Source organism: Nonomuraea sp. NPDC050153 (genome assembly GCF_044460125.1).
Classification (GTDB): Bacteria; Actinomycetota; Actinomycetes; order Streptosporangiales; family Streptosporangiaceae; genus Nonomuraea.
The window spans coordinates 563,870-612,625 of the sequence record NZ_JBITJQ010000004.1 but is presented as its reverse complement, the minus strand read 5'-3'; the positions used below and the strand labels follow the sequence as shown (position 1 = coordinate 612,625).

41 protein-coding genes and 1 other RNA gene (1 of these 42 running past the window's edge) are annotated in these 48,756 nt (G+C 71.0%); 30 read left to right on the top strand and 12 right to left on the bottom strand.

Features of this window, described 5'->3' with window-relative positions; all coding sequences use genetic code 11:
- Window positions 1–91 precede the first annotated feature (91 nt).
- The 5 genes from ACIBQ1_RS14925 to rhaS all read left to right on the top strand — a co-directional run bounded on the left by ACIBQ1_RS14925 (window position 92) and on the right by rhaS (window position 5,962).
- Entirely contained in the window at window positions 92–1,030 is a 939-nt protein-coding gene (locus ACIBQ1_RS14925) for an AraC family transcriptional regulator (RefSeq protein ID WP_397277657.1), read from the top strand.
- 152 nt (window positions 1,031–1,182) lie between these two features.
- Window positions 1,183–2,679, top strand: coding sequence for a sugar ABC transporter ATP-binding protein (locus ACIBQ1_RS14920; RefSeq protein ID WP_397277655.1), 1,497 nt, complete (start codon window positions 1,183–1,185; stop codon window positions 2,677–2,679).
- 64 nt (window positions 2,680–2,743) lie between these two features.
- Window positions 2,744–3,907: an ABC transporter permease gene (locus tag ACIBQ1_RS14915; RefSeq protein WP_397277653.1), complete on the top strand. Its 1,164-nt coding sequence runs from the start codon at window positions 2,744–2,746 to the stop codon at window positions 3,905–3,907.
- The gene (locus ACIBQ1_RS14910) at window positions 3,897–4,880 is read left to right on the top strand and encodes an ABC transporter permease (protein WP_397277652.1); all 984 of its coding nucleotides are present in this window, start codon (window positions 3,897–3,899) and stop codon (window positions 4,878–4,880) included. The genes ACIBQ1_RS14915 and ACIBQ1_RS14910 overlap by 11 nt, the downstream gene beginning before the upstream one ends.
- Window positions 4,877–5,962, top strand: a complete 1,086-nt coding sequence (gene rhaS / locus ACIBQ1_RS14905; RefSeq protein WP_397277650.1) for a rhamnose ABC transporter substrate-binding protein — start codon at window positions 4,877–4,879, stop codon at window positions 5,960–5,962. Before ACIBQ1_RS14910 ends, rhaS begins: the two co-directional genes overlap by 4 nt.
- 4 nt (window positions 5,963–5,966) lie before the next feature.
- On the opposite strand, the gene ACIBQ1_RS14900 is transcribed toward rhaS, so the two are convergent.
- Both ACIBQ1_RS14900 and ACIBQ1_RS14895 read right to left on the bottom strand, forming a co-directional pair.
- The gene (locus ACIBQ1_RS14900; protein WP_397277648.1) at window positions 5,967–6,635 is read right to left on the bottom strand and encodes a response regulator; all 669 of its coding nucleotides are present in this window, start codon (window positions 6,633–6,635) and stop codon (window positions 5,967–5,969) included.
- Window positions 6,632–7,990, bottom strand: a complete 1,359-nt coding sequence (locus ACIBQ1_RS14895; protein ID WP_397277647.1) for a sensor histidine kinase — start codon at window positions 7,988–7,990, stop codon at window positions 6,632–6,634. Before ACIBQ1_RS14895 ends, ACIBQ1_RS14900 begins: the two co-directional genes overlap by 4 nt.
- Before the next feature lie 134 nt (window positions 7,991–8,124).
- Here ACIBQ1_RS14895 and ACIBQ1_RS14890 point away from each other — a divergent pair, with 134 nt between their 5' ends.
- The 4 genes from ACIBQ1_RS14890 (at window position 8,125) to ACIBQ1_RS14875 (ending at window position 12,432) form a co-directional block, all read left to right on the top strand.
- Window positions 8,125–9,042, top strand: a complete 918-nt coding sequence (locus ACIBQ1_RS14890; RefSeq protein WP_397277645.1) for an ATP-binding cassette domain-containing protein — start codon at window positions 8,125–8,127, stop codon at window positions 9,040–9,042.
- On the top strand, window positions 9,039–10,592 hold the full coding sequence (locus tag ACIBQ1_RS14885; protein ID WP_397277643.1) for an ABC transporter permease subunit: 1,554 nt from the start codon (window positions 9,039–9,041) through the stop codon (window positions 10,590–10,592). Before ACIBQ1_RS14890 ends, ACIBQ1_RS14885 begins: the two co-directional genes overlap by 4 nt.
- Window positions 10,589–11,365: an ABC transporter permease gene (locus ACIBQ1_RS14880; protein ID WP_397277642.1), complete on the top strand. Its 777-nt coding sequence runs from the start codon at window positions 10,589–10,591 to the stop codon at window positions 11,363–11,365. The genes ACIBQ1_RS14885 and ACIBQ1_RS14880 overlap by 4 nt, the downstream gene beginning before the upstream one ends.
- A gap of 134 nt (window positions 11,366–11,499) precedes the next feature.
- Window positions 11,500–12,432: a L,D-transpeptidase family protein gene (locus tag ACIBQ1_RS14875; protein WP_397277640.1), complete on the top strand. Its 933-nt coding sequence runs from the start codon at window positions 11,500–11,502 to the stop codon at window positions 12,430–12,432.
- Here the strand turns inward: ACIBQ1_RS14875 and ACIBQ1_RS14870 are convergent.
- The 5 genes from ACIBQ1_RS14870 to ACIBQ1_RS14850 form a co-directional block, all read right to left on the bottom strand.
- The gene (locus ACIBQ1_RS14870; RefSeq protein ID WP_397277638.1) at window positions 12,429–13,853 is read right to left on the bottom strand and encodes an FAD-binding oxidoreductase; all 1,425 of its coding nucleotides are present in this window, start codon (window positions 13,851–13,853) and stop codon (window positions 12,429–12,431) included. The two genes, ACIBQ1_RS14875 and ACIBQ1_RS14870, sit on opposite strands and share 4 nt — an antisense overlap.
- Before the next feature lie 89 nt (window positions 13,854–13,942).
- The gene (locus ACIBQ1_RS14865) at window positions 13,943–15,583 is read right to left on the bottom strand and encodes an NADH-ubiquinone oxidoreductase-F iron-sulfur binding region domain-containing protein (protein WP_397277636.1); all 1,641 of its coding nucleotides are present in this window, start codon (window positions 15,581–15,583) and stop codon (window positions 13,943–13,945) included.
- A gap of 46 nt (window positions 15,584–15,629) precedes the next feature.
- Complete coding sequence (locus ACIBQ1_RS14860) at window positions 15,630–16,415, bottom strand: hypothetical protein (protein WP_397277634.1); 786 nt, start codon at window positions 16,413–16,415, stop codon at window positions 15,630–15,632.
- 150 nt (window positions 16,416–16,565) lie between these two features.
- Window positions 16,566–18,017 carry a DUF1996 domain-containing protein gene (locus tag ACIBQ1_RS14855; protein ID WP_397277632.1) on the bottom strand — a complete coding sequence of 484 codons (1,452 nt, stop codon included), beginning with the start codon at window positions 18,015–18,017 and terminating at the stop codon, window positions 16,566–16,568.
- A 26-nt stretch (window positions 18,018–18,043) separates the two neighbouring features.
- Window positions 18,044–18,691: a DUF4142 domain-containing protein gene (locus tag ACIBQ1_RS14850; protein WP_397277630.1), complete on the bottom strand. Its 648-nt coding sequence runs from the start codon at window positions 18,689–18,691 to the stop codon at window positions 18,044–18,046.
- A gap of 118 nt (window positions 18,692–18,809) precedes the next feature.
- Here ACIBQ1_RS14850 and ACIBQ1_RS14845 point away from each other — a divergent pair, with 118 nt between their 5' ends.
- The 4 genes from ACIBQ1_RS14845 to ACIBQ1_RS14830 all read left to right on the top strand — a co-directional run bounded on the left by ACIBQ1_RS14845 (window position 18,810) and on the right by ACIBQ1_RS14830 (window position 25,357).
- Window positions 18,810–19,355 (top strand): sigma-70 family RNA polymerase sigma factor, encoded by a 546-nt coding sequence (locus tag ACIBQ1_RS14845; protein WP_397277628.1) that lies wholly within the window; start codon window positions 18,810–18,812, stop codon window positions 19,353–19,355.
- Window positions 19,355–19,555, top strand: a complete 201-nt coding sequence (locus ACIBQ1_RS14840) for a zf-HC2 domain-containing protein (RefSeq protein ID WP_355371169.1) — start codon at window positions 19,355–19,357, stop codon at window positions 19,553–19,555. Before ACIBQ1_RS14845 ends, ACIBQ1_RS14840 begins: the two co-directional genes overlap by 1 nt.
- Before the next feature lie 85 nt (window positions 19,556–19,640).
- Entirely contained in the window at window positions 19,641–20,444 is an 804-nt protein-coding gene (locus ACIBQ1_RS14835) for a tryptophan 2,3-dioxygenase (RefSeq protein ID WP_397277626.1), read from the top strand.
- Window positions 20,445–20,482: 38 nt separating this feature from the next.
- Window positions 20,483–25,357 carry an NAD-glutamate dehydrogenase gene (locus ACIBQ1_RS14830; protein WP_397277624.1) on the top strand — a complete coding sequence of 1,625 codons (4,875 nt, stop codon included), beginning with the start codon at window positions 20,483–20,485 and terminating at the stop codon, window positions 25,355–25,357.
- Between the two features lie 217 nt (window positions 25,358–25,574).
- Here ACIBQ1_RS14830 and ACIBQ1_RS14825 read toward each other — a convergent pair whose 3' ends face one another.
- Genes ACIBQ1_RS14825 through ACIBQ1_RS14815 form a run of 3 tightly spaced genes read right to left on the bottom strand, consistent with a single transcriptional unit; the run spans window position 25,575 to window position 27,367 of the window.
- Complete coding sequence (locus tag ACIBQ1_RS14825; protein ID WP_397277622.1) at window positions 25,575–26,057, bottom strand: Clp protease N-terminal domain-containing protein; 483 nt, start codon at window positions 26,055–26,057, stop codon at window positions 25,575–25,577.
- Window positions 26,054–26,287, bottom strand: coding sequence for an RNA polymerase subunit sigma-70 (locus ACIBQ1_RS14820; protein ID WP_397277620.1), 234 nt, complete (start codon window positions 26,285–26,287; stop codon window positions 26,054–26,056). The genes ACIBQ1_RS14825 and ACIBQ1_RS14820 overlap by 4 nt, the downstream gene beginning before the upstream one ends.
- A 51-nt stretch (window positions 26,288–26,338) precedes the next feature.
- Window positions 26,339–27,367, bottom strand: a complete 1,029-nt coding sequence (locus ACIBQ1_RS14815) for a hypothetical protein (RefSeq protein ID WP_397277618.1) — start codon at window positions 27,365–27,367, stop codon at window positions 26,339–26,341.
- A gap of 121 nt (window positions 27,368–27,488) precedes the next feature.
- Here ACIBQ1_RS14815 and prfB point away from each other — a divergent pair, with 121 nt between their 5' ends.
- From prfB to ACIBQ1_RS14740, 15 genes are all read left to right on the top strand, one after another.
- The gene (prfB, locus tag ACIBQ1_RS14810; protein ID WP_397277617.1) at window positions 27,489–28,607 is read left to right on the top strand and encodes a peptide chain release factor 2; all 1,119 of its coding nucleotides are present in this window, start codon (window positions 27,489–27,491) and stop codon (window positions 28,605–28,607) included.
- 391 nt (window positions 28,608–28,998) lie between these two features.
- A complete protein-coding gene (ftsE, locus tag ACIBQ1_RS14805) occupies window positions 28,999–29,688 on the top strand; it encodes a cell division ATP-binding protein FtsE (RefSeq protein WP_020541427.1) in 690 nt (229 codons plus the stop codon).
- A gap of 20 nt (window positions 29,689–29,708) precedes the next feature.
- Entirely contained in the window at window positions 29,709–30,617 is a 909-nt protein-coding gene (gene ftsX, locus ACIBQ1_RS14800) for a permease-like cell division protein FtsX (RefSeq protein WP_397277615.1), read from the top strand.
- 22 nt (window positions 30,618–30,639) lie between these two features.
- Window positions 30,640–31,107 (top strand): SsrA-binding protein SmpB, encoded by a 468-nt coding sequence (smpB, locus tag ACIBQ1_RS14795; RefSeq protein ID WP_350728456.1) that lies wholly within the window; start codon window positions 30,640–30,642, stop codon window positions 31,105–31,107.
- 19 nt (window positions 31,108–31,126) lie between these two features.
- Window positions 31,127–33,004 carry a penicillin-binding transpeptidase domain-containing protein gene (locus ACIBQ1_RS14790; protein ID WP_397277613.1) on the top strand — a complete coding sequence of 626 codons (1,878 nt, stop codon included), beginning with the start codon at window positions 31,127–31,129 and terminating at the stop codon, window positions 33,002–33,004.
- A gap of 290 nt (window positions 33,005–33,294) precedes the next feature.
- Window positions 33,295–33,678, top strand: a transfer-messenger RNA (tmRNA) gene (gene ssrA, locus ACIBQ1_RS14785).
- Between the two features lie 404 nt (window positions 33,679–34,082).
- A complete protein-coding gene (locus ACIBQ1_RS14780) occupies window positions 34,083–34,919 on the top strand; it encodes a hypothetical protein (RefSeq protein WP_397277611.1) in 837 nt (278 codons plus the stop codon).
- Window positions 34,916–35,518, top strand: coding sequence for a hypothetical protein (locus ACIBQ1_RS14775; protein WP_397277610.1), 603 nt, complete (start codon window positions 34,916–34,918; stop codon window positions 35,516–35,518). Before ACIBQ1_RS14780 ends, ACIBQ1_RS14775 begins: the two co-directional genes overlap by 4 nt.
- A gap of 153 nt (window positions 35,519–35,671) precedes the next feature.
- Window positions 35,672–37,051 (top strand): hypothetical protein, encoded by a 1,380-nt coding sequence (locus ACIBQ1_RS14770; protein ID WP_397277608.1) that lies wholly within the window; start codon window positions 35,672–35,674, stop codon window positions 37,049–37,051.
- A complete protein-coding gene (locus ACIBQ1_RS14765) occupies window positions 37,048–38,211 on the top strand; it encodes an ARPP-2 domain-containing protein (RefSeq protein ID WP_397277606.1) in 1,164 nt (387 codons plus the stop codon). The genes ACIBQ1_RS14770 and ACIBQ1_RS14765 overlap by 4 nt, the downstream gene beginning before the upstream one ends.
- Window positions 38,212–38,304: 93 nt before the next feature.
- Window positions 38,305–39,267: a GlxA family transcriptional regulator gene (locus ACIBQ1_RS14760; RefSeq protein WP_397277604.1), complete on the top strand. Its 963-nt coding sequence runs from the start codon at window positions 38,305–38,307 to the stop codon at window positions 39,265–39,267.
- 72 nt (window positions 39,268–39,339) lie between these two features.
- Window positions 39,340–40,869, top strand: a complete 1,530-nt coding sequence (locus ACIBQ1_RS14755; protein WP_397277602.1) for a protein kinase — start codon at window positions 39,340–39,342, stop codon at window positions 40,867–40,869.
- 13 nt (window positions 40,870–40,882) lie between these two features.
- A complete protein-coding gene (locus tag ACIBQ1_RS14750; protein ID WP_397277600.1) occupies window positions 40,883–43,687 on the top strand; it encodes a BTAD domain-containing putative transcriptional regulator in 2,805 nt (934 codons plus the stop codon).
- Between the two features lie 73 nt (window positions 43,688–43,760).
- Window positions 43,761–44,348, top strand: coding sequence for a hypothetical protein (locus ACIBQ1_RS14745; RefSeq protein ID WP_397277598.1), 588 nt, complete (start codon window positions 43,761–43,763; stop codon window positions 44,346–44,348).
- Window positions 44,332–44,874 carry an OmpA family protein gene (locus ACIBQ1_RS14740; protein ID WP_397277596.1) on the top strand — a complete coding sequence of 181 codons (543 nt, stop codon included), beginning with the start codon at window positions 44,332–44,334 and terminating at the stop codon, window positions 44,872–44,874. Before ACIBQ1_RS14745 ends, ACIBQ1_RS14740 begins: the two co-directional genes overlap by 17 nt.
- A gap of 32 nt (window positions 44,875–44,906) precedes the next feature.
- On the opposite strand, the gene ACIBQ1_RS14735 is transcribed toward ACIBQ1_RS14740, so the two are convergent.
- Together ACIBQ1_RS14735 and ACIBQ1_RS14730 are read right to left on the bottom strand one after the other, a co-directional pair.
- Entirely contained in the window at window positions 44,907–45,986 is a 1,080-nt protein-coding gene (locus tag ACIBQ1_RS14735) for a S1C family serine protease (protein WP_397277595.1), read from the bottom strand.
- An 18-nt stretch (window positions 45,987–46,004) separates the two neighbouring features.
- On the bottom strand, window positions 46,005–47,435 hold the full coding sequence (locus ACIBQ1_RS14730; RefSeq protein WP_397277593.1) for an AMP-binding protein: 1,431 nt from the start codon (window positions 47,433–47,435) through the stop codon (window positions 46,005–46,007).
- Window positions 47,436–47,515: 80 nt separating this feature from the next.
- Here ACIBQ1_RS14730 and ACIBQ1_RS14725 point away from each other — a divergent pair, with 80 nt between their 5' ends.
- On the top strand, window positions 47,516–48,583 hold the full coding sequence (locus ACIBQ1_RS14725) for a hypothetical protein (RefSeq protein WP_397277591.1): 1,068 nt from the start codon (window positions 47,516–47,518) through the stop codon (window positions 48,581–48,583).
- Window positions 48,584–48,645: 62 nt separating this feature from the next.
- A protein-coding gene (locus tag ACIBQ1_RS14720) for an acyl-CoA dehydrogenase (RefSeq protein ID WP_397277589.1) crosses the window boundary here: on the top strand, window positions 48,646–48,756 show its beginning. The gene runs 2,052 nt beyond the window's last position; 111 of the gene's 2,163 nt are visible here — the first part of the coding sequence; the start codon lies at window positions 48,646–48,648; its stop codon lies beyond the right edge, outside the window.

Sequence of the window (48,756 nt, the reverse complement as noted above, 5' to 3'; positions counted from 1 at the left end):
ATCGGTAAGCCGTATGCGGGAAAACCGCACGTACGGAATTGAAAGGGGGATGGGGAACCGGGCCTTCACGGCACCGCGCCCCTGACTACCAATGGACGTGCTCAGCGACGTGATCGCCCTCATGCGCACCGGCAGCCCCCGATCGGCCCGCGTCGAATGGCGCGCGCCCTGGGGCCAGCGTTTCCCGTCGGTTCCCGGCTCGGCCGGGTTCCAGGTCGTCCTGCGGGGGTCGAGCTGGTTGATCCCGCCGGACGGTGACCCGATCCCGCTGTCGGTGGGCGACGTGGTCTTCTTCCCCCGCGGCCACGGCTACGCCATGGCGGACTCGCCGTCCACCCCGGTGGCCGAGCCCGAATGCGACCCGCTGGACGACGGTCTCGGCCTGTTCGCCTCCGCCTCCATCGACGGGCCGACCGACGGGCCCGTGACGGTGCTGCTGTGCGGCGGCTACCGGCTCGATCAGGGCCGCGCCCACCCGGTCCTGATCGAACTGCCCGACATGATCCACCTCCCGGCCGGCCTCGGCCTCCAGACCGAGCTGCGTGCCGCGGTCGAAGCCCTGGGCGCGGAGATCCAGCGCCCGCGGCTGGGCGCCGACACGGTGGTGGCATCCCTCCTGGACCTGCTGCTGCTCTACATCCTGCGGGCCTGGTTCGAGGGGGAGCACGGTCAGTGCTCGGTCGGCGGGTGGGCGCAGGCGCTGGCGGACCCCGGCATCAGCGCCGTGCTGGACGCCGTCCACCGGGATCCCGCCCACCCGTGGACGGTCCAGGAGCTGGGCGCGCGGGCGGGGCTGTCGCGGTCGGCCTTCTCGCGCCGTTTCGGCGAGCTGATCGGCCGGCCGCCGCTGGCCTACATCACCTGGTGGCGCCTGGCCACGGCGACCCGCCTCATGCGGGAGTCCGCCGCGCCGCTGGCCGAGATCGCCTCGGCGGTCGGCTACACCTCGGAGTTCGCCTTCGCCAACGCCTTCAAGCGGGAGTACGGCGTGGCGCCGGGCAGATATCGGCGCGAGATCTGCCCGGCCTGATTTCTTGCCCCTGCGCAAATAGGTTAAAACGTAACAATTTTCGAACGACTTGGGGTGGTTGGGAATCTGATATTAGCCAGGCATTGACGCTTTGCCACTCGCTGATTTACCGTCCTCCCACCGCTTAAAACGATTTTGCCGGGAGTGCGGCAATGAGTGAGACTCCCGTTCTATCCCTTTCGCAGGTCAGCAAGGCGTTCGGTGCGGTGCGCGCCGTTCGCGAGGTCTCTCTTGCGCTCTTCCCCGGCGAGGTGCACGCGCTCGCGGGGGAGAACGGCGCGGGCAAGTCGACGATCGTGAAAATCCTGTCCGGCGTGCACCGGCCGGATTCGGGCCGGATCCTGCTGGACGGCGAGCCGGTGGAGTTCGGCGGGCCCGCGGACGCGCAGCGGGCCGGGGTCGCGGTCATCTACCAGGAGCCGACCCTCTTTCCCGATCTGTCGGTCATGGAGAACATCTTCATGGGCCGCCAGCCCCGCGGCCGCCTCGGCATCGACCGGCGGGCCATGCGCGCCGGCGCCGCCGAGCTGTTCGACCGGCTCGGCGTGCACCTCGATCCCGACCAGCCGGCCCGCGGCCTGTCGATCGCCGACCAGCAGCTCGTGGAGATCGCCAAGGCGCTGTCGCGGCAGGCGCGGGTGCTCGTCATGGACGAGCCGACCGCCGCCCTGTCGGGCACGGAGGTCGCCCGGCTGTTCGGCGTGGCCCGGACGCTGCGCTCGCAGGGCTGCGCGCTGCTGTTCATCTCGCACCGGCTGGAGGAGATCTTCGAGCTGTGCCGGCGGGTCACCACCCTGCGTGACGGCGCGTACGTCGCCGAGGACCTGATCGCCGACATCACCCCCGACGACCTGGTACGCCGCATGGTCGGCAGGGAGTTGGAGGCCCTGTTCCCCAAGCAGGAGACGGAGGCCGGCGAGGTCGCGCTGAAGGTGCGCCGGCTCACCCGCGAGGGCGTCTTCACCGACGTGTCCTTCGAGGTGCGGCGGGGCGAGATCGTCGCGCTGGCCGGGCTCGTCGGGGCCGGGCGCAGCGAGGTGGCCAGGGCCGTGTTCGGCATCGACCGGTGGGACGCGGGCAGCGTCGAGGTGGTCGGCCGGCGGCTGCGGCCCGCCAGTCCCACGGCGGCCATGGCGGCGGGGCTGGCTCTCGTGCCAGAGGACCGGCGGCAGCAGGGGCTCGTCATGGACCTGTCCATCGAGCGCAACATCGGGCTGGCCGGCCTGGCCGACGTTCGCCGGGGGCCGTTGATCTCCCGGATGGCCGAGCGGGAGCGGGCCAGGGACTGGGCGGTGCGGCTGCGGCTGAAGTTCGCGCGGCTGACGGACGCCGTGAACGTGCTGTCCGGCGGGAACCAGCAGAAGGTCGTGCTGGCCAAGTGGCTGGCGCGCCAACCGTCGGTGCTCATCGTGGACGAGCCCACCCGCGGGATCGACGTGGCCACCAAGGCCGAGGTGCACCGGCTGCTGTCGGAGCTGGCCGGGAGCGGGGTGGCGGTGTTGATGATCTCGTCCGAGCTGCCCGAGGTGCTCGGGATGGCCGACCGGGTGCTGGTCATGCACGAGGGGCGGCTGGCCGCGGAGATCCCGCGCGCGGACGCCACCGAGGAGAGCGTGATGGCCGCCGCCACCGGAAGGAGCCTCGCGTGACCGCGACCGCGACCGCGACCGCGACCGTGACCGCGACCGTGACCGCCGTCGGAAGGAGCCTCGCGTGACCGCCACCGCGACCAGGGCCGAGGCTGTGCGGCGCAACGGCGGGCGGCGGCTCGTGGACCGCGTCGCGCGGGTACGCGAGCTGGGCATCGTGGTGGCGCTGGGCGCCCTCTTCGGCGTCACCGGCGCCGTCAACCCGTCCTTCCTCACCTACGCCAGCTTCCGCGACATCCTGCTGAACTCCGCCATCGTCGCCATGCTCGCCGTCGGCCAGACGCTCGTGGTCATCACCAGGAACGTGGACCTGTCCGTCAGCTCCGTGGTGGGGCTGTCGGCGTTCGGGGGCGCGCTGATCCTGGCCGACCACCCGGCCGTGCCGATCCCGGTCGTGATCGTGGGATGCGTGGTGGTCGGCGCCCTGTGCGGGGCGGTCAACGGGCTGCTCGTCGGCGCGGCGAAGGTGCCCGCGCTGGTGGCCACCCTCGGCACCCTGTACGCCTTCCGCGGCATCGACTACGCCTGGGCCGGCGGACGCCAGGTGAACGCGGCCGACATGCCCGACAGCTTCCTGTCCCTGGGGACCCGCTCGGTGCTCGGAGTGCCGCTGCTCGCGCTGGTCGCCCTGGCCGTGCTGCTGGTGGTCGGGTGGATGCTGGGCAACCTGCGCGCCGGCCGGGAGCTGTACGCGATCGGCTCCAACCCCGAGGCGGCGGTGCTCGCCGGGATCCGGGTGCGGCGCAGGATTCTCGCGGCGTTCGTGGCCAACGGGGCGCTGGCGGGGCTGGCCGGGGTCATGTGGGCGGCCCGCTTCGGCACCGTGGACGCCACAGTGGCGACCGGCAAGGAGCTCGACGTGATCGCGGCCGTCGTGGTGGGCGGGGTGGCCATCTTCGGCGGCAGCGGCACGGTGTACGGCGCGGCGCTCGGTGCCCTGCTGCTGGCCGGCATCACCAGCGCGCTGGCCGTGCTCCGGGTGGACGCCCTCGCCCAGACCGCCATCAACGGCGCCCTGCTGCTGGCCGCCATCGTCCTCGACCGCGTGCTCGCCCTCCGCGTCGCCGCCGCCCTGCGCCGCCGGAGATTCCACGACCCCGCCGGCCCTCCCGACCCCGCCGACCGCGCCGGCCCCGACAACGCTCCCGATCACGCGGGCTCGGACGACCGTGCCGACCACGCTTACCGTGCAGACCCCGCTTCCGGGAGGACCGCCGATGGCAGCTGATCTCGCTCGGGTGGCCCGCCGGTGGGAGGGGCTCATCCTCGTCCTGCTCGTCGGCGTGATCGTGTGGGCCTCGCTCGGCGTGGACGGGTTCGCGAACGGGTCCAACGTCTCCTTCCTGCTCCTCGACACCACCGAGATCGCCCTCATGGCCCTGACCATGACGCTGGTCATCGTGGCGGCCGAGATCGACCTGTCGGTGGCCTCCACGCTGGGCCTGTCGTGCGCGGTGCTCGGCCGGCTGTGGAACGCGGGCCTGCCGATCGAGGCGATCATGCCCATCTGCCTGCTGGTGGGCGCCGCGTGCGGGGCGTTCAACGGGCTGCTGGTCACCCGGCTGGGCCTGCCCTCGCTGGCGGTCACCATCGGGACGTTCGCGCTGTTCCGCGGCCTGGCGTACGTCATGCTCGGCGACCAGGCGGTGGCCGACCTGCCGCCCGCGTACACGAGCCTGGCCACCGCGTCCGTCGGCCCGATCCCGCTGGCGTCCGTGCTGGTCGCGGTGCTGGCGGCGGTGGCGGCCACGGTGCTGCACGCGACCGGGCTGGGCCGGTCGATCGTCGCGCTCGGCTCGAACGTGGAGGCCGCCTTCTTCGCGGGCGTCCGGGTCAAGCGGATCAAGTTCTGGCTGTTCGTGGCCTCCGGGGTGATGGCGTCGCTGGCCTCCCTCGTCTACACGTTCCGCTACGCCAGCGCCAGGGCGGACAACGGCGTCGGGCTCGAACTGGCCGTGGTGGCCGCCGTGCTGCTCGGCGGAGTGTCGATCTTCGGCGGGCGCGGCACGCTGCCCGGAGTCCTCATGGCGGTGCTGCTGCTCGGCGTGGTACGCAACGCGCTCATCCTCGCCGACGTGGCCAACGAGGTCCTGAACTTCGTGACGGGCCTGCTGCTCGTCGCATCCGTGCTGGCGCCGAACCTGGGGGCGGTATGGCGGCGGCGCACATCACCACAAGTGGAAGGGAAGTCCGTTTCATGACAACGCGCACCCCTTGGCGCTCCACGGCGCTCCTTGCCGGACTCGTCCTGCTGACGGCCGCCTGCGGCGGCACCACCAAGAGCGACGTGGCGCAGCAGGCCTCCGCCTCCGCCACGGCCGCCGCGTCGTCGGCCCCCGCCGCCGATCCGAACGCCCCGCTCAAGCAGGGATTGAAGATCGCTTTCCTGCCCAAGCAGGTCAACAACCCGTACTTCACGATCGCCGACGGCGGCGGGATCGAGGCCGCCAAGGAGTTCGGCGGCGAGGGCAAGGAGGTCGGGCCGTCCGATGCCAGCGCGTCCTCGCAGGTGTCCTACATCAACACGCTGATGCAGCAGAAGCAGGACGCCATCGTCATCTCCGCGAACGACCCCAACGCCGTCGTGCCCGCGCTCAAGCAGGCGATGGCCGCCGGGGTCAAGGTCGTCAGCTACGACTCCGACACCGCCCCCGAGGGCCGCAACGTGTTCGTCAACCAGGCGAGCGCGGAGGACCTGGGCCGGACCGAGGTGCAGCTGCTGGCCGAGCAGATCGGGCACAAGGGCAAGATCGCCGTGCTCTCCGCCACCCCCAACGCGACGAACCAGAACACCTGGATCGACTTCATGAAGGACGAGCTCAAGAAGCCCGAGTACAAGGACATGGAGCTGGTCAAGGTCGCCTACGGCAACGACGACGACGACAAGTCGTTCGCCGAGACGCAGGGGCTGCTCCGCTCGTACCCGGACCTGGCGGGCATCATCTCGCCCACGACCGTGGGGATCGCCGCGGCGGCCCGCTACCTGTCGGACTCGCCGTCCAAGGGCAAGGTCAAGCTGACCGGGCTCGGCACCCCCAACCAGCTCAGGAAGTTCGTCAAGGACGGCACCATCGAGGCGTTCGAGCTGTGGAACCCGGCCGACCTCGGCTACCTGGCCTCGTACGCGGCGGCGGCGCTGGCGTCGGGGCAGATCACCGGGGCCGAGGGGGAGAAGTTCAAGGCGGGCAAGCTCGGCGAGTACACGATCGGGGCCAAGGGCGAGGTGCTGCTGGGCAAGCCGACCGTGTTCAACAAGGACAACATCGACAAGTTCGACTTCTGACCGCTCACGCCCGGCCGCGCGGCACGACCAGGCCCGTCTCGTACGCCATGACGACGGCCTGGGTCCTGTCGCGCAGGCCGAGCTTGTTCAGCACGCGGCTCACGTGCGTCTTGACCGTCTCCTCGGTGACCACCAGCCTGGCCGCGACCTCGGGGTTGGACAGGCCCTCGGCGACCAGCCGCAGGACCTGCGTCTCGCGCGGGGTCAGCGCGGAGAGCGCCTCCGCCTCCGGCCTCGGGCCGCCCATGCGGGCGAACTCGCTGATGAGGCGGCGGGTGACGGCCGGGGCCAGCAGCGCCTCGCCGGCGGCGATCACGCGTACGGCGTCGAAGAGGCGCTCGGCCGTGACGTCCTTGAGCAGGAAGCCGCTGGCCCCGGCGCGCAGGGCGTCGTAGACGTACTCGTCCAGGTCGAACGTGGTCAGGATGAGCACCCGCGGCCCGCCGTTGAGGCGCCTGGTGGCCTCGATGCCGTCCATGACCGGCATGCGCACGTCCATGAGCACCACGTCGGGGGACAGCTCGCGGCAGACCCGCACCGCCTCGGCCCCGTCGGCGGCGGTGCCCGCGACCTCGAAGTCCGGCTGGGTGTCGAGCAGCTCGGCGAACCCCGTCCGCACCACCGGATGGTCGTCGGCGATCACGATCCTGAGCTTGGCGGGCTCGCCGCTCATCCGCCCTCCTCGTCGCGTCCGGGCAGGCGGGCCTCGACGAGGAAGCCGCCGCCCTGGGCGGGGCCCGTGCGCAGCTCGCCGCCCACGGCCACGGCACGCTCGCGCATGCCGGACAGGCCATGCCCACCGCCGGGCCCACCGCCGGGCCCACCGCCGGGCCCACCGCTGGGGCCGCCCTCCGCCGGGCCGGGCCCGTTGTCGCGGACGAGCAGGCGCAGGTCGGAGCCGGTGTAGTCGAGCTCCACGTCCACGGCGGCCCCGGGTGCGTGGCGGCGCGCGTTGGTGAGCGCCTCCTGGATGATCCGGTACGCGGCCAGCTCCACGCCAGGATCGAGCTCCACCGGCGAGCCCCGCAGGACCAGCCGGGTGGTCGTGCCCGACGCCTCGCGCGACTCGTCGAGCAGCTCGTTGAGCTCGTGCAGGCGCAGCCCCGGCTGCGGCCGCCAGGTGGACTCGGCCTCGGCGTCCTCGCGCAGCACGCCGAGCAGCCGCCGCATCTCGGTCAGCGCCGCCCTGGCGGTGTCGCCGATCGCCAGCAGCCGCTCCGCGCCCGCCTCCGGCATGCCCGGGACGGCCAGCCGGGCGGTCTCCGCCTGGACGGCGACCATGGAGATGTGGTGGGCGACCACGTCGTGCAGCTCGCGGGCGATGCGGGCGCGCTCGCCGCGGGCGGTGTGCTCGACCAGGCTGTCGGCCATGACCTGCCGGGCGGCGGTGTCGGCACGGGACCTGCGGCGGGCCCGTACGGCGATCCCGGCCAGCGCCACCGCCGGGGCCAGGCAGGCCAGCAGCAGCGTGAGCCCCCGCACCTGCTCGCCCGGCCCGACCGCCAGCGCCACCAGCGGGTACGGGACCGCGACGAGCACGGCCACCGCCGGGACGCCGAGTCGGCCGAGGCGGTAGCCGGTGACCAGCTGCGCCACCGCGCCCGCCACCGTCAGCGTGTGGAAGGCCAGGACCGACAGCGCGCCCGCCCCGGTCGCCAGGAGCGCCGCCAGGCCCGGCTGGGCCCACAGGAGGGGGAGCGGCAGCGTGGTGGCCAGCGCGAGCAGGGGGAACACCATGAGGAGCAGCGGGGCCGCGGAGTCACCGGCCGGTGGCACCGCGGCGGGATGCGGGGCGGGATATGGGGCCGGGTCGCCCACCGGCGCGCTCACGGTCTCCGAGAGCGCGGGCGCGCTGCCGGCCTGCACGATCGACTCGACCACCGCGAGCACCGCCAGGACCACCCCGAGCACGACCGGCAGGTGCCGGGCCACGGCAGGGCCGTACGGCACGGCCGCCCCGATCCGGCGCACCCACGCGACCGGCACCGCGACGATACGGCCCCACCTCCGGTCCTGCACTCGTTCCACCAGGTCATTGTCCCGGGCACCGGCAATTGTGGCATCCCTCGTAAGAGTGACGAGGAGTAGCTGGCGCCAGTGACGCCGCGAATCGCTCCGGCGCGTGACGACTCCGGCCGGGGCCGCTGCCTAGTCTGCCTGCCGTGGAAGCAACCATCGAAGTCAGCGGCCTGCGCAAGCGGTTCGGCCGGACCCGGGCGCTGGACGGGATGACGTTCACCGTGCTGCCCGGCCAGGTCACCGGGTTCGTCGGGCCGAACGGCGCGGGCAAGTCCACCACCATGCGCGTGGTGCTCGGCCTGGACACGGCCGACGAGGGCCACGCCCTGGTCGGCGGGCGCCCGTACGCGAGCCTGCGCAGCCCGCTGAGCCACGTCGGCGCGTTACTGGACGCGGGCGCGCTGCAGCCGGGCCGTACCGCGCGCAACCACCTCCTGTGGCTGGCCCACTCCCAGGGGCTGGGCGCCAGGCGGGTGGACGAGGTGATCGAGCAGGTCGGGCTGACGCCGGCGGCCCGGCGCAGGGCGGGCGGCTTCTCGCTGGGCATGCGCCAGCGCCTCGGCATCGCCGCCGCGCTGCTCGGCGACCCGCCGGTGCTCATGCTGGACGAGCCGTTCAACGGCCTCGACCCCGAGGGCATCGTGTGGATCCGCGGCTTCCTGCGGTCGCTGGCCGCGGAGGGGCGCGCCGTACTGGTGTCCAGCCACCTGATGAGCGAGCTGCAGGACACCGCCGGCCATCTCGTGGCGGTGGGCAGAGGCCAGGTCGTCGCGGACACCAGCGTGGCCGACCTGATCACGGCCGCCTCACGGGACCGGGTCACGTTGCGTACCGCGGCCCGGCCCGAGGCGATGTCGGTGCTGGCCGCGGCAGGGGGCACCGTGACCGTCACCGACCGCGAGACGCTGGTCGTCTCCGGGCTGGCGGCCGAGCACATCGTGCGGCTGCTCGCCGCGCGGGGGGTGCCGTTCTCGGAGGTGGCGGCCCACCGGGCGTCGCTGGAGGAGGCGTACCTGGACCTGACCAGGGACGCGGTCGAGTTCAGGGGAGCGGCGCGATGACGACGGTGACCCCCTACCGCTCGGGCCGGCGGGCCGGGCGCGACGGCTTCGCGCAACTGCTGCGGGCCGAGTGGACCAAGCTGCGCACCGTACGCGGCTGGATGGCGGGCCTGACGCTGGCGGTGCTGCTCATCGTCATGCTCGGGGTGCTCTTCGCGACCGGCAGCCGCTCCTCCTGCATGAACGGGCCCATCGAGGTGCCCTGTCCCGCACCGCCGACCGGGCCCGGCGGCGAGGCGGTTCAGGACCGGTTCTACTTCGTCCACCAGCAGCTCGACGGCGACGGCAGCATCACCGTACGCGTGAACTCCATGACCGGGCAGCTCCGCAAGCCCGACGTCACCCCCGGCGTCCGGAACGTCGTCCCCGGCGTCACGCCGTGGGCCAAGGCGGGGGTCATGATCAAGCAGAGCGTCCGGCAGGGAGCCGCGTACGCGGCGATGATGGTCACCGGCAGCCACGGGGTGCGGATGCAGCACGACTTCACCGAGGACGTGGCGGGACGGCCCGGCGGGGCCCCGCGATGGCTGCGGCTGACCCGCACCGGCGAGACGATCGTCGGCGAGGAGTCGGCCGACGGCACGCGGTGGACCAGGGTGGGCACCGCCCTGCTGGCCACCGGGAAGGTCCGCATCGGGCTGTTCGCGGCCTCTCCCGGCGACCTGACCGTGACCCGGGACGTGGTCGGCGGGTCCACGACGGCCTCCCGCTTCGCCGAGGTCACCGCCGACATGGACCAGGTCAGCGTGCGGGGCGTGACCGCCGGGGGCACGTGGGCCCGCGACGACATCGGCGTCGCGCTGGAGGCCGACGGCACCCCGCACCATCCGGGCGGGCTCGTGCGGTCCGGCGACACGTTCAGGGTCACCGGAGTGGGCGACATCGCGCCGGACGTCGAGCGCATGCCCGCCGAGCGCGTCCTGACCGGGGTCCTGGTGGGCCTGGTCGCCGTCATCGTGGTCGCCGTGGCGTTCGTCACCTCCGAATACCGGCGCGGGCTCATCCGCACCACCCTGCTCGCCAGCCCGCGGCGGAGCCGGGCGCTGGCGGCCAAGGCCGTCGTGATCTTCGCGGCCGCCTTCGCCTTCGGGCTGGTCGCCGCCGGCGTCACGGTGCCGGTCGGCCGGGCTCTCCTGGCGGGCAACGGCAACGTCCTGGCGCCCTTGGCGCCGCTCACCGCCGTGCGGATGATCGCCGGGACCGCCGGGCTGCTCGCCGTGGCCGCCGTCCTCGCGCTCGCCCTCGGGTCGCTGTTCCGGCGCAGCGCGGTGGCCGTCATCGCCGCCATCGTGGTGATCGTCGTCCCGTACGTGCTGGCGACCACGTCCCTGCTGCCCGACGAGGCGGCGCGGTGGCTGCTGCGGCTCACTCCGGCGGCGGGTTTCGCGATCCAGCAGAGCATGACCGCGTACGAGCAGGTGACCGCCCGCTTCGCACCGGCGGACGGCTTCTTCCCGCTGGCGCCCTGGGCGGGGTTCGCGGTCCTGTGCGCCTACGCCGCTCTCGCCCTCGCCCTGGCCGCCCACCGGCTGCGCAGGAGGGACGTATGAGACGGGAGACCCACGCCGAGTGGACCAAGCTGCGGACCCTGGCGGGGCCCGGATGGCTGCTGGCCGGGATCGTCGTGCTGACCGTGGCCGCGAGCGCGGTCGGGGCGGCCGCGGTGCCCTGCGCGGCCGCCGGGTGCGGGCAGGACGCGGCCAAGATCAGCCTCGTCGGGGTCCAGCTGGGCCAGGCGCTGGTCGCCCTGCTGGCCGTGGTGGCGGTCTGCGGCGAGTACAGCACCGGCATGATCCGCACCAGCCTCACCGCGATGCCGCGCCGGGCCACCGCCCTGGCCGCCAAGGCGGTGGTGGTCGGCGGGCTCACGCTGGGCGCGGGGATCCTCGCCGTCCTCGGGTCCGTGCTGGCCGGGCGGCTCCTGCTGCCGGGCAGCGGCTTCACGGCCGCGCACGGCTACCCGCCGCTGTCCCTGGCAGACGGGCCGACCTTGCGCGCCGCCGTGGGCTCCGTCCTGTATCTGGTGCTGATCGCGCTGCTCAGCCTCGGTCTGGCCACCGCCGTACGCGACTCCGCCGCGGCGGCCGGGGCCGTGCTCGGGCTCCTGTACGTCTTCCCGGTCGCGATCCTCATGGTCGCGGACCCCGACGTGCGGCGGCTCCTGTGGTCGGTGTCCCCGACGAACGCCGGGCTGGCCGTCCAGACGACCGTGGATCTCGCCTCCCTGCCCATCGGTCCGTGGGAGGGACTCGGCGTCCTCGCCGCCTGGTCCGCCGCCTCCCTCCTGGGCGGCGGCCTGCTCCTCCGGAACCGCGACGCGTGACGGATGGCGAATAAAGCAGAAATGCCGGTATTTTGTCGGTATTGATATTCCGCTGGACTTTGCTTGACAAAACCTCCCGTTGGACGTGAATTATCGGCGATCTGGGTACGCGTCGATTTATGAGGATAAGGGGAATGGCGGCGCTGGCCGCGGGATGTTTTCTGCCGCTCTTGGCCGCGGTGCCCGCCCTGGCGGACGAGCCCTCGCAGCCGGACAGACCGGCACAGGGGAACACGGGCCTCGAGACCGACCCGGGCGACCCGGGCGACCCGGAGGTCAAGACGGTCCCGGCGGTGATAGCCGTCCCGGCGGTGATAACCGTGCCAGTGGCGAAGCCGGTGCCGCCGGCGAAGCCAGGGCCGGTCGCGAAGCCGGTGCCGGCGGCGAAGCCCGTGCCGGCCGTGAAGACGGTGCCGGCGGTCAAGGGCGTCAAAGGCGTCAAGGGAGCCCATCCCGGGAAGATCGTCCCGCTGCGGCCGGGTGACCGGAGCGAGGCGGTCCGGCAGCTCCAGCGCCGCCTGCACGACGGCGGCTTCTACTTCGGCCAGTCGCACGGGATCTACGACGACCAGACGAGGTACGCGGTCTGGGGGTTCCAGAAGAGCAGGGGGATGACGCCGAGGAGCGAAGTGGGGCAGAAGACGTTGGCGGCGCTCAACCAGAGCAAGGGCCTGCGCCCGCTGGTGCCGCAGGGCGGCGCGGACCGGGTGGAGATCAGCCTGTCGCACCAGTTGCTCACCGTCTACCGCGACAACCGCCCGGCGCTGGTCACCCACATCTCCACCGGCGCCGAGGTGCGGTATTGCGAGAAGGGCCACTGCGGCAACGCGGTCACGCCGGTGGGCGACTTCCACGTGGAGAGGAAGGCGCCCGGCTGGACGCAGAGCCGGCTGGGCTCGATGTTCAACTCGTCCTACTTCGTCGGCGGCATCGCCATGCACGGCTCGACGGAGGTGCCCCTCAGGCCCGCCTCGCACGGCTGCGTGCGCGTGCCGCTGTCGACGTCCGTGCGCCTGTACAACATGGTGAAGGTGGGGGAGCCGGTGTACGTACGCGGGCAGATCTAGATGCCCTGGGGCAGCCGGAACAGCCGGCCGGGGTCGTACGTGGACTTCACCTCGGCCAGCCGGCCGGCATTAGGTCCGTAGTACGCACTCCGCCAATTACGCAAATCGGGGTCTATGTAATTAACGTAAGCATGATCCCCGAAAAATGGGGACATGTCGGAATGTAGCCCGCGCAGCCATCGCCGATCCGTCCCCTCCGCGTAATACTGCACGCTGTAAAGCGCCGCCCGATGCGGGAACGCCGTGTCCGCGGGAGCCACCCGGCCGATGGCCCCGCCCATGGCGTCCAGCAGCACCGAGTGCCGCCCGCCGCGGGCCACCCCGGCCACCAGCGCCCGCACGCCGTTCGCCGGGAGCTTCGAGTACGCCAGGTGCGACTTGGCCGCGAACGCCTCCCGGGGCGTCTGCCGGCACTCGGCGGTCGACCTGGCCCCGCAGCCGCCCATGATCTTCATGCCGTCCAGATAGGGGACCGTCCGCGCCGAGCGGGAGGAGGGCCGGCCGACCTTGGCGACGAGCGGGGCCAGCAGCCGGTCGAGCGCGGGCCTGCCGCCGACGTACGTGCCGACGACCGCCACGTCCAGGCCGCCGCCGCCCGAGCGCCCCAGCTGCAGCGAGGACCACAGCTCGTCCGGCGCCGACGGCCCCCACGACTGCCACGCCTTGACCGCGGCCCCCGCCTTGGCCCAGGGCCAGTGCAGGAAGAAGACGGTGATGTCGCGCGCCGTGAACGTCCTGAACGTGAAGGACACCGCCACGCCGAAGTTCCCGCCGCCACCGCCCCGGCAGGCCCAGTAGAGGCCCGCGTTGCGGGCGGTGTCGCAGTCGAGGGTCCGGCCGTCGGCCGTGACGACGCGTACCGACTGGAGGGTGTCGCACGTGAGCCCGTACTTCCTCGACACCACGCCGATGCCCCCGCCCAACGTGAGGCCGCCGATCCCGACCGTGGGGCAGGAGCCCGCGGGGATGCTCACGCCGTGGCGGGCGAGCCGGTCGTACACGTCGATCAGCTTGGCGCCCGCGCCGATCGTGGCCCGGCCGCCCGCATATGCGACCGAGCTCATCCTGGACACGTCGATCACCAGCCCGGTGCCCGTGGACCAGCCCGCGTAGGAGTGGCCTCCCGAGCGGGTGGTGACGGGCACGCCGCTGGTGCGCGCGAACGTCAGGCACGCCGACACGTCGGCCGCGCTCGCGCAGTAAGCGACCCCGCCCGGCCGGATCCGGTCGTAGGCGGGGTTGTAGAGGCGGCGCGCGCTGTCGTATCCGGCGTCACCCGGCAGCACGAGCGTGCCCGCCAGCTGTCTCCGCAGCCTCGCCCAGTTGGGCGGGGGCGCGGAGAGGCCGGACGTGCCAGTAGGCCGCGCGGTGGCGGCCATTGGGGCGAGCGCGGCGACGTGCAGAAAGTCCCGGCGGTCCATGGACGCCTCCGTGGTGATCGGGGTTGAGCCGCTCGGTGAGACGTCGGGATGACCCGCCAGGTTTGGTCACATCTCCATCACTTCGGGGTTCACCCGGCGCTACCTCCGAACGCGCTCCTGGGAGTGGCGGACCCGATCCGGGTGAGGCGCGGTGTGCTCTTCTCGGGCTGCTTGAGGTTTCCGTCCTTGACGAGCCGCAGCGGCGACGCGGCCGGCTTCGGAGCCGGACCACCGTGGCCGTCTCCCGTGGTCTGGACCATCCGCAGGGCCAGCGCGGGGCACATCTCGACCGTGCGGCGCGCCTCCTTGGCCATCCAGCCCGGGACGGTCCTGAAGGAGGGGAACCCGTAGTCGTCCAGCTCCACGAACTCCGGCAGCAGGTGGGCGCAGAGCCCGTGTCCCGCGCAGCGGGACCAGTCGACCTCCAGCCGGTATTCGACGTAGTCGTTCTCGGGCTCGGGCATCGGCAGCACGCCGCGCACCGGCCGGCCGCACGAGCCGTGCTCCAGGTGGAGCGCGATCTCGGTCTCGAACGCGTCCAGCGCCGACAGCACGAACTTGGCCGTGCCGTCCGGGTGGAAGCACGCCCCCCGGCGCTCGACGCCGCGCACGCAGCGCCGTACGGCGTCCACGGAGCCGTTCCCCTCGACCAGCGAGTTCATGGCCCAGGCCAGGTCCGGCAGGCCGAGCCGGCAGGGGCCGCACTGGCCGGCCGACTCGCCCGCCAGGTAGGAGGTGACCCTGGCGGCCTCGCCCAGCGAGCACGTCGACTCGCCGAGCGGGACGATGATCCCGGCCCCCAGGGTCGCGCCGGCCACCTTCATGCCCTCGCGCGAGATCACGGCCGTCTGGGCCACCTCGGCCGACAGCCAGGCGCCGTGGTAGCCCCCGATGAGCACCCCGTCGCCGATCTCGGCCTCGGTGAGCGCGAGCACGTCCGCCAGGTAGGTGCCAGTCGGCGCCTCGATGACCGCGCCGTTGGCCGCGCCGCCGCTGACGGTGAGCAGGATGGTGCCGGGCTCCTTGGCGGTGCCGACCTCGGCGTACCTCTCCGGGCCGAGCTCGGCCAGCAGCGCCAGCTGAGCGTACGTCTCCGTGTTGGACAGCAGGGTCGGCAGCCCGTCCACGCCGCTGATCGCGGCCCGCCTCTTGCGGCCGGGCGGGATGCCCTTCTCGCCGTTGACGGCGTTGACCAGCGCGCCGCCCTCCCCGGAGATGAACCTCTCCTTGATCCCGACCACCCGGATCGGGATGCGGCTCTCCGCGCCGCCGGAGACGTTCGCGGCCCGGCGCTCGTCCACGGCGGCGCTGACGGACGCCTCGGCGACCTCGCCGCCGGCCGTGGCGAGCACCACCTCGCGGGCGCCCAGCGCCTCGGCCGCCAGCACCGCCCCGTCCAGCACCAGGTGCGGGTTGCGGGTCAGCAGCATGGCGTCCTTGGAGCTGGCGGGCTCGCCCTCGGCGCCGTTGATGAGGACGACGCACTCGCCGCCCGAGCCCACCGCGTCGGCGACGGCCCGCAGCTTGCGCGCGAACGGGAACGCCGCGCCGCCACGGCCGCGCATGTCCACCTCGTTGGCCATCGAGATGAGGCCTTCGAGATCGCGCGGCTTGGGAGAGCCATGGAGGGTGCGGTGGGCGGGCAGGTCCACTCGGCGGGTCTGGTCCAGCCCGGCGGTCAGCCGGGCCGGACCCATCCGTAAGACCCGCGGCACTCGGGCCGGAATCACGGTCGCTCCTGTCGGGTTGCGGGGATCATCCAGATAGCGGGCGGTCTCATCCCGCCTCCCGGTACCTGCGCCGCTCGGCGAGGCTCACTGGTGCGTTCCTTCTCTGGGCCTGAGCCTGAGCCGGAGCTTGGGCCTGAGCCGGGCCCGTGGCGGCGGCCCCGGTTGCGACCTTCTGCGGCTGCATCCGCTCGTCGGGCACACCCATGGCGGCGGGGGAGGTCACCGCCGGCCCCTGGATCTTCTCGAGTGTGACCGGCGGGCGGAAGACCGAGGCCAGCACGCGGATGACCAGCGCTCCGCCGACCGCCGCGATGCTGGCCACGTAGGACCAGGCCACCCAGCCGGCGGGAGGGCGGCCGGCCGTCAGTCCGTGCATGATGGCGACGGGCCAGCCGATGTACGCGGCGGAGTGCATCACCCGCCACATCCACGGCCTGGCCTTCGCCGCCCAGCGCCTCCTGAGTACTCCCGTGACCACAGCCAGGATCATCAGGTCGAAGGCCAGGATGCCGAGGCCCTTGTTGATGCCCGCGATCGGGACGACCGCCGCGCCTGGCGGCACGTGCCCCAGACTGATCATGAGGGAGATGTGCGTGATCAGGAAGATCATCCCGAGAAGGCCGAAGGCCTTGTGGGCGAGCTGCGACCTGACCCGGTTGACCGGCGACAGGAAGACCCGCTCGGTGGTGATGATGCCGAGCGCGACGGTCGCGGTGAACGTCACCAGGGCCATCACGCCCACGTAGAACTCGAGGAAGGCCACCACCCGGCCCAGTATCGCGATGCCACGGTCTGTCCTGGTCAGCGCGAACGCCGACAGAACGACTGCCATGACCATGGCGCTGGCTCCCAGCCGGACACCTCTCGTGTCCAGCTTCGTGGGAGTGTGCCGGGGGTGTCGTCTGTGGAGCATCTAAGGTTCCCTCCAACGTCGGGTGAGGGTGCGACTCGGAAGGCTGGGTAGCCCGTGAGGGCTGTCAGATCAGCATCGGCGACCCCGGTTGATGCAAGAGACGACGAATTGCATCAGCCGATCGGGCATCACGTTCGCGAAGTCCGCGTGGTCGGTGACGGGGTTGTGCTTCTGCTCAGGGAAGGCGTCCACGGCGTATGACGGGCCCTGCGGCACGGTGTACGCGAGGGTCATACGCAATGCCGGCACCGCCTTGGTCCCTTGCGGGCAGGCGCCTCCCTGACCAGGGAAGACCACGTGCGTTCTGTGATTGGCGCTATCAGTGTTCTGTCCGTCCCAGCAGCTAGGAAAGTCCAGGATACGAAGGACCTGGCTGCCGCGCGGGCAAAGCGGATATTTGTCGGGACTTATGCGATTTTGGAATCCCGTGCAGGACCACCCGGCGCGCGCGTTGGCCGTGCCGTTCGTGGCGGCCTTGGCGTCACCGGTGATCAGCCTGAGGAACCTCGGCATCGCGACGACCTGGGAGGTGGCGTTCCCGCGGAACTGGAGCGTCACACTGCGTGCGCGCAGCACCTGGCCGACGTTGCCGTCCGGGTCCTCGGTGTTCACGTCCACCTTGCGGTCTCTGAGGACCGGCCAGAAGTAGGTGGATTTGTCGCCCAGTCGGCACGTGGTGCCCGCGGCGGCCAGGCTCTCGTCCGTGGAGAAGCCGTCCGTCGACAGGTTGCCCACGTAGTCGTGCAGGTGGTGCGCTCCGTTGCTCACGCCGGGGGCGACGATGAAGTTGTCCGGGTTGTTGTGGCGGTTCTGGTTCGTCCCGCACGCGGAGACGAAGGTGCCGCGCGAGCCGCCCCTGCCGATGCGGGCGTCAAGCTGACGCGGCGCTATCTGACGGATGTTGACGAAGTCCTCGACGAACGGGCCCAGGTCGGCGCATTCGTTGTGGTCCTCGTCGTTGGAGGCGGTAGGAGAGGGGCTGGGGGAGGCGGTTCCGTTGCCGTTGTTCCCGTTGTTCCCATTGTTGCCGTTATTACCGTTGTTGCCGTTGTTGTTGCCCTGGCCCGGGTTCCTGGTCGGGCGGTTGCGGCGGCCGAACGTCTCGGCGTTCTGCTCGTCGGGGTTTTCGGCCGGGTCGAGCACGGCGGCGCCGCCGCCCTGGCCCTGCTGGTCGGCGTTCTGCTGCTGGTCGCCGGTCTGGTCCTGCTGCTGGCCGTTCTGCTGGTTGTTCTGCTGCTGGTTGTTCTGGTCCTGGCCGTTCTGATCCTGGTTGTTCTGATTCTGGTTCTGGTCTTGGTTCTGACCGTTCTGGTCCTGGTTCTGGTCCTGCTGTTGCTGGTTCTGATCCTGTCCCTGCTGATCTTGATCCTGTTGGCCCTGATCTTGGTTCTGGTTCCGGTTCTGCCGCTGGCCCTGCTGCTGGGAAGCCTGGGCCGGGTCGCAGTGGTCGGCGAGCGCGGGACCGACTCCGATGACCGCCGCGGACACCAAACCGCTTGCCACCACGGCCAATGTGGACATGGCCGCGGCCATGCGTCTGGATCTCGTCATGCGTGTCTCCTCTTTTCGACCGCCATCGCGACGGGTGGAGCGGGTGAGGGCGTCGGGGGTTCGGGCAACTGGGTGTGATCGACCAGTCCGGTGGACTCCAGGAGCGCCATGTGGCGCATGACGAAGTTGATGCCTTGCTCGGCGAACTTCCTGACCTCCGCGTTGCGCGTCCCGGCCCGTACGGCTGCCACGACGGTGAAGACCTTGCCGTGCGCGGCACGCAACAGGTTCGCGTAGTCCCTGTCGAAGGCGGGTCCGCGCTCAGAGGCCAGCTGGGCCATCCAGCTCTGCTGGTCGGCGTTGGGCTCGTCGGGCAGTGCCACGCCGAGCTTCTTGGCGGTTTGGCGGGTTATCAGGTCCAGCCTCTGGTGGTCCTGCATGATCAGCCTGCCGACTTCCTTGACGCGCTGGGACTCGGCGCGGGTCTGGGCGTACTCGCCCGCGGGCATCTCCCAGAGGCCGGCCTGCCGCACTTTGACGAGCAGGTCACGGTCGGCGGCCGTGACGGGCCCCGATGACGTCTGGGTCGCCGCAGTGGCGGCGGGATCGATCGAAGGTGGCATGACCAGCACGATCGTCACCGCGGCCGCCACAACGAAGCCTCCGAGCATGAACAGCTCGCCACCGCGCAAAAACCTGTGCATGGTCGGAGGTACGCGGGTCTCTCGGGCTTGGTTCAGCACATGGTCGGAGATAGTTAGAAATGACTGGAGTTATCGGAGTGGCTACCGCCGAGATAACGAAGGTGTAAAGATGTGCCCCGTGCTAGGTCACCTCGACGGCAGGTTCGAGAGTGCGGATGCCGAGGCGGAGCATCGCATCGCGGTGCTTTACCAGGAGTTCGGCGGCCCTCTGCTGCGCCACGTACGCAAATCGACAGGTAACGACCTTCAATGGGCCGAAGACGTGGTGCAGGAGACGCTCGTCCGAGCCTGGAAAAACTCGGCAAGACTGCAGTGGGAACCAAGCCTTATATGGGCGTGGCTACTGACGGTAGCCCGCCGCATCGTTATCGACGGACGTCGACGGAAGAGTGTCCGGCCTCAAGAGGTCGAGCCGCCCGAAGTCGACATGATGGCTGTACCCGACGGCTCGGAGCGGGCTCTCTCGGCGATGATCGTCGCCGATGCGCTTCGCAGCCTCTCTCAAGAACACCGCGAAGTCATAGAGCAGACCTACCTCCGAGACCGTACGATTAATGAGGCAGCGGAGATTCTGGGGATACCGCCGGGCACGGTGAAGTCCCGGCTCTACTACGGGATCCGGGCTCTCCGCGAACTGCTGCGGGACAAGGGGGTAGCCGGCTGATGCATGACGGGGTGGCTGCCTATGTCCTCGGAGTCCTCGACGATGACGAGCACGAGGCGTTCGAGCGCCACCTCGATACGTGCGAGAGATGTCAGGCGGAGCTGATTGAGCTTGCCGAGCTTCCAGACCAGCTCGACGAGCTCAAGAACGCTCCCTCAGCCTCCTCCGGTGACGACCCCCCGATGTCGATGTCACGTTGACGTCTGTGCCCTTTTCGGGTGGTATCGGTACGGTGAGGCTTTGCGTCCGGTGTAGCGTGTCCGGACGGTCAGGGGGAGGTGTTCGGTGGGCATCGACGGTGATGCGCCCGTTCCCCCGCATCGGCGGTTCGGCGAAGAAGGCGGTCGGCTGTCGTACGGCGGCTATCTTCGCCTGCCCGAGCTCCTCGCGCAGCAGCGCCCTGAGTCGGAAGCGCCCGACGAGCTGCTCTTCATCACCATTCACCAGGTCTACGAGCTGTGGTTCAAGCTGCTGCTCCACGAGTTGGAGAACGCCCGCGAGGCCATGTTCGCCGGCGAGCTCTGGCGGGCCAGGCACGTGTTCCAACGGGTGCACGCGGTGGAGAAGGTGCTGATCGAGCAGGTGGACGTCCTGGAGACGATGACGCCCCAGGACTTCCTTCAGTTCCGGGAGAAGCTGGCGCCCGCCAGCGGCTTCCAGTCGGTCCAGTTCCGGGAGCTGGAGTTCCTGTCCGGGCTGAAGGACGAGCGCTATCTCGGCAGCTTCAGGCACGCCAGCGACACGGAGCTCGCACGGCTGCGCCGCAGGCTGGAGGAGCCCACGCTGTGGGATGCTTACCTCACCGCCCTCTCCCAGCGTGGCCTGCCGGTCTCCGACGACGAGATCATGGGTTCGCTGCTGGCCGTGGCGAGGGACCGCGGGTCGTACGACGATCTGTGGCAACTGGCCGAAGACCTGCTGACGCACGACGCCAACGCCGCGCGGTGGCGGATGCGTCATGTCCAGATGGTCGAACGCCAAATCGGCACCAAGTCGGGCACCGGCGGCTCGACAGGCGCCCCCTATCTGCGCGACAGAACGCGCTTGCACTACTTCCCGCTGCTGTGGGAGCTAAGGGCCTGGCTATGAACAGCTTTGGCAAACCCTCACAAAGGAGTGAGACCGAAATGCCCCTCGACGAGGCCAAGGACGAGCTGCTCCAGCGAGCCGCAGACAGTTGCGCGGCGAGCAGCGAACATGTGGGCGCCGAGGAGGCCCTGTCCTTCCTCCGGTTCTACTACCGGCATGTCGCGCCGGAGGACCTGCTCGACCGCAACCCCGTTGACGTGTACGGCCCCGCGATGTCGCAGCGGCAGCTGGCCGAGGTCCGCCCCCAGGGCCGGGCCGTGGTCCGCGCCTACACCCCCACCCTGGACGCGAACGGCTGGGACCCGGGCCACTCGGTCGTCGAGGTGGTCACGGACGACATGCCGTTCCTCGTCGACTCGGTGACGATGGAGCTCGACCGCCACGACCTGGGCATCCACCTGCTGGTCCACCCCCAGATGCGGGTGCGCCGCGACATGACGGGCCGGATGCTCGGCCGCGGCCAGGAGGACGTCACCGGCCAGATGCTGGTCGAGTCCTGGATACACATCGAGATCGACCGGCAGGCCGGCCCCGAGGCGCTCGAGGAGCTCGAAGCCGACCTGCAGCGGGTGCTCACCGACGTGCGTCACGCGGTCGAGGACTTCAGGAAGATGCGGGCACTGGCCGTGCAGACCGCCGAAGACCTGAGCATGAACCCGCCGCCGCTGGAGCCCGCGGAGGTCGAGGACAGCATCGACCTGCTGCGCTGGCTCGCCGACGGGCACTTCACCTTCCTGGGCTACCGCGAGTACCGGCTTGAGGACACCGACGAGGGCGACGCGCTGCGGGCGCTGCCGGGCGCGGCGCTGGGCATCCTGCGCGACGACAAGGTCGGCTCGGCGAGCTTCTCGGTGCTGCCCCCCGAGGTGCGCGCCAAGGCGCGCGAGAAGCAGCTCGTGATCACCACCAAGGCCAACTCGCGGGCCACCGTCCACCGGGCGACCTACCTCGACTACATCGGGGTCAAGATCTTCTCGTCCGAGGGCGAGGTGGTCGGCGAGCGGCGTTTCCTGGGCCTGTTCACGCACGTGGCCTACAACGAGTCGATCTCCAGGATCCCCGTCCTCCGGCGGAAGCTGGCGGCCGTGCTGGACAAGGCCGGGCTGGCGCCCGACAGCCACGACGGCAAGGACCTGATCGAGATCCTTGAGACGTTCCCGCGCGACGAGCTCTTCCAGACCTCGATCGACCAGCTCCTGCCGATCGCGCTGGGCGTGCTGCGGCTGCGCGAGCGCAAGCAGGTCAAGCTCTTCCTCCGCCGCGACGACTACGGCCGCTACATCTCCTGCCTGATCTACCTGCCGCGCGACCGCTACACCACCAAGGTGCGGCTGAAGATGCAGGAGGTGCTGCTCAAGGCCCTGGGCGGCAGGTCCCTCGACTACAGCGCGATGATCGGCGAGTCCGTGCTGGCCCGGCTGCACGTGGTCGTGCGGGGCGAGCGGGGCAAGCAACTCCCGCCGCCGAGCGTGGACGTGGAGGAGCTGGAGGCGCGGCTGGCCGCCCTGACCCGCTCCTGGGAGGACGACCTGGCCACCGAGCTGGGGCGGAGGACCTCCGAGGACGAGGCGCCCGCGCTCATCAAGCGGTACGCCTCCGCGTTCCCCGAGGGCTACAAGGCGGACTTCCCGCCCAAGGTCGCCGTCGTCGACCTGCGCCGCCTGGAGGACCTCGTGGCCGTGGGAGACGGCGCGCAGGTCGACATCAACCTCTACGAGCCGTACGACGCGACCGAGGGGGAGCGGCGGCTCAAGATCTACAAGGTCGGCTCGCCCATCTCGCTCTCCCAGGCGCTGCCGCTGATCCAGCGGCTCGGCGTCGAGGTCGTGGACGAGCGGCCGTACGAGATCGACCGTGACAACGACCCCAACACCAAGAACGCCTGGATCTACGACTTCGGCCTGCGGTACACGCCGACCGAGGAGGTCGGCAGGGACGACTTCAAGCGGCTGTTCCAGGACGGGCTCGGCGCCCTGTGGAAGGGGCAGGTCGAGGCCGACGACTTCAACTCGCTCATCCTGAACGCCGGGCTGACCTGGGAGCAGGTCGAGATCCTCCGGGTGTACGCCAAGTACCTGCGCCAGGCCGGAGGCACGTTCTCGCAGACCTACATGGAGCGGGTGCTGGCCGGGAACGTGCGGCTGGCACGGCTGCTGGTGAGCCTCTTCGAGGCCAGGCTCGATCCGCGGCGCGGCGAGGACGTACGGCTCGATCTGGCCGAGGCGCTCACCGAGGAGATCCTGGGCGCGCTCGACGAGGTGGCCTCCCTGGACGAGGACCGGATCCTGCGGGCGTACCTGGAGATGATCCAGGCGACATTGCGTACGAATTACTTCCAAACGATGGAAGGGCACCGTAAACCGTACATATCCCTCAAGTTCGACCCGTTGGCGGTCAGCGTCCTGCCTCTGCCGCGGCCGAAGTACGAGATATTCGTGTATTCGCCGCGGGTCGAAGGCGTGCACCTGCGCTTCGGGAAAGTGGCGCGGGGCGGGCTGCGGTGGTCGGACCGCATGGAGGACTTCCGCACGGAGATTCTCGGCCTGGTAAAGGCGCAGATGGTGAAAAACACCGTCATCGTCCCCACTGGGTCCAAAGGCGGATTTGTCGTTAAACAGCCGCCAGTGTCCGGAACGCGGGAAGAGATGCTCGTCGAAGGCGTCGCCTGCTACCGGACGTTCATCTCCGGCCTGCTCGACGTGACCGACAACCTCGTGGACGGCAAGATCGTGCCGCCGCCCGACGTGGTCAGGCACGACGGCGACGACACCTACCTCGTGGTCGCCGCCGACAAGGGCACCGCGACCTTCTCCGACATCGCCAACGGCGTGGCCAAGGAGTACGGCTTCTGGCTGGGCGACGCGTTCGCCTCCGGCGGCTCGATCGGCTACGACCACAAGGTCATGGGCATCACCGCCCGCGGCGCCTGGGAGTCGGTCAAGTACCACTTCCGGACCATGGGCGTGGACATCCAGAGCACGGACTTCACGGTGGCCGGGATCGGCGACATGTCCGGTGACGTGTTCGGCAACGGCATGCTGCTGTCCCGGCACATCCGGTTGATGGCCGCGTTCGACCACCGGCACATCTTCGTCGACCCCTCGCCCGACGCGGCCCGCTCGTACGCGGAGCGGCAGCGCCTCTTCGAGCTGCCGCGCAGCTCCTGGGAGGACTACGACACCAAGCTGATCTCGGCCGGTGGCGGCGTCTTCCCCCGCACGGCCAAGTCCATCCACATCACGCCGCAGATGCGCGAGGCGCTCGGCATCCCCGCCGGGGTGGCGTCCCTGGCCCCCAACGACCTGATCAGCGCCATCCTGCGGGCCCCCGTCGACCTGCTCTGGAACGGCGGCATCGGCACGTACGTCAAGGCCGGCTCCGAGTCCAACGCCGACGTGGGCGACAAGGCCAACGACGCGCTGCGGGTCAACGCCGCGGAGCTGCGCTGCAAGGTCATCGGCGAGGGCGGCAACCTGGGCTTCACCCAGCTCGCCCGCATCGAGTTCGCGCTGAACGGCGGGCTGGTCAACACCGACTTCATCGACAACTCGGCCGGGGTCGACACCTCCGACCACGAGGTGAACATCAAGATCCTGCTCGACCAGGTCGTCCGCGACGGCGAGCTGACCGACAAGCAGCGCAACCAGGTCTTCACCTCGATGACCGACGAGGTCGCCGACCTGGTGCTGCGTGACAACTACGCCCAGAACGTGGTCCTCGCCGCGGCCCGCACCCAGGCCGTCGAGATGCTCCACATCCACTCCCGCTACCTGCGCCGCCTCGAACGGGACGGCCTGGTCAACCGGGAGCTGGAGTTCCTGCCCTCGGACAAGACGCTGGCCGAGCGCCGCCAGGCCAGGCTCGGTCTGACCGCGCCCGAGTTCTCCGTCCTGCTGGCCTACACCAAGCTGGTCGCCGACGCCGAGCTGCTGGGCTCCGACCTGCCCGATGACCCCTACCTGGCCTCGTGGCTGGTGTCGTACTTCCCATCCGCGCTGCGCGAGCGGTTCCGCCCCTACATGGACGCCCACCCGCTGCGGCGCGAGATCATCACCACCTGCGTGGTGAACGAGCTGGTCAACTCCATGGGCACCACGTTCATGTACCGGTTCGGCGAGGAGACCGGGGCCTCGACGCCCGACATCGTGCGCGCCCACCTCGTGGCGCGCGAGGTGTTCGACCTGCCCAGCTTCCACCGGGCCGTGGAGGCCCTGGACAACAAGGTCGACACGGCCACCCAGATCGCGATGCTGCTGGAGGCCCGCAAGCTCGCCGAGCGCGGCACCCGCTGGCTGCTGGTCAACCGCCGCCCGCCGCTGGATCTGGCCGGGTCCGTCGGCTTCTTCATGAAGGGCGTCAACGGCCTGCTGTCCCACATCCCGAAGCTGCTCACGGGGCCCGACCTGGCCGCCTACGAGGAGCGGCGCGACTCGTTCGTCGCCAGGGGCGTGCCGCTGGAGCTGGCCGAGCGGGCGGCCGCCATGGTGCCCGCGTACTCCATGCTGGACCTGGTGGAGGTGGCGTCGCTGACAGGCCGCCCGGTCGCCGAGGTGGCGGAGGTCTACTTCGACCTGGCGGACCGGCTCCAGCTGGCCCGCCTGCGGGAGCGCATCATCGCGCTGCCCCGGGACAACCGCTGGAACTCGATGGCCCGCTCCGCCCTGCGCGACGACCTCTACGCCGCGCACGCCTCGCTGACCCGCGACGTGCTGGCCCACAGCACGCCGGGGCTGCCGCCGGAGGAGCGGCTGGCGCGGTGGTCGGAGGCCAACTCGGCGGCGGTCTCCCGGGCGCGGCAGACGCTCTCGGAGATCTGGGAGAGCGACCACTTCGACCTGGCCACCCTGTCGGTCGCGCTGCGGGCGATCCGCACCCTGGTGGCGGCCAGCAACCTGCCGCACACGGAGGCGTAGGCCCTGCCGCCGCGCCCCGGTGGCGCGCCCGCAACGCCGCACGGCGCGGGCGCCGACCGGGGCACGGCCCCATCCGGGGCGTTCGAGTGAGAGGAGCTCACCGGTTCCCGTCCACAGGACGCTCCGGAGGGAAGGGGGCTCACCGGCTCCCGTCCACAGGACGCTCCGGAGGACTACAGAGCGCTCCGGGCGGCCTTTCGCGGAGCGCTCCGGAGCGTCACCAGCTTCCGTCCGACAGCGACTGCTGGAGGCGGGTCGTCAGCGCGGTCCGGTCCACGCCTGCCAGGGCGAGCGCCCGGGGCACGGTGCCGACCTCCGCCTCCAGGATCCCGAGCAGCAGGTGGCCCGGTCTGAGGTCCTTCTTGCCCGTGGCGGAGGCGAAGCCGCGTTCGAGGCAGAGCCTCGCCGAGGCGCCCAGGCTCACGCGGCGCTTGGGGTCGGGGGTCGCCGGGGGGAGGTCGAACGAGGCGAGCGACACTCCGGCCGCGCCCAGGCTGTGCTCGAACTCCCGGTCCAGCGCGTCGCGGATCGCCTGGCGGTCCAGCCCCGCCGAGGTCAGGACCTCGTGGGCGGAGTTCCCCTCCTGGGCGGCGATGCCCAGGAGCAGGTGGTGCGCCTCGATCGCCGCGGACCCGTCCTGCCTGGCCTCGGTCTCTCCCTGCTGCGTGACGGCGTTGATGTAGTGGTCGATCGCGCTCATTGTCGTCTCCTCAACGTGACGCCTGCGTCGATGAGCCGCCTGATGTGCTTCTTGTGGACCGCCTGACGGGTGACTCCGAGCGCCTCGGCGACCTGCGGCCAGCTCCAGCCGTCCCGCATCGCCTGCTCGACGGCGGCGTCCTCCAGCTGATCGGCCAGGCGCCGCAATGCGACCACGGCCGCCAGCGCGTCAGCGGGCTCCTGGGATACGGGAATGTCATCAGCCGGCATGCGAGCAACCGTAGTTGACCCCCAAGCGGATAGTCAACTCAAGTTGCTAATTCACTGGCCCGAGGCGCGGGTCAGGGCGCCGTCGTGGGCGATGACGTCGGCGGCGGCCGGGGCCTTCAGGGGCGGCACCACGGTGGCGTACTGGTGCGTCTCGATCAGCTTGAGCGAGCGCCGCAGCACCGGCGTGGTGATGGCCCACCGCGCCTGCTCCGGCACGGGGATGTAGTCGTCCTCGGCCGTCTTCGTCGTCGTGGACGTCGTGCGGGTGAGCGAGTACTGGATCAACGCCCCGCCGTCCTTGGTGCGCAGCGCGTAGACCGGATAGTTGTCGGCGCTGAAGATCGAGTCGTAGCTGAACCCGTCGTTCTTCGCCTTCTCCCGGAGGCTGGCGATCTGCTCGGCCACCTCCGTCGTGTACGGGCCCGCCGCCAGGAGGCCCCCGGTGACCCCCGCGGAGCCCGTCTCGGCCACGCTGGCGTGCACCGGGCCCATGAACTGCGGGCTGATCGTGACCGATTTGTCGTCGGGCGCGACCGTGGTCGCGTAGCCGTCGGCGTCGAGCTCGATCTCCGGCACCTTCTGCCCCGGCAGGAGCTGGGCCGCGGAGCTGAGCCGCCAGCGGTCGGACTTGGCGAACGTCAGCAGCGCCGGGCTCCCGTTACGGGTCGCCAGCGCGCTGAACCACGGCGCGCGCTCGCCCGTCGGGAACTTCGGCACGTACAGCGTCGGCGGCCCCCAGCGGTAGCGGGGCGGCGCGTAGTCGGCGGCCAGGTACGCGGCCACGGTGAGCGACGTCTGCCCGCCCGTCGCGAGGTCGACCGCCAGCGCCAGACGGCCCTGGAGGTCGCTCTTCGCCCTCAGCGTGTCGTCGGTGACCGTGAGCTCGGTGAACACCTTGGCGGCCTCGTCGAGCGTCACGGCCTGCTCGGCCGCGGAGGGCGATGGGGACGCGGAGGGCGTCGCCGAGGACGTCGCGGCGGCCTTGGACGGCTCGGCCGGGGAATTGCCCGTGCAGGCGGTCGCCGCGGCCAGTACGCCGGCGGCGAGCGCCAGCACTTTCCGCCGACCGTATGCACGCACCTCGCCATGTTATTCGCGCCCGCGGGGCGCCGGGCCCTCAGGCGCCCGAACGGAAGGCGCCTCTTGACCACGCGGGCGGGATGGGGGGCTCAACCCTTCGGGGGAAGTAGGCTTGGGAAACGTGGCAGGCATCGATCCGGCAGAAGAGATCAACGAGCTCGCGGGCACGCTCCGCAGCATCCAGGACGTGCTCGACCTCGACGCGATGCGCAAGCAGATCGAGGAGCTGGAGCAGCAGGTTGCCGCACCCGACCTGTGGGACGACCCCGACCAGGCGCAGAAGGTCACCAGCAAGCTCTCCCACCTCCAGGGCGAGCTCAACCGCGTCGAGGGCGTCGCGCGCCGCCTCGACGACCTCAACGTCCTCTACGAGCTGGCGGCGGAGGAGGGTGACGACGACACGCGCGCCGAGGCCGACAAGGAGCTTGAGACGCTCAAGTCCGACATCGGCGCCCTGGAGGTCCGCACGCTGCTCTCGGGCGAGTACGACGCCCGCGAGGCGCTCGTGACGATCAACTCCCAGGCGGGCGGGGTCGACGCCGCCGACTGGGCCGAGATGCTGCTGCGCATGTATCTGCGCTGGGCTGAGCGCAAGGGCTACTCGACCGAGGTCTACGACACCTCCTACGCGGAGGAGGCCGGCATCAAGTCGGCCACGTTCACGATCAAGGCGCCCTACGCGTACGGCACGCTCCGTGGCGAGCACGGCACCCACCGGCTGGTCCGCATCAGCCCGTTCGACAACCAGGGCCGCAGGCAGACCTCGTTCGCCGGGGTCGACGTCGTGCCGGTCGTCGAGCAGACCGACCACATCGACATCATCGAGGACGAGATCCGCGTCGACGTCTACCGGTCGAGCGGTCCGGGCGGGCAGGGCGTCAACACGACCGACTCGGCGGTGCGCATCACGCACCTCCCGAGCGGCATCGTCGTCTCCTGCCAGAACGAGCGCTCGCAGCTCCAAAACCGCGCCACCGCCATGAACGTCCTCCAGGCCAAGCTGCTGGAGCGCAAGCGGCAGGAGGAGGCGGAGAAGATGTCGGAGCTGCGCGGGGCGACCACGACGTCATGGGGCACGCAGATCCGCAACTACGTGCTGCACCCGTACCAGATCGTGAAGGATCTGCGCACGGGCACCGAAGCCGGCAACCCGTCGGCCGTGCTCGACGGCGACCTCGACGGGTTCATCGAGTCGGAGATCCGCTGGATGCGTCGCCAGGAGGCGGGGACCGCCGACTAGAGCCCGCTCAGGTGTTTGATCACCAGGCTCACGAAGAGCAGGACGAGCAGCAGCAGGGCTATCAGAGCGGGTGACAGCCCGGCGAAGCCGTGCTGATGCATCCGCTCCCTGCTGGCACGACAGGTGGGGCAGCGTCCCTCGATCACAGGGTGGGCGCACTGCGCGCATACGAGGTGTTCACAACTCATGACAGCCCCAAGTCTAGCCGCACAATCGTTTTGTTTCCGTTATGGACTTTCCATGCCAGTCTTCCCCCTAGACTGTCGTCTGGCCAATCGGAACGTCGATCATCAGTAAAGACCGCGTAACCCGATCGGCCGGTGGCGGGAAGTGGGCATGTGCCACCCTCGCTTCCGTCCTGACCCCTAGACTGGCATGCCGTGATGCTCTCGTGATCCATTTCGATAATGTCACCAAGGTCTACGCGAACCAGAACCGGCCCGCCCTCGACCACGTGTCCGTAGACGTGGACAAGGGCGAGTTCGTGTTCCTCGTCGGTCCTTCGGGATCAGGCAAGTCCACGTTCCTGCGTCTGGTCCTCAAGGAGGAGCGGCCCAACTCCGGCGCGATCCACGTCGCCGGGAAAGACCTGGCCCGCCTCTCCAACTTCAAGGTGCCGCACCTGCGCCGCCGCATCGGCTGCGTGTTCCAGGACTTCAGGCTGCTCCCGAACAAGAACGTCTACGAGAACGTGGCGTTCGCCCTCGAGGTCATCGGTAAGCCCCGGCGGTTCATCCGCAAGGTGGTGCCCGAGGTCATCGAGCTGGTCGGCCTGGAAGGCAAGGCCCACCGCATGCCCGACGAGCTGTCCGGCGGCGAGCAGCAGCGCGTCGCCATGGCCCGCGCGTTCGTCAACCGGCCCATGATCCTGCTGGCCGACGAGCCCACGGGCAACATCGACCCCGCGACGAGCATCGGCATCATGAAGGTGCTCGACCGCATCAACAGGACTGGCACCACGGTCGTCATGGCCACTCACGACGCGGCCATCGTCGACTCCATGCGCAAGCGCGTGGTGGAGCTGGAGGACGGCAAGATCGTCCGTGACCAGTCGCGTGGCGTCTACGGCCAGGCGTACTGACAGGGAGCTGCAGACAGAACATGCGGGCGAATTTCATCTTCTCCGAGGTCTGGATCGGCCTCCGTCGCAACCTGACCATGACGATCGCGGTGGTCATCACCGTTGCCGTCGGCATGGCGATGCTGGGCGTCGGCTTGATGATCAACGCCCAGGTCGGCATGATGAAGGGCTACTGGGACGACAAGGTCGAGGTCTCGGTCTTCCTGTGCAGCAAGGGCTCGGCCATGGAGGCCTGCAAGGGCAAGGAGATCTCCAAGGCCCAGACGCAGCAGCTCGATGCGCTCATCAAGGGCACCCCTGGGGTCAAGGAGGTGTTCTTCGAGGACCAGTCGACGGCGTACCAGAACTTCCAGAAGCTGTACGCGACCAACAAGGCCCTCGTGAGCGCCACCAAGGTCGAGGACATGCCCCAGTCGTTCCGCATCAAGGTGGCAGACCCGAACAACTACAAGACCGTCGTACAGGCCCTGCAGGGGCAGCCGGGCGTGTCGCAGGTGCTGGACCAGGCCCAGTTGGTCGGCCCCTTCTTCGAGATGCTCGACAAGCTGGCCTTCTACGCCCTCGCGGTGGCCATCATCCTGGTGCTGGCGGCGGCCCTGCTGATCGGTAACACGGTACGGCTCTCGGCGTTCAACCGGCGTAGAGAGACGGGCATCATGCGCCTGGTCGGCGCGTCCAACCTCTACATCCAGCTCCCGTTCGTCATGGAGGGCGTCATCGCCGGCCTGATCGGCGGTGTCTTCGCGGCGGTCATCCTGATCGTCACGAAAGTCTTCCTCTTCGAGGAGCTGGGGCGCTACCTCGGCGACGCGACAGCGCAGCTGGGCTGGAACGATGTGGCCCAGACCATCACCATCACCATGGTCATCGGTGTGGTCATCTGTGTGCTGGCATCGTTCGTGACGCTCCGCCGCTACCTGAGGGTCTAGGGATCGCCGGTAAAGTCGAAGCATGCCACGTGAGACCGGGCGTAAGGTCATCGCCCAGAACAAGCGTGCCAGGCACGACTACCTCCTTGAGGACACCTTCGAGGCGGGTCTCGTGCTGCAGGGCACCGAGGTGAAGTCGCTGCGTGAGGGCCGCGCCTCGCTCGTCGACGGCTACGCCAGCATCGACGGCGACGAAGCGTGGCTGCTCAACGTCCACATCCCCGAATACTCCCAGGGGACGTGGACCAACCACGCCGCCCGCCGCAAGCGCAAGCTGCTGCTGCACCGCAAGGAGATCGACAAGCTCGCCGCCAAGACGAAGGAGGGCGGGCTCACGATCGTGCCGCTGACGCTCTACTTCAAGGACGGCAGGGCCAAGGTCGAGATCGCGCTCGCCCGCGGCAAGAAGGACTGGGACAAGCGGCAGTCGCTGGCGGAGCAGCAGGCGAAACGGGAGATGGCCCGGGCCCTGCGGCACCGCAACCGATGAGACGGCGGCACCGCACCCCATGACACGCGCTCGCCGCATCCTCTCCGCCGCGGCCACTCTGGTGGTCGCGAGCACGACCTTGACCGGCTGCTTCGAGGAGCCCTCGCCGCACGACGCGGTGCGGGACTTCCTCGTGGGCTGGCAGTCGGGCGACTACGACCTGGCCGCCGGCCGCACCGACGGCGACCAGGCCACGGTTCGCAAGGCGTTGTCCGACGCCAAGCTGGAGCTCGACGCGGCCTCGTTCCGGTTCAAGATCAAGAGCCTCGGCATGACGGGCGAGGAGGCGAAGGCCGACTTCCACGCCGAGGTCGACCTGGGGGAGAACAACCCCCTCTGGGAGTACGACGGGCTGCTCCCGCTCCACCTCGTGGACGGCATGTGGAAGGTGCGCTGGTCGCCCTCGGTGCTGCATCCCCAGCTCAAGGAGGGGCAGCGGTTCGCCGTCGACACCGACCCGAGGCCGCGCAAGCCGATCGTCGACCGCACGAACGAGCCGCTGCAGGGCAACACCATCTTCTACAGCGCGGGCGTCTATCCGGCCAAGATCGGCGACAAGGCGGAAGAGGTCGCCGCCAAGCTGTCCAAGATCACCGACTATGCGCAGGACCGCCTGCTGAGCCGCATCCGGTCGTCGCCGCCCGACAAGTTCGTGCCGCTGGTCACGTTCGGGCGCTCGCGCTACCAGGCGATGCGGGCGAAGCTCGACGCCATCGAGGGGATCGAGACGGCGCAGCAGGACCAGCCGGTCAACCCCGAGCCGCCCCAGCAGATCGTCGGCAGCGTCAGCGCGCTCACCCCCGAGACCGAGCAGAAGCTCGGCGGTCCCGAGCGGGCCGGTGACTCGGTCGGCAGGAGCGGCCTCCAGCATGCCTACCAGGACTACCTGACCGGTTCGACGCAGACCAAGGTGATCACGCTCGACCTCAAGACCGGCAAGCAGGTCGCCCTGCTGCAGGAGTGGCGGGGCCGGGAGAACGTCTCGGTGAAGACCACGATCGACCGGTCCGTCCAGGCGGCGGCCGAGCGGGCGGTGGGCGAGACCGAGGCGAGCGCGCTGGTCGCGGTGCAGGCCGACACCGGTCAGATCCTCGCGGTCGGGACCGAGGGCGACCTGACCCGGCAGAAGGACCTGAGCCAGGAGATGGGCGCGCTGGGCGGCAGGTTCCCCGCGGGCACGGCGTTCTCGATCGTGGCCGCGGACGCGCTGCTCAAGAACAACGTCAGCCCGAAGCAGCGGCTGGCCTGCCCGGACGAGCGCACGGTCGGCGGCGCCAAGTTCCAGCTCGCCGCGGAGTCCACCGGGGCCACGGCCTCGGCCACCTTCCAGGAGAACTTCGCCAAGGGCTGCGTCACCGCGCTGGCCTCGCTGGCCCGCCGCGTCACGGCCGACAACCTCAACAGCAGCGCCAAGGCGTTCGGCGTGGGCCAGCCGTGGCGGCTGCCGCTCAAGTCGTTCAGCGGCTCCCTGCCCGTGCTGACCGGCGACGCCGACAAGGCCAAGGCCATCGCGGGCCAGAACGTCGAGGTCAGCCCGCTCGGCATGGCGCTGGTGGCCGCCGCGGTCGCCTCGGGCACCTGGCGCCCGCCGGTGCTGGTCACCGATCCCAAGTCGCCCGACCCGGCGGCGGAGGCCGCACAGGCCCCGCAGCCCGCTCCCGTGCCCATGGACGCCAAGGTCCACGCGACGCTGAAGCGGATGATGGCGGCCGGCGCGACCGGCACGCCCGCCCAGGCGGGCAAGGGCAGGGTCTTCGGCGTGACGGCCACGGCGGGCAGTCAGCTGAAGTGGTTCGTGGGCTGGCAGGGGGACGTGGCGGTCGCCGTGCTGGCGAGAAACCACGACGCCGGAGCGGTGGCGGGCAGCTTCTTCGCGGGCCTCGGCAACTCGCAGTGAAATAGTCGTCACGCTGAGCAACCATTCGGGCGTCCGGTTGCGTCTTACTGAGTGACTGGGCCCGCTCGGGGGGTTGCGGATCCAGTCGCCGTGATGAGATCAGGACTTCATCTCGGGGGAAGTCCTGCCGTCCGGACCGGCTCGACCCTGCCGGTCGGCCCCCGGGAGCGCGCGCCGTTGAGCCGCGCTCCCGGGGGTTTCGTCATGAGGAATTAAGTTGGCGTTGAGGGCGTTGACCCATGTAGATTCTTGTTGCTCACCCGCGCGCCGGGTGTGTTGACAACTGCACAGGGGGTGACTGGCTTCGACTTCGACTTTGCAAGCCAGGTGAAGCGGGCCGAGGACTGCGGACATAACCTCGTTAATCCTGTGACCGCAAACAACAAGTGCCAATTCCAAGCGCACTGTGGTAGCCCAGGACTCCCTGGGCCTCGCTGCCTAAGTAGCGAAACCACTGTCAGCCCGGGAGCGCCTTCGGCCCGGTGTCTGGCATCGCTAGAAGGCTCAACCGCTCGACCCGGCCACGGGGGAGAGCGGGAAACCAAACAGTGGCTGGGCCCGTCGGCGACTCGCCTGCGTGATCGCCGGGGCCGAGAAAAGCACAGCAGGCTGCGCCCGGAGAAGCCCTGACTTGGGGTTGAAGGACGCGGGTTCGATTCCCGCCACCTCCACACCATCAGACCGCCCCTGACTTGCGAAACATCGCAGGTCAGGGGCGGTTTTGCGTTTACGGGGGCAGAGGCGTGCCCGTGTCGCGTCCGGCTCGGGTGTCGGCGGTCCTACGTCGAATCTACGGAGGGCGAGAGCCCGAACGCGCCCTGCGACGTCACCCCCGCCCCAGAAGGCCCTGGAGGCGCATCGCAGGCGCGCCTGGGGGCCACTGAGGAGCCGAGCGCCCCCCGAAACTCGGCAAGCAAGAGGGGAACAGATCGTTCCCTTCCTGAAATTCAGCACATCTCGTACCCTCTGCACCGCAGAACGTAACCAACGCGTGTTTTACATGTGCTTAGGTGGGTCCCTGACTTTTTGTGTGCCGGAGTGAGGGTAGAGGGTGTCAAGGTACGGCTGGCGTCACTCGGTGTTCGCGCCTGTGGTGAGCGTGGTGTTCTCCGCGCTGCTGATGGCGGCCGGAGTGGTGGAGATGCTGCTGGTGTCCGTGGGCGCGACCACGGCCCCGGTGGCGGCGGAGCTTGTGGTCGCGCTGATCATCGCGGTGTTCCTGACCGCCGTGCTCAGGATCGTCAGGGCCGTACCGGACATCCGGCGGGAGAACGCCGCGACGGCTCGGGCCGTGACGAACGTCCAGGCGGTGAAGCCGACCGACGACACGCTGGTGGCGCGGCGGCTCAAGCTGTTCAGGGAGGCGGCCGAGGCGGGCAACGACTGCGAGGCGGTGCTGAGCGCCCGGTCCGCGCTGGACGAGAGCGAGATGGCCAACAAGCACCACATCGACCACGCGCTCATCTGGGCGCTGCCGGTCTTCGGGTTCATCGGCACCGCGCTGACGATGGGCGCGATGGTCAACTCGTTCTCGAACGCCCTCGACCGCGAGGGCGACCCCGGGGTGCTGATCGCCGCGCTCAAGCAGCACGTGCTGCCCGAGCTGGCCTCCGCGTTCGGCGTCACGCTGGTCGCGCTGTTCCTGAGCGTGCTGGCGTTCGGCGCGATGGCCCTGGTGGAGCGGGGCGAGCGGGCCGGCGTGGTGGCCGCCGACGAGGTGTTCCTGATCTACATCGCGCGGCTGCCCGCCAAGCAGGCGGCCCCCGCCATGCACGGGCTCACCCAGGAGCTGGCCCAGTCCAGGGGCAGGACCGAGGAGCTCGTCAAGGGGCTGGACGCGCTGCGTACCGCGGTGGAGCGGCTGAGCGCGGCCGAGAGCCGCCCGCAGAAGTACACGCTGGTGAGGGAGCCGTGAGGAGGCGGCCGGCCCGGTCGTTCGCCCCGCCGCTCGATCTGCGTTTCATCGACCTGTTCATGGCCATCGTCCTGGCGCTGTCGTTCGTCGCGATCATGCTGACCGTCGTGGCGCGGATGCTCCCGACGGACGTCCCCGCGACGCCCGCGCGCCCGGAGAAGAGCGTCACCCAGCTGAAGAAGCAGCTTGAGGCGGCCGTGGAGGCCAAGCGGAAGGCCGAGACGGAGCTGCGCACCACGCAGGAGCAGATCGCCTCCCAGACCGCCTTCGCCCTGCCGTGGTGGCTGATCGGGTTCTGCGCCCTGCTCGGCGTGCTCGCCGTGTTCATGGGCTGGCGGATCCGGCTGTGGAACAAGGGGAACCTGCCGCGCCTGCGGAGCTGGCTGCTGGTCACCTTGGTGGTGGCCGTGGTCACGGCGGTGATCAGGTCGCTGAGCGACGGCGACGGCTATCTGCTCCTCGCCGAGATCCCCTGGTGGGCCGCCGACGCGCTCTGTCTCGGGCTGCTGCTGGTCGCGTACGTGCTGATCTCCGTCATCCGCGAGAACCACGCCACGCTCGGCGAGATCAAGGCCCGTACGGCGCGCACCGAACCCTGATAAATACCGTCGCATCAGCGCGTAAGGCTCGATAGGGTCCGGACCAGACTGGCCGCGGGACTCCGGTACGACTTCCGGAACCCGCCTGTACAGCGATGCTTCGCAGCCCGTGCCTCCATTCCCCGGCCAGTCCGCCTATCCCCGGGGGAGCCCATGGAGACCTACGCCGACCTGATCGAGTGCGAAGACGTGCTGATCTTCGCGAACGCGGCCATCACCTCCACCGGCCAGCGCGAGTTCCACGGCTCGGCCGGTGAGCAGCGGCTCTCCCTCGACTTCCTGCACCGCTACGTCCAGGGCAACTATCCCGACCTGTACGCGGCCACGCTGGCGCTCGACATCAACGACCACAACGCCGCCCTGATCATCGCGAACCTGCTGAGCGGGCACGCGGGCGACGGCCGGCTGATCGCCCGGCGGCTGGAGCGGATGAGCCCGCCCAGGGTCTACCGCCTCTTCCAGCGGTTGCGCCGCGACGGCGTCAACAACCGGCGCACCAGAGCCCTCATCCGCGACTGGCTCAACGGCCGTCCCGACCTGGCCTTCGACGCGGTCAAGTACCGCGCGCGGGTGAAGTCGGCCGTGCGCCACGCCCACCTGCGGTTGCCGGGCGAGCTGGGCGACTTCCTGTTCGCGCCGTTCAGCCGGGCCCGTTACGAGACGCCCGTGCTGGAGGCGTGGCGCCGCGCCCACTTCGACAAGAGCGCGCTGTACGACCTCCCGTACACCGTCGCCGAGGGGTTCGCGGCTCGCCACGGCATCGGCAGGGAGCTCTTCATGGAGCGCATCGCGCCCCGGCTGACCAGGCTGGAGCGCCTGCGGCTGACGGAGTCCGCGAGCCGGGGCGGGGTGGACACCGAGGCGGATCTGGCCGCGATGCCGCTGGTCAGGCTGGCCTCGTACGTGCTCTCGCTCGGCGCCGACGTGCGCGCGGGCCGCCGGGCCGAGCTGGTGGGCGCGCTGCGGGCGGCGGCGGGCCGCGTGGCCGGGGCGCGGGCGGGCACGTGGGGGAGCGTCGCGGCGGTGCTCGACGACAGCTTCTCCTCGTTCGGCTCGCCGGTGAAGCGCCGCCGGCCGCTGGCGGTCGCGCTGGCCTGCCACTACCTGCTGGAGGCCCTGGCCGGCGACTACCGCGGCCTGTGGCTGTCGAGCGGGGCCGACCCGCTCCAGGTGCGGCCGTACGGGCCGACGCCGCTGGGGCAGCGGATCCTCGACGCGCTCGAACACCGGCCGGGCCTGCTCGTCATCGTCTCCGACGGCTGGGACAACGCGCCGCCGGGGCTGGCGGGCGAGGTGCTGCGCGTCTGGCGGCGCAAGCTCGACCCAGGAGGCGAGGTCGGCATCGTGCACGTGAACCCGGTCTACGACGCCGACCAGTTCGACGTGCGGCGGCTGTCGCCCATGGTGCCGACGGCCGGCATCCGCGACGCCGAGGACCTGCCGGCGCTGGTGGAGCTGGCCAGGTTCGCGGAGGGGCGCACCGGGCTCGGGGAGCTGAGGACGTACCTGGAGGATCGGGCGGCGGGGCGATGATGGATCTCACGGGGCTGGACACCCGGCCCGCGCAGACCTGGGGAGGGCTGCGGCTGGTGCCGCTCGTGCGCCGCGAGCCCGTGGAGGACCTGCGGCTGCACGCCAAGGTGTACGGCGACGAGCTGTCCGTCGTCCACCTGGCGGACAAGACCCGCTACACGGCGTACATCCCGCACGCCTTCGTCGCGTCGTGGACCGGCGACGGCACCCCGGCGGCGGCCTACGGCACGCAGCTCGGGCAGCCGCTGCGGCACATGTGCATCAGGACCAGGCGCAGGATGGCCCGGCGGGTGGACCCGGGCCGGCTCCGGTTCCTGCCGCTGCACCTGGCCATGGAGGGCTATCTCGCGCTGCACTTCGGCGGCCCCGTGGTCGCGTGGGAGGAGTGGTCGCGGCAGGCGCTCGCCCACGGGCTGTCCCCCCGCACCGAGGAGGCCTACACCGGGGCGGAGGTGCGCGGGCTGGAGGACGCGCTCAAGATCTTCGAGATCTACCCGGGGCAGTGCGGGCTGCTGCTGTACGCCGGTGACACGCTGGCCAGCGCCTTCGTGGTGCCCCACCCCGAGGACTACCGGGCGCTGCACCCGACGCTCATCCGCGACATGTACGGCGAGCTGATCCACGACTATGCCCTGTTCTATCCCGCCAGGGACTTCCCCGCGGTGATCGACGAGAGCGCGGTCGCCTCGCTGGCCGACCTGCGGGCCGAGGCCGTACGCGCCGAGCGGGACTGGGCCGGCTTCCACGACTCGGTCATGGCCGCGGGCCTCCTCCGCGCCCCCGCGCGGGTGGAGGAGGTCTACCGGATGGGCAGGTTCACGCTGAGCCGGTTCCTGCCGGCGTTCGAGCGGAAGACCGAGAACCACATCGGCGAGACGATCACCGACGCGGACGGGCAGCTGGCCTACCTGAAGACGTTCAGGCTGTCGGAGGCGCAGGTCAGGCGCGGTCATCTGCTGAGCACGCTGGCCGAGCACGACTGGAGCCTGCCCGCCGCCGCGCAGCGCCTCCAGGTGAGCGCCGCCGAGCTGGGGCTGCGGCTGGAGCGGGCCGGGTTCGGGCACCTGCTGCGGCAGGACGTCCTGGACGGCTACCGCAAGGCGCTCAGTGAGCGTGACCGGCGTACTCGTCGAGGCGGCGCAGCATCGCCGCCGGCATGAGCGGGAACATCGCCACGTGCGCCGCCGTCATCATCGTCCCGCTGAGGGTCCGGAAACTTGGGCGTTCTGTCCTTCGGCCCTAGAGTCGTGACCATGGAGGTACGCCGGGTCGTCGTCGTCGCGTACGAGGCGGTGGGGTTACTCGACGTCGCCTGCGTCACCTCGACGCTGGAGGAGGCCAACTGGCGCGGCGCGGCACCCTGCTACGAGGTGCGCGTGGCCACGCCGGGCGGGCACCCCGTCACCTGCGGCACGGGGCTGACCATCCAGGCCCAGCTGGCGCTGGAGCGGGTCAACGGGCCGCTCGACACGCTGGTGGTGGCCGGCGGGGTCGGCCACGACGACGCCGCGGCCAGCCCGCTGATCGTCGGCCACGTCCGCCGGCTGGCCCGCGAGAGCCGCCGCGTCGCGTCGGTCTGCACGGGAGCGTACGTGCTGGCCGCCGCGGGGCTCCTCGACGGGCGGCGCGCCACCACGCACTGGCAGCTGGCGCAGGATCTGGCGGCCCGGTATCCCGCGGTGACCGTGGACGCCGACCCGATCTTCATCCGCGACGGCAACGTCGCCACCTCCGCCGGCGTCACCGCCGCCCTCGACCTCACGCTCGCCTTTGTCGAGGAGGACAACGGCGCCGAGCTGGCCCGCACGGTGGCCCGCAACCTGGTCACCTACCTGCAGCGGCCCGGCGACCAGGCGCAGATGAGCATGTTCGTCAACGCGCCCGCCCCCGCGAACAACCTGGTCAGGCGGACCATCGAGTACATCTCCGCCCATCTGCGCGACGACCTCACCACGCCCGCGCTGGCGGCCGAGGCGGGGGTGAGCGAGCGGCACCTCACCCGGCTCTTCCTCCAGCACCTGGAGCTGACGCCCGGGCGATACGTCCGGCAGGCCCGCACCGAGGCCGCCGCGCACCTGCTGGCGTCCACGTCGCTGCCGATGGCGTCCGTGGCCGTGCGGTGCGGGTTCGGGACGGCGGAGACCCTGCGGCAGGCGTTCGTCGACCGGTACGGCATCCCGCCGTCGCGCTACCGGCTGATCCAGGCGGCCGGGTGACCCGGTCCGGGGCCTTCGTCTCGATCGCCCTGGTCCGGCGGGAGACGCCGGGATCTGGCTAGTCTGTCTGCGATGAACGAGGTCATTGGCGGGTACACGCTGCGGCGCCTGCTCGGGCGCGGCGGCATGGGCGAGGTGCACCTCGCCTCCACACCCACCGGCGGCCTGGCGGCGCTCAAGGTCATCCATCCCACGCTGGCCCGCGATGCGGCGTTCAGACGGCGGTTCGAGCGGGAGGTCGCGGCGGCCCGCCGGGTGGCCAGGTTCTGCACCGCGCCCGTGCTGGACGCGGGGATCGACGGCGACGTCGCCTACCTCGTCACCGAATACGTCAAGGGGCCCGACCTGGCGCAGGCCGTGAAAGAGCAGGGGCCGCTCTCGGGCGGGAACCTGGAGGCGCTGGCCGTGGGCATCGCCACCGCGCTGAGCGCCATCCACGGGGCCGGGGTGATCCACCGTGACCTCAAGCCGTCCAACGTGCTGCTCTCGCCGCTCGGTCCCCGGGTGATCGACTTCGGCATCGCCCAGCTCGTGGAGAACGACAGCCTGGTCAGCCAGGCGATACTCGGGACGCCCGCGTTCATGGCGCCCGAGCAGGTGCGCGGGGAGCCGCTCACGCCCGCGGCCGACGTGTTCGCGTGGGGCGGGGTGATCGCGTTCGCGGGGACCGGGCGGCTGCCGTTCGGGGGCGGGGCGCCAGGAGAGGTGCTGTACCGGATCACGCAGGAAGGGCCCAGGCTGGACGGGCTCGACGAGGGGATCAGGCAGGTCGTGGAGCGGGCGCTGGCCAAGGATCCGCGCCTGCGGCCGACGGCCCAGCGGCTGCTGGCGGACCTGGTCGGCGGCACCCGCCTGGCCACGGCCACCGAAGTGGTGGAGCGCACCTGGACGGGCAGCCCCGCCGCCGGCGTGGGGTCCGCGTCCGGGATGTCGCCCGCCGCGCTCGCACCGGAGCCGGGGCCCAGGCCGAAGCGGCGGCGGTGGCCGTGGGTCGCCGGAGCCGCTGGAATCGTCCTCGCCGCCGCCGTGACCGTGCCCGCGCTGTCGCAGGAGAGCTGGCCGTACGAGGCCGGCTTCGGCGATTCCTGGGCGATCGGCTCGTCGGAGGGCGGGAGCGCGCGGCAGGCGGGCTCCGGCTACGAGCTGACCGTCAAGCCGGGCTGGCGGCTGTGGAAGTCGGCCCCCAGGCAGGAGCCGGAGGGCGGCGTGATCGTCAGCGCGAAGGCCACCCTTGCGGAAGGGGCCGGGGAGTACGGTGTGTGGTGCCATGGCTCGGCGAGCTCCGGAGACCGTTACGAGTTCGGGGTGAGCGGCTCGGGCAAGGTCACGATCGTCAAGCGCCGCACGGGCACCAGGGGCACGACCCTGTACGGCCCGGCGGACGCGCAGAGCGCGGCCGCCAACCGCATCGTTGCGGAGTGCGGCGAGAGCGGGGGCAAGGTGACGCTACGCATGTGGCTGAACGAACGCCTGGTCGCGGAGGCGTTCGACGCCGACGCGCCCTACGGCCCCGGCGAGTCGGGCGTCCACGCCGCCTCCGGCGCCACCGCCTCCGCACGCGTCCGCTTCGACTCCTTCGCGCTCAGGCCGGCGGGCAAATGATGCCGAGAGGTGCGTGAACGTGCGCTTCGGCGTGCTCGGGCCGCTGCGGATCGAGGCCGGCCAGGTGCCGGGGCCGGCCAAGCACCGCACGTTGCTGGCCGCGCTGCTGCTGTCGGCCGGTGAGACGGTGCCGGTCGAACGGCTGATGTCCGTGGTGTGGGACGACCGGCCGCCGGCCTCGGCGGGGTCGGTGCTCAGGGTGTACGTCAGCGCGCTGCGCAAGCTCGTGGCCGGCATCCACACCGTGCCGGGCGGCTACCTGATCGACGTCGATCGGGACGAGGTCGACTGCCATCGGTTCGAGCGGCTGGTCGGCGGGGCCCGGCAGGCTCGGGCGGCGGGCCGGGTGGCGGAGGCGGCCGACGGGTTCAGGGCGGCTTCAGGGCTGTGGCGGGGGCAGGCGCTGGCCGACGTCGAGTCGTCCGTGCTGCGCCGGGCGCACGCCGTACCGCTGGAGGAGCTGCGCCTGACCGCGCTGGAGGAGCGCGTGCAGCTGGACCTGCGGCTGGGCCGGGGCGCGGAGGTGGTGGGGGAGCTGCGGGCGCTGGTCGGGGCGCACCCGCTGCGCGAACGCGCATGGGCGCGCCTCATCGAAGCCCTCGACCAGGCAGGACGCCGGTCGGAGGCGCTCGGGGCCTACCAGGACGCGCGCCGGACGCTGGTGGACGAGCTGGGCCTGGAGCCGGGCGCCGAGCTGACCGACGCCCACCGGCGGGTCCTGGCCGGCGAGAGCCGCCGCTCGACACCAGCCGGCGGCGACCGGGGCCCGGTCGACGAGCTACCCCCCGACATTTCCGATTTTGTCGGCCGATCGCCCGTCCTTGAGTGGATCGTCCGGACCGCTCGCGAGCACGCGTCCGCGCCCGTGCACCTCGTCCTGCACGGCCCGCCCGGCTGCGGGAAGTCGGCCGTCGCGGTGCACGCCGCCACCGGGCTGGAGCGCACGGACGGCCGGCTCTACGCCTCGCTCGGAGCCAGGCCGCCCGGCGCGGTGCTGGAGGACCTGCTGCGCTCGCTGGGCTGCCCGGACGGCGCGGTCCCGCCGGCGCTGGACGAGCGGGTGCGGCTCTACCGGAGCATGACGGCCCGCAGGAGGCTGCTCGTCGTGCTGGACGACGCCGCCGACGAGGCCCAGGTGCGCCCGTTGCTGCCGACCGGTCCCGGCAGCCTCACCCTGGTGACGAGCCGGTCGCCGCTGGCCGGGCTGGAGGCGGCGCGGGCGTACGAGATGGGGGTGCTCGACGGGGACGAGGCCGTGGCGATGCTCGGCGAGGTGGCCGGGCACGAGCGGGTGCGGGCCGAGCCCGAGGCGGCCCTGCGCATCGTACGGCTCTGCGGCCACCTGCCCCTGGCCCTGCGCATCGCCGGCTCCCGGCTGGCCAGGAAACCGGGCTGGACGCTCGACCACCTGGCGGGCCGGCTGGGCGACGAGCGGCGCAGGCTCGACGAGCTCAGCGCGGGCGACCTCGCCGTGCGCGGCAGCCTCGCGCTCGGCTACCGGGGCCTGGCGGACCCGGAACGGCGGCTGCTGCGCGAGCTCGGCGCGCTGTCGGCGCCCGACTTCGCGTCGTGGGTGTTCGGCACGGACCTGGAGCCGCTGGCGGAGGCCGGGCTGCTGCAGTCGCGCGGCCTGGACGAGGCCGGTCAGGAGCGGTACGGCCGGCACGACCTGACCAGGCTCTACGCCGCCGAACGCCTGGCCGAGGAGGGAGGCGGCCCGGGACGCGTGCTGGCCGTCATCGCGGGCGCGATCCTCGAACGGGCCAGGCAGGCCAGAGCCTCCCTCCTGCCCGCCGAGCCCGGCTCCGGCCGCACCGAGGTCCACCTGCCCGACCGGCAGCCGTACGGACAGGGGCTGGAGACCGGCCGGCTGCGGCACGAGGCGCGCTGGCTGAGCGCCGAGCGCCGGTTCCTGGTGGCGACCGTCGAGGACTTCTACCGGGTGGGCCTGTACGAGGCCGCCTGGCGGCTGGCGTTCTACCTCACGCCGCTGTTCGAGCTGGGCGCGCACCACGACGACTGGCACGCCACCACGGCGACCGGGCTGGACGCGGCCAGGGCGGCGGGCCACCGGCACGGCGAGGCGCTCCTGCTCCGGGGCCTGGCCGACCTGCACCGGGCCGAGGGGCGCACGGAATCGGCGGTCGCGGCGCTGCGGGCGGCCCAGCCGCTGGTGGAAGGGCTGGAGCTGGCCAGGGTCACCCTCCGGCTCGGCCTGGTCCAGACCCGCCCGGCGGAGGCCGAGCAGGCGTTCGTCCGGGCCCTGCGGGTCTTCGAGGAGGCCGGAGACCGGCGCGGGCGGGCCGATGCCTTACGGGCGCTGGGCGCGTCGCGCCGGGACGAGGGCCGGCTCAACGAGAGCCTGACCGCCTACCAGGATCTCGGCGACCCGCGTGGCGAGGCGGAGGCGCTGCTCGACCTGGGCAGGCTGAACCTGGGAGAAGGCCGGCTCGCCGAGGCGCGCGATTGCGTGGAGCGGCGGCTGCGGATCAACCGCCGCCTGGGCGACCGGCTGCCCGAGGCGGGGGCGCTGCTCGTCCTGGCCGAGATCGCCAGGGCGGAGGGCGCGCCCGGGGTCGCGGCCGGCTCCGCGCGCGAGGCGCTGGAGACGTTCGGCTCGTACGGGGACCGCCGGGGCGCCGCGCAGGCCCTGATGGCGCTCGCCCGGGCCGCGCTGGACCTCGATGATGTCGAAGGTGCGGTTGAGGCGCTTACGCGTGCTATGGGAGAGTTTGACCGCCTCAGTGACGAGCAGGGCAGAGCGGAGGCCGGCCGGCTCGCGCAGGAGGTTCGTAGGCGGCATGGCCGGCGGATATAGCGGACTATGCGGATCCTGAACATCGCTCCCCTACGGTGAGGGCCACATCCCCGACAACGAAGGTGATCTCACAATGCGAAAGACGATCGCGCTGGCTGTCGCGGCCGTCGCGCTGGCCGGTTGCGGTGCGCTCCCGGGGCGGCAGGCCGGCGGTGGCGGCGGCGAGGAGAAGCAACCCCAGACCGTCGCGGAAACCACCACCGAACCCCTCGCCACGGCCTCAGCGGAAGAGGTGCCCCCGCAGGAGACCAAGGCGATCGCCGGCCGCCAGGCCGACGTGTACGCGGGCGGGCAGCACGGCAAGGCCCGCGTCGACATCCTCGGGCTCAAGCGCCAGGGCAGGACGCTCAGCCTCAACTGGACGATCACCGCGCTCGACGGCAAGGTCAACGTCCACAACGGCCTGGGCACGGGCCCGCTCGACATGACGGTCTCCGCCGTCTCCCTGATCGACCCGGTGAACGCCAAGCGCTACCGCGTGGCCCGCAACGGCACCGGCCAGGACGCGAAGTGCGTCTGCTCCGGCACCCAGGGGCAGTTCCTGGAAAAGGGGGAGACGTCCACGCTGTACGCGGTCTTCGCGGCGCCTCCCGCGGACGTCACGAAGATCAACATTGAGATGCCCATGATCGGCGTGCTCACCGATGTTCCGATCTCTTAGCGTCGTCCTCGCCCTCGTCCTGTCGCCGACCCCCGTGCCCAGCGCGCCGGCCGACGCCGTCGGCGCCGTCGAGGACCTGGTGCTGCCCGTCGAGGACATCATCGGCGAGGTCGAGTCGCTGGACGGCACCGAGAGCGAGACCAAGCAGGGGCGCCAGGTGACGGTCTCGCTGACCAGCGACGTGCTGTTCGCGCTGGACAAGTGGCAACTGACCGGCAAGGCCAGGCAGCGGCTGCAGGAGGTGGCCGCGAAGGTGAACGCCGACGGGGCGGGCGGGGCGGTCAGGATCGAGGGCCACACGGACGACCAGGGGAGCGACTCGTACAACCGCACGTTGTCGCGGCGGCGGGCGCAGGCCGTGGAGACGGGCATGCGCGGGCTGCTCACCGGGGCGGGGGTGACGCTGCAGGCGCGGGGGTACGGCGAGAGCCGGCCGCGGCGGCCGAACGTGGTGCAGGGGAAGCCGGTGGAGAAGAACCGGGCGCAGAACCGGCGAGTGGAGATCGTCTTCACCGCCAAGCAGTGACCCCGCGGGGCCCCAGGGCCGGTGGCCGGGTGTCAGTCGGACTGGAGTTGGCCCAGGGTGACCGTGACCGTCGCCGTGGTGCCGTCCGGGCGTTGGAGCCCCACCTTGGCCTGGTCCCCGGGTTTGAGGGGGGCGATGGACTCCGAGAGGGACGCCATCGTCGGCGTGTTCTTGCCGTTGATCGAGACGATCACGTCACCGGCCTTGATCCCCGCCTTCTGGGCACCGCCGCCCGGCCCGACCCGGATCACGCCCACCCCGACCGGCTCCCCGTCGAGACCGATCACCGTGCTGCCCTGGATGCCGAGCGCGGCCCGGTGGCTGCTGGTGACCTTGCCGTACTTGACGATCTGGGTGGCGATGTCCGTGGCGGTGTTGCTCGGGATCGCGAACCCGATGCCCGGCGCGGCGCCCCCGCCCAGCTCGGGGTCGGTGGCCGCGAGGGTGGGGATGCCGATGACGTCGCCCGACAGGTCCACGAGCGCCCCGCCGCTGTTGCCCGGGTTGATGGCGGCCGAGGTCTGGATGGCGCCGGCGATCGTGGCGCCGGGAGAGCCGGCCTCCTGCGGCTCCGAGACGGTACGGCCGAGGGCCGAGACGATCCCGTTCGTCACGCTGCCGGACAGGCCCAGCGGGTTGCCCATGGCGAGCACGATCTGCCCGACCCGCAGCTTGGACGAGTCCCCGAACCGCGCCGGCCGCAACCCGCTCGGGCTGTCCACCTTGATCACCGCCAGGTCCCCCGCGTTGAAGGACTTGACCAGCCTGGCCGAGCGCGGCGGGCCGCCGGTGGCGATCGTGACCTCCATCTTGGTGGCCTGGCCGACGACGTGGGCGTTGGTGATGATGTGTCCCGCGCCGTCGAACACGATGCCGGACCCGAGCCCGACCTTGGTCGTGATCTGCACGATGGACGGCAGGACGTTGGCGATGACGTCCTCGTACGCCGACTCCAGCGAGCGCAGCGACGCCACGGAAGGGTTCGCCGCCGACGGCGTGCCGGGCGAAGGAGATGACGGTGCGGCCGACGGCGTGGCGTTGGAGGTGGGAGGAGGACCGCAGCCCACGAGCAGCACGAAAACGGCGGCCAGTCCCGTGGCGATCCTCCTCATGCGAGGACTCTGCCCAGCTCAGCCCGAAAGATACGCTTCCCGCACGTCATGCCTGCTCAGCTTGCCTGTCGGCGTGCGCGGCAGCGACTCCCGGTACTCGATGACCCGGGGATGCTTGAGCCTGGCCAGCCGGGGCGCGCAGTGCCGCAGCAGCTCAGCCGTGAGCTCGTCCCCGGCCACCGCGCCGGCCGCCGGCTGCACGAGCGCCACGACCTTGTGCCCCCACTCCGGGTCCGGTACGCCGATCACGGCCACGTCCGTCACGGCGGGGTGTTCGAGCAGCGCCGCCTCGATCTCGGCCGGATAGATGTTGACCCCGCCGGAGATGATCAGGTCGGTCCGCCGGTCCAGCAGGAACAGGTAACCGTCGTCGTCGAGGTAGCCGATGTCCCCGGGCGTGTACGCCTGGCCGCGCATCGCCGCCGCCGTCTTGTCCGGGGCGCGGTGGTACTCGAACCGGTTGATCCCGCCGATGTAGACCAGCCCCGGCGAGCCCGGCCCCACCTCCTGGCCGTCCTCCCCGACTATCGTGAACGACATCCCGTCCAGCGCCCTGCCGACCGTGCCCGGCCTGGCCAGCCACTCCTCCGAGGACACCATCGTCGCCACGGCCGCCTCGGTGGACCCGTAGTACTCCCACAGCACGGGCCCGAGCCAGTCGATCATCGCCTGCTTGGTGGCCGGCGGGCACGGGGCCGCTCCGTGGTACAGGTGGGTGAGGGACGACAGGTCGTACGACTCCCGCTCCGGCACCCCCAGCAGCCGGTGGAACATCGTGGGCACCATGAACGCGTTCGTCACCCGATGCCGCTCGATCAGCCGCAGCGCCTCGACGGCCTCGAACCGCTCGGGCGCGACGATCGCGTGCCCGAACTGCAGCGCCATCATGGCCTGCCCGTACGGCGCCGAGTGGTAGAGCTGCGAGCACACCAGGTGCACCCCGCCGAGCGGCAGCCCGAAGTGGCGCCAGCTCTTGCGCGTGAGGATCGGGTACAGCTCCTCCGGCGTCAGGTCCAGCAGCCGCCGACGTACCCCTTTCGGGCGTCCCGTCGTCCCGGAGGTGTAGAGCATCATGGACCCGGCCCGCCGGTGCGCGGGCGCGGTGCCGGGCTGCCCGTCGGTCAGCTCGGCGACCGGGCAGGCGTCCGGCGAGACCACCACCTCGGCCCCGCAGTCGGCCACGATGTAGCCGATCTCCTCGGCGGTGAAATGCCAGTTGACGGGGACGAGGTAGGCGCCGATCTGGTACGTCGCGAGCATCATGGTGAGGGCGTCGAGCCCGTTCTTCAACACGGTGACGACGGGGTCGCCGGGGGCGACTCCGCGTGCCGTCAGCCCGTTGGAGGCCTGGTTCACCCGGGCGAGAAGTTCACCGTAAGTGGCGCGGGCGTCACCGAGAAGTGCGGGACGTTCAGGGTCATGGGCTGCGATTTCATAGAAACCCCTCATGTCCGCAGACCTTACAGAATTAGATTCTGCAGGGGTATTAGAGGAATTATCCTGCGCTCTCGTGACGTAACCTCAAGGCCATGGCGGACGTCGGCGACAAGAGACCTTCATACGATTCACCCACCACCCCGTTCCGCAAGGTCGTCCTGCCCGCCGAGGAGACGGTCCAGATCCCCCGCCCGCCGGCGGCGGGTCCGTCCGTCCCCCTCCGGCCCCCGGCAGGCAACCCGCCGGTGCAGCAGCCCCCTGCCCGGCAGTCTCCTCCCCAGCAGCCTCCTCCTGCGCAGCCCCCGGCCGATCGAGGCGGTCCCGGCCCGCTCCCGCAGCCCCCGATGCGGCAGCAGCCGCTGTACCCGCCCCCGTCCCCGCCCCTGCCCATCCCCAAGCCGCCGAGGCGCGGCATCGGCGACATCCCGATCAAGGCCGTCTATCTTCTGGGCGCCATCCTGGCCACCGTCCTGGCCGTGTTCCTGATCTTCGTGGTCTTCTCCGGCGACGTGCCGACCAACAAGCAGCCGGTCGAGCGGGTGGCCCCCGTCGCCCCCGTGCCGAGCTCGGGCGCCCCCTCGGGGTCGGTCGCCCCGACCGCCACCGAGAGCCCGCTCGTGCTGCCGCCGGTGCCGAAGAGCAAGGCGTACCCGACGCTGTCGGGCACGGCGTCCGTGGTCACCGGCCTCATCGGAGACACGAACGCCGGGATCACCTACCCCCGGCTGGCCGCGCCGTGGAAGGCCAAGTCGTTCCCGCCGTTCTCCATCGCGCAGCGCATCGGCAAGGTGGCCGTCCCGCACACGGTGATCGGCTCGGCCATGTTCCCGGGTGACTCGCCCGCGACCAAGCCCTCCAAGGACGCCGACTACCGCGAGCTGGCCACCCAGGCCGCCCGCTGGTCGTTGCGCACGCAGTACCCCGCGGGCGCCACGCTCGCCTGGACCGCCTCCCAGAAGATCCCGGTCGGCAAGGGCTGGACGCTCGGCTACCAGGTCACCTACACCTTCAACGGAAAGCAGCAGGTCGCCCAGGCCATGGTGACGGTCGTGGAGGTGGGCAAGACCAAGCCCGCGATGCTCCTGGCCTCCATCCCCGAGACGAACAAGAAGTACTGGCGGGACATCAACACCCTCGTCCAACGGGTTCGACCGCTCTAGGCCAGAAGCATCCTCTAGAATATGGTTCTGGGCATGGGTCGGACCTGGCATGGAGGATGAGCATGGCGATCGGGTTGAGCGAGGAGCACGAGGCGCTCCGTGAGTCGGTGAGCGGCTGGGCCGAGCGGAACATCCCGTCCGAGCTGCTGCGCGCCGGGACGGACGGGCGTCCG

What these genes read in the sequence shown, in the direction of transcription:
- ACIBQ1_RS14850 (WP_397277630.1), bottom strand. Translation starts at nt 18,691, where the DNA reads ATGCACAGGTTTTTGCGCGGTGGCGAGCTGTTCATGCTCGGAGGCTTC.
- ACIBQ1_RS14825 (WP_397277622.1), bottom strand. Translation starts at nt 26,057, where the DNA reads ATGAGCGCGATCGACCACTACATCAACGCCGTCACGCAGCAGGGAGAG.
- ACIBQ1_RS14870 (WP_397277638.1), bottom strand. Translation starts at nt 13,853, where the DNA reads ATGGACCGCCGGGACTTTCTGCACGTCGCCGCGCTCGCCCCAATGGCC.
- smpB (WP_350728456.1), top strand. Translation starts at nt 30,640, where the DNA reads ATGCCACGTGAGACCGGGCGTAAGGTCATCGCCCAGAACAAGCGTGCC.
- ACIBQ1_RS14735 (WP_397277595.1), bottom strand. Translation starts at nt 45,986, where the DNA reads ATGAGGAGGATCGCCACGGGACTGGCCGCCGTTTTCGTGCTGCTCGTG.
- ACIBQ1_RS14760 (WP_397277604.1), top strand. Translation starts at nt 38,305, where the DNA reads ATGGAGGTACGCCGGGTCGTCGTCGTCGCGTACGAGGCGGTGGGGTTA.
- ACIBQ1_RS14790 (WP_397277613.1), top strand. Translation starts at nt 31,127, where the DNA reads ATGACACGCGCTCGCCGCATCCTCTCCGCCGCGGCCACTCTGGTGGTC.
- rhaS (WP_397277650.1), top strand. Translation starts at nt 4,877, where the DNA reads ATGACAACGCGCACCCCTTGGCGCTCCACGGCGCTCCTTGCCGGACTC.
- ACIBQ1_RS14885 (WP_397277643.1), top strand. Translation starts at nt 9,039, where the DNA reads ATGACGACGGTGACCCCCTACCGCTCGGGCCGGCGGGCCGGGCGCGAC.
- ACIBQ1_RS14840 (WP_355371169.1), top strand. Translation starts at nt 19,355, where the DNA reads ATGCATGACGGGGTGGCTGCCTATGTCCTCGGAGTCCTCGACGATGAC.
- ACIBQ1_RS14765 (WP_397277606.1), top strand. Translation starts at nt 37,048, where the DNA reads ATGATGGATCTCACGGGGCTGGACACCCGGCCCGCGCAGACCTGGGGA.
- ACIBQ1_RS14860 (WP_397277634.1), bottom strand. Translation starts at nt 16,415, where the DNA reads ATGGCAGTCGTTCTGTCGGCGTTCGCGCTGACCAGGACAGACCGTGGC.
- ACIBQ1_RS14770 (WP_397277608.1), top strand. Translation starts at nt 35,672, where the DNA reads ATGGAGACCTACGCCGACCTGATCGAGTGCGAAGACGTGCTGATCTTC.
- ACIBQ1_RS14855 (WP_397277632.1), bottom strand. Translation starts at nt 18,017, where the DNA reads ATGTCCACATTGGCCGTGGTGGCAAGCGGTTTGGTGTCCGCGGCGGTC.
- ACIBQ1_RS14725 (WP_397277591.1), top strand. Translation starts at nt 47,516, where the DNA reads ATGGCGGACGTCGGCGACAAGAGACCTTCATACGATTCACCCACCACC.
- ACIBQ1_RS14900 (WP_397277648.1), bottom strand. Translation starts at nt 6,635, where the DNA reads ATGAGCGGCGAGCCCGCCAAGCTCAGGATCGTGATCGCCGACGACCAT.
- ACIBQ1_RS14880 (WP_397277642.1), top strand. Translation starts at nt 10,589, where the DNA reads ATGAGACGGGAGACCCACGCCGAGTGGACCAAGCTGCGGACCCTGGCG.
- ACIBQ1_RS14820 (WP_397277620.1), bottom strand. Translation starts at nt 26,287, where the DNA reads ATGCCGGCTGATGACATTCCCGTATCCCAGGAGCCCGCTGACGCGCTG.
- ACIBQ1_RS14755 (WP_397277602.1), top strand. Translation starts at nt 39,340, where the DNA reads ATGAACGAGGTCATTGGCGGGTACACGCTGCGGCGCCTGCTCGGGCGC.
- ACIBQ1_RS14730 (WP_397277593.1), bottom strand. Translation starts at nt 47,435, where the DNA reads ATGAGGGGTTTCTATGAAATCGCAGCCCATGACCCTGAACGTCCCGCA.
- ACIBQ1_RS14830 (WP_397277624.1), top strand. Translation starts at nt 20,483, where the DNA reads ATGCCCCTCGACGAGGCCAAGGACGAGCTGCTCCAGCGAGCCGCAGAC.
- ACIBQ1_RS14925 (WP_397277657.1), top strand. Translation starts at nt 92, where the DNA reads ATGGACGTGCTCAGCGACGTGATCGCCCTCATGCGCACCGGCAGCCCC.
- ACIBQ1_RS14740 (WP_397277596.1), top strand. Translation starts at nt 44,332, where the DNA reads ATGTTCCGATCTCTTAGCGTCGTCCTCGCCCTCGTCCTGTCGCCGACC.
- ftsX (WP_397277615.1), top strand. Translation starts at nt 29,709, where the DNA reads ATGCGGGCGAATTTCATCTTCTCCGAGGTCTGGATCGGCCTCCGTCGC.
- ACIBQ1_RS14875 (WP_397277640.1), top strand. Translation starts at nt 11,500, where the DNA reads ATGGCGGCGCTGGCCGCGGGATGTTTTCTGCCGCTCTTGGCCGCGGTG.
- ACIBQ1_RS14910 (WP_397277652.1), top strand. Translation starts at nt 3,897, where the DNA reads ATGGCAGCTGATCTCGCTCGGGTGGCCCGCCGGTGGGAGGGGCTCATC.
- ACIBQ1_RS14745 (WP_397277598.1), top strand. Translation starts at nt 43,761, where the DNA reads ATGCGAAAGACGATCGCGCTGGCTGTCGCGGCCGTCGCGCTGGCCGGT.
- ACIBQ1_RS14920 (WP_397277655.1), top strand. Translation starts at nt 1,183, where the DNA reads ATGAGTGAGACTCCCGTTCTATCCCTTTCGCAGGTCAGCAAGGCGTTC.